We start from the raw sequence: 56701 nt of genomic DNA on the forward strand, positions 1-56701 counted from the left end.
TCGATACGCTGGAGCAACTCGCGGAGGCGATCGCGGAGAAGGGGGGCGGGGCGGACGCGTATCTGCTCGACAACATGACGCCCCTTCAACTGCGCGAGGCGGTGCGGATGATCGGCGGCCGTGCGATCGCCGAGGCCTCGGGCGGGATCACGCCCGGAACGGCGCGCGACATCGCCGAGACGGGGGTGGACGTGCTGTCGCTCGGATGGCTGACCCATAGCGTGACGGCGCTCGATATCGGTCTCGATATCGATCTGTGACGTAGACGCAACGGAATCCGTCATAAAGAAAGCTCTTCCCCGACTCCGGCTCAGGGGCGGGGATTTGAAAGATGAACCCGAAGCTTACGTCCACGTTACATCGGCATCACGTCCCGATTTCACTTCCAAGGATCAGATCCCATGCTGAAGCTGGCGCTGTTCTTCCTCATCATTTCCCTCGTGGCCGGCTTGTTCGGCTTTTCCGGCATTTCGGCCGCTTCCGCCGGAATTGCGAAAATCCTGTTCTTCATCGCGATCACGCTCTTCGTGGTGTTCCTCGTCATTGCCCTCTTCATCACCAAGGCCGTGACCTGAGCGTCCCTGACGGGGGCTGGGAGCGGTCACGAAAAAGGCCCCGAAAGGGGCCTTCTTGTTGCGGCAAGGAAAAAGCGGCAGGCGAAGCTTACTGCTTCGTGGGAGAGAGAAATTCCGGGAGCAGGGGATTGTTGGTCTGGAGCGAAGCCTTGGTCGGCAGGCTGCTGACATTCCAGCCGCCACCGAGATTCTCGATCAGCGTGACATGATCGACGGCGAGCTGCTCGCGGATCTGCAGCGCCGTGACCTCATATTGCAAGGCGCTTTGCTGGGCGGTGATGACCGTGGTGTAAACCTGCGTCCCGGCGAGGTATTCGTTGCTGGCCACACGCACGGCTTCCTGCGCCGAGGTCACGGCATCATTTTGCTGCGTGTATTGCTGGGCGAGGATGCGCAGGTTGGAGAACTGGTCCTCGACCCCCTGCACGGCGGCGAGGACCGTCTGGCGGTAGTTCGCCACCGCATTGTCGTAATCCGCCCTGGCCTGCCGCACCGCGGCCGTGCGCGCGCCGCCCGCGAAGAGCGTTTCGCTTGAGGATGCGCCGAGCGACCAGAAACGCGTGGCGGCCTGGATCAGCGTCTGGACGGGATCGCCCGAATAGCCGTACTGCGCGCTGAGCGTGATCGTCGGATAGAAGGCTGCGATCTCATAGCCGATCTCGGCATTGTAGCTCTCCATGTTCCGTTCCGCCTGGGCGATGTCCGGCCGCCGCTGGAGCAGGTCCGACGGCACGGCGTTGGGCGTCGGCGGCAGCGTGGCCGGGAGATCGCCCTCGGGAATGCTGAGTTCGGCCGGAGCATGGCCTGTCAGCATGGCGATGGCGTGCTCATATTGCGCGCGCAGCACGCCCGCCTGGGTCTCGGAGGCCTCGGCCGCTTCGAGGACGTATTTCTGCTGGAGCGTCGTGGCCGGGTCCGTCACGCCTGCTTTGTACTGATTCTCCACGATCTGATAGGCGCGGCGGTAATAGGCGACATTGCGGGCATAGAGCTTGCGCAGGCTATCCTGATAGCGGAGTTCGAAATAATCGATGGCGAGCTGCGCCTGATAGGAGAGCCGCGCATTGGCCACCGTCGCGGCGGCGGCCTGGGCGGAGGTGACGTTCTCCTGGATCTGGCGCCGCACCTTGCCCCAGATGTCGGGTTCCCAGCTCGCGCTCGGCGACGTCGTCCAGGTGTTCTCCGTGACCTGCGTATGATAGGTCACAAGGGTGCCGCCATTGGCGCTCGTCGATGACGCGCCGCGCGAGTTGCGCGCGAAGGAGGCCGAGCCGGTCAGAGTCGGGTAAAGCGCGGCGCGCGCCTCGTCCACCAGAGCCTCGGCGCGCCGGAACTGCGCCTCGTATTCCTTGAGGTTCTGGTTGTTCAGCGCCACCTGCTCCTCGAGCCTGTTCAGCTCGGGATCGTGGTAGATCTCCCACCATTTCCCCTTTGATATTTCCGCCAGTTGCGGTTGCGCGACCGTCCAGCCCGGCGGCGGCTTGGGCGCTTCCTTGAACTTGGCCGAAATGACGGCGGGGGGGCGATGATAGTCCGGCCCCACCATGAAGCAGCCGCTGAGGGCGAAGGGGCAGAGGCCGGCCAGCAGAAGGGTGCGTCGCGCGGAGCGGGGGGCAAGGGCGGCGGTCATGTCGAGGGAATATCCTGCTGGTGGGGACGGCGGAAGGAGCGGACGGCGCGGTGCGTGGCCTCGCGCGCCCGTTCGAGCATGAGGAAGATGGCGGGCGTGGTGTAGAGTGTCAGAGCCTGGCTGACGACCAGCCCACCGAGGATGGCGATCCCCAGGGGGCGGCGCAGTTCGGAGCCGTAGCCGTTCGCGACGATGAGCGGCACGGCGCCCAGGGCCGCCGCGAGCGACGTCATGATGATCGGCCGGAAGCGCAACAGGCTCGCCTCGTGGATGGCGTCATATGCGGAACTGCCCGCGCGCTGGGCCTGGAGTGCGAAGTCGATCAGCATGATGGCGTTTTTCTTGACGATGCCGATCAGAAGGATGACGCCGATCATGGCGATGAGCGAGAACTCCTCTCTGAAGACCTGCAATGCGAGGATGGCGCCGACACCCGCCGAGGGCAGGGTGGAGAGAATGGTCAGCGGATGGACGAGACTCTCGTAGAGAACGCCCAGCGTCACATAGACGGTGATCAGCGCGGCGAGGATGATGAGCGGCTCGGCGCTCACCGATTTCTGGAACTGCGCGGCGTTGCCGGCGAAGCCGCCGCGGATTTCGGTCGGCATGTGCATCTTCACCAGCGCGGCGTTGATCGCGGCGATGGCCGGGCCGAGGGACACGCCGGGACGGAGATTGAAGGACACAGTGGTGGCGACGGATTGACCCTGGTGGTTGACGCTGAGCGATGTCACGCCGGGCGTGATGCGCGAGACGATGGTGAGCGGCACCATGGTTTCGGCGCTCGTCGTGACGGCCGCGCCGCTGGAGGCGTTGCTGCCGCCCGCGAGACTGTTCGCCATCTGGTTCTGGTAGGATTGCGCCGCCTGGGAGGAGGCGCTGCTGGTGGTGTCGGAGCTGCCTGAACTGGTTGTCGTGGTGAGACGCGCGCGGATGTTGTTCGACGCCGTGCCGCCCGCCGCCGTGCCGCCCGACACGCTGATCCAGGTCTGGTAGAGCGAATGGGGATCATGCCAGAAGCGGGGCGCGGCCTCCATGATGACGCGATACTGGTTGTTGGACCGATAGATGACCGAGGCCGCGCGCTGTCCGTAGGCGTCGTAGAGAATGTTGGAGATGAGCTGCGGCGTGATCTGCACGCGCGCGCTCGTCGGGCGCTCGATCCTGACATCCAGCGCCGCGCCGCCTTCGTCGAGATCGGAGGAGACGTCCATCAGTTCGGGCAGGCGCTGGAAGGCCGCGACGACCTTCGGCGTCCAGGCATAAAGCTCGTCCGCGTCCGGGCCTTGCAGCGAGTACTGGTACGCGCCGTTGCCGCCGCGCGCGCCCGCGCGGACCGCGCCGGGCTGCATCAGGTAGAACTGCGTGCCCACCATGCCGCGGAAATGACGGGTGATGCGGACGATGGTCTGGAGCACCGTGTCGTTGCGCTCGGATTTCGGCTTGAGCGAGGAGAACAGATTGGCGGTGTTGGCCTGCCGGCCGCCGACGAACCCCACGACGTTCGCGATGTCGCGGTCATGCGCCATGATGCGCGTGCCGAGCTGCGCGCGCTGCGACATCTGACCGAAAGAACTCGTCTCGTCGCCGACGAGATGCCCCATCAGGAGGCCGGTATCCTCCGTGGGGAAAAATCCCTTGGGCATCTCCACGAAGAGCGCGCCCGCCAGCACCAGCGTCGCGGGCAGGGAAAGCACCATCAGCCATTGATGGTGCAGCGACCATTCGAGCGAGGCCGCATAGCCCCGCGTCACGGCGGAGAGGCCGCGCTCGATGGCATGGCTGACGCGGCCGCGCGTCTCTCCCGACGGCATGGGCTTGAGCAGCAGCGCGCAGATCATGGGGGTCAGGGAGAGGGAGAGCCCCATGGAGATCACCAGGGTCAGCGTGATGGTGATGGCGAATTCATGGAAGAGCCGTCCCGGCAGGCCGCCCAGCAACAGGATGGGGATGAACACGGCGATCAGGGAGACGGTGATGGAAATGACCGTGAACGCCACCTCTCCCGCGCCGCGCAGGGCGGCCGGAACCGGCGCCACGCCCTGTTCCAGATATCGGCTGACATTCTCCAGCACCACGATCGCGTCGTCGACCACGAAGCCGGTGGAGATGGTCAGCGCCATGAGCGACATGTTGTCGAGCTGATAGCCCAGCAGCCGCATGGCGCCGAACGTGCCGATGATGGAGGTGGGCACCACGATGGCCGGAATCATGATCGCCGGCAGCGAGCGCAGGAAGAGCAGCACCACCAGCACCACCAGCACCACGGCGATGATGAGGGTCAGCTTGGTGTCGTCGAGCGCCGCGCGGATGGTCTGGGAGCGGTCCACGGCGAGGTGGAGTTCGATATCCGGCGGCAGCGCCGCGCGGATGAGGTCGAAACGCTGCTTGATCTGGTCGATCGTCTGCACGACATTCGCCCCGGCCTGTGCGAAGACGAGCGCGATGACCGCCCGTTCCCCGTTGAAATAACCGGAGGTGCGGAGGTTCTCGACACTGTCGCGCACGATCGACACGTCGCTCAGGCGGACGGCCGCGTTGTCGCGATAGGCGATGACGAGGTTGCGATAGGCCTGCGCCTGGGTCGCCTGGTCGTTGGTGTCCAGCGTGAAGCGCTGCCCGTTCTGCTCGATGAAGCCTTTGGGCGTATGGGCGTTGGCCGAGACGAGCGCGGCGCGCACGTCCTCGAAGCCGATGCCGAATTTGTAGAGCTTCAGCGGATTGAGTTCGACCCGCACGGCGGGGAGCGCGCCGCCGCCGATCTCCATGCCGCCCACGCCGCGAATTTCGCTGAGCTGCTGCTGCACGACATTGGTGGTGAAGTCGTAGATCGCCTGCGGCGTGCGCGTCTTCGAGGTGAGGGCGAGGACGAGGATGGGCGCGCCGTTGGGATTCGCTTTCTGATAGGTCGGGTTGCTGCGGAGGCTCCCGGCGGGAAGATCCTGTCGCGCCGCCTGCAACGCGGCCTCGACGTCGCGCGCGGCGCCGTTCACGTCGCGCGCGAGATCGAATTGCAGGAGGATGCGGACCTGGTTGACCATGGATTGCGAGGTCATCTCGGTCAGGCCCGCGATCGCGCCGAGATGGCGCTCCAGCGGTTCGGCGATGGTGCTGGCGATTTCCGAGGGCGAGCCGCCCGGCTGCTGGGCCTGCACCATGATGACGGGCATGTCCACGTTCGGCAGATCCGCGACGGGAAGCTGCGAATAGCCGAGCAGCCCGCTGATCACCAGCCCGAGGGTCAGCAGGGTGGTGGCGACGGGGCGGAGGATGAAGGGGCGGGAGAGATTCACTCGCCCGCCTGTTCCGCCGCGCGCGGATGCTGGCCGCGGCCGAAGGCGCGGCGCGCCCGTGCCGCGAGATCATCCATCAGGAGATAGATGACCGGCGTGGTGAAGAGCGTGATGAGCTGCGAGAGCAGCAGGCCGCCGACGATGGCGACGCCCAGGGGGCGGCGCAGTTCCGACCCGACGCCATGGCCGAGCATCAGGGGCAGCGCGCTGAAGAAGGCCGCCAGCGTGGTCATGAGGATCGGGCGGAAACGCAGCAGCGCCGCCTGACGGATCGCGTCGATCGGCGTGTGGCCTTCCACACGCTCCGCTTCCAGCGCGAAGTCGATCATCATGATGGCGTTCTTCTTCACGATGCCGATCAGCAGCACGATGCCGATGATGCCCATCACGTCCAGATCCATGCCGAAGATCCAGAGCGCGATCAGCGCCCCGATGGCCGCGGACGGGAGGGTGGAGAGGATGGTGATCGGATGGGCGAAGCTCTCATAGAGAATGCCGAGGATGATATACACCGCCACCAGCGCCGCGATTACGAGATAAAGCTCGTTGCCCAGCGAGGTCTGGAAGGCGGCGGCGGTGCCTTCGAAGGCGGTCTCGAAGCTGGCGGGCAGTCCGATCGATTTCTCCACCCGCTTGATCGCGTTGGTCGCGGTTCCCAGCGAATATCCCGGCGCCACGTTGAAGGAGACGGTAGTCGCCGGGAACTGCCCGTAATGCGTGATGAGCAGCGGCGCCGTGCCGCGCGTCACCGACGTCACCTGCGTCAGCGGCACGAGGCCCGAACTCGGAAGGCGCGTCGGGCCGGAGCTGTCCTGCCCCATATTGCTCGAAATGCCGGGCAGGTAGAGTTGCCGGAGTTGCGTGAGGGACGTCTTGAACCGCGGATCGGCCTCGAGGATGACGCGATACTGGCTCGACTGGGTGTAGACGGTCGAAACCTGGCGCTGGCCGAAGCTGTCATAGAGCAGATTGTCGACCGTCTGCGGCGTGATCGAATAGCGCGCGCCGTTGGAGCGGTCGAGCGTGACATGCGCCACGAGCCCCTCCGCCATGAGGTCGGAGGTCACGTCGCCCAGCGAAGGCTCCTTCCGGAGCATGCTGATGAATTTCGGAATCCACGTCTTGAAGGCGTCATAGTCCGGATTTTCCAGCATGAACTGGTATTGCGTGGCGGTGACGGTCGAATCCAGCGAGAGATCCTGCACCGGCTGGAGATAGAGCCGCGCGCCCGAGACCTTGTTCCCCGCAGCCGTCAGCCGCGCGAGAATGGTCTGGAGATCCGCGCTCCGCTGTTCGAGCGGCTTGAGGTTGATCAGCAGACGCCCCTCGTTCAGCGTCATGTTCTGCCCGTCGATTCCCACGAAGGAGGACAGGCTGGCAACATCGGGGTCGCGCAGGATCGCGGCGGCGACGGCCTGCTGGTGCTGCTTCATGCTGTCGAAGGAGATGGTCTGCGCCATCTCCGTGACGCCCTGGATCACGCCCGTGTCCTGCACGGGGAAGAAGCCCTTGGGGATGTACCAGGCGAGCACGAAGGTCAGCACGAGCGTTCCCGTCGCGACGACCAGCGTGAGCACGCGATGACGCAGCACCACGTCCAGCCAGCGCCCGTATCCCGTGATGAGGGCCTCGATCCGCTCTTCCGTCCGCGCGGACCAGCGCTGGAAGCGCGAGCCGTGCAGCGGGTCGTGCGGGCGCTCGGCCAGCATCCGGGCGCACATCATCGGCACCAGCGTGATCGAGATCACTGCGGACAGGACGATGGTGATCGCCAGCGTCATCGCGAATTCGTGGAAGAGACGCCCCAGCACGTCGCTCATGAACAGCAGCGGGATGAGCACGGCGATGAGCGAGACGGTCAGCGAGATGATGGTGAAGCCGATCTCCTGCGAGCCCTTCAGCGCCGCCGTGTAGCGGTCCTCGCCCATCTCGACGTAGCGGGCGATGTTCTCGATCACCACGATGGCGTCGTCCACGACGAAGCCGGTGGCGATGGTCAGCGCCATCAGGGAGAGGTTGTCGAGGGAGAAGTTCAGCAGATACATGATCGCCAGCGTGCCGATCAGCGAGAGCGGCACGGAGAGGCTGGGGATGATCGTCGCCGGAACGTTGCGCAGGAAGACGAAGATCACCAGCACGACCAGCACCATCGCGATGGCGAGTTCGAACTCGACATCGGCGACGGAGGCGCGGATGGTCGTGGTGCGATCGGTCAGCGGGGTGATCTCGATGCCCGAGGGCAGCGTCTTGCGAAGCTGCGGCAGCACCTCCATGATGTTGTCCACCACGGAGATGACGTTCGCGCCCGGTTGGCGCTGCACGTTGAGGATCAGCCCCGGCCTGCCGTTCGCCCAGGCGGCGAGCTGGTCGTTCTCCGGCCCGATCACGACCTCGCCGACATCCCGCAGGCGGATCGGTCCGGTGTTCTGATAGGCGATCACCTGGTCCATCAGTTGATCGACCGACTTGATCTGCCCGTCGATCCGCAGGGTGGTGGAGCGGTGCTCGCCGTCGAACGTGCCGGTGGGCGAGTTGACGTTGACGGTGGTGATGATGGTGCGGACTGTGTCCAGCGCGATGCCGTAGGAGGTCAGTTTCGGCACGTTGATCCGCACGCGGATCGCCTTGCGGTTGCCGCCGGAGAGCGAGACGAGGCCGACGCCGGAGATCTGGCTGATCTTCTGTTGCAGCCGTGTGTTGACGTAATCCTCCACCTCGGTGAGCGGCAGCGTTGCGGAGGTGATGCCCAATGTCAGGACGGGCGTGTCCGCCGGATTGACCTTGGCGTAGATCGGCGGGGCGGGAAGGTCCGTCGGCAGGAGCGAGTTCGCCTCGTTGATCGCCGCCTGGACCTCCTGCTCGGCGATGTCCATCGACATGTCGAGACCGAATCGCAGGGTGATGACCGACGCGCCGCCCGAGGATTGGGAAGTCATCTGGTCCAGCCCCGGCATCTGGCCGAGCTGCGTCTCCAGCGGCGCGGTGACGGAGGTCGCCATCACGTCCGGCCCCGCTCCGGGATAGAAGGTCGAGACGGTGATGGTCGGGTATTCGACTTGCGGCAGGGCGGAGATGGACAGGAAATGATAGCCGAGCAGGCCGGAGAGGAAGATCGCGACCATCAGCAGGGAGGTCGCGACCGGGCGCTCGATGAAGATGCGCGAAGGATTCATGTTTCTGCCGCTCCGCCAGGACCCGTTATTGACCGCCGGAAGCGGGCGCCGGGGCGTCGGCTGCGATCGTGACCTTCGCGCCGGGGCGCAGATGGTTGGTGCCGTCCGTCACCACGCGGTCGCCGGGCTTCACGCCGGACACCACGACGGTCGTGTCGTTGCTGGCGATCCCGATCTTCACGAGATGCACGGCCACGGTGTTGTCCGGCTGGACGACGTAGACGAACTGGCCGTTGGGTCCGGTCTGGAGCGCGTTGCTCGGCACGAGCATGACGTTGTGCAGCGTATCGACCATCAGGCGCGCATTGACGAACTGGTTGGGGAAGAGATGCTCGTCCTCGTTGGGGAAGATGCCGCGCATCCGCACCGTGCCCGTCGCGGTGTCGATCTGGCTGTCGAGCGCCTTGACGGTGCCGTCGGCGATCCTGTTCTCGTTCGCCGCGTCCCATGCCTGGACGGGGAGCATGCCCACCGCGCTCATCCGGTCGATCACGCGGGGCAGTTCGTTCTGCGGAACGGTGAAGATCACGGAAATCGGCTGCATCTGGGTCAGCGTGCCGAGCGTGGTCGAGCCGCCGGTGACGTAGTTGCCCTTGTCCACGCCGCGGATGCCGATGCGGCCGGAGACCGGGGCGATGATGTGGCAGTACATCACGTTCAGCCGGGCGGCGTCGAGTTGCGCCTGATCGTATTTGACGGTGCCCTCGTACTGCTTGACCGTATATTCCTGGTTCACGGCGGTCATGGCGGCGGTCGAGTTCTGCTTGAGCAGCGTCTGGTAGCGGCGGTTGTTGATACGGGCCGCCGCCAGCAGGGCGCTGTCCTGCGCCAGCGTGCCTTCCCACTGGTCCACGACGACCTGATAGGGGCGCGGATCGATCAGCTCCAGCTCGTCGCCTTGGTTGACGTGCTGGCCTTCCTTGAAGTTCACCTGCATCAGATAGCCGGTGACGCGCGCTTCCACTGTGACGTTGGTGATCGGCACGACGGTGCCGAGCAGGGTCAGGACGACGGGCATGTCGCCGGTCTTCACCTGCGCCACGCCCACCGGGGTCGGCTGGTCTCCCGTCTGGGCGTGGCGGCCGGGGCCCGCCATGCCCGTCTTGTGATGCGGGCGCAAAAAGGCGACCGCGATCAGTGCGATGAAAACGGCCAAAAGACCGATGGCGACCCAGCGTTTTTTTCTGCTTGGCGGCGTGGTCGTCGCGTGGAGCTGGCGGTCCTGCGAAGGGCGTGCCGTCTGCTCGTCCATATCGTCTGGTCTTCCATCCTGTAGATTTGCCGCAAGGGGGCGCGATCGCGCGCCGTCTGGTTCATAAAGCAAATCCGCAAGCAAAGACATGGCACAAGCTAAATTCTGGTTCAGGTATCGCAACGTTTCATAACAAATGTAACTCTCCGTCTCTTTCGTTGCGCTTCCGTGTGGAACTGTCACGTCATGAGGCCGTTTGTCTTGAGGTGAAGTGAGTGATACCGGATGATCGAGTCCCGACTCACAGGAGGAAGCAGATGGACGATACGACCAAGGCCAAGGCCGAGGGGCTGTTGGATGAAGCCAAGGGGCGCGTGAAGGACGCGGTGGGCGGCCTGACCGGGGATGCCGGGTTGCAGGCCAGCGGCAAGGTGGACCAGCTTTCCGGAATGGCGCAGCAGGAATTCGCCGATCTCTACGAGGATGCGGAGAGCCGGCTGGAAATGGCGACGGCCTTCGTGCAGGACCGTCCGCTTCTCGCTTTGGGGATCGTGGCGGTGATCGGCACGCTGATCGGCGCGCTCCTCTTCGGCCGCCGCGGGAAATAAGGCGAGGGAAAGCCGGATTTCCGCATCCCGGCCGTCTTTTTGCGCGTCGCGGACGCCGAAGCATTTGCTTTCCGAATCGCTTTGATTCAAAAGCGATTCGGGGGGCGTTCCCCGCAGGATGTTCCGGGGGAGTGCGACAAGGGGAATGCCGGATTTTTCGCTGGAAGCCGCGCTGGGCGCTCCGGATGTCCTCGTCGCCGGGCTGGACGAGGTGGGGCGCGGCCCGCTCGCGGGGCCGGTGGTCGCGGCGGCGGTGGTCTTCCGCCTGGTTCCGCCCGCAGGGCTGGCCGTCCTGCTCGACGATTCCAAGAAATTGAGCGCCGCCCGGCGGGAGCGCGCCTTTGTGGCGTTATGCGCCGCGCCGGGGGTGGAACTGGCGCTCGGCGCGGCTTCCGTGCCGGAGATCGAGCGGCTGAATATCGGTCAGGCGACGCTGCTGGCGATGCGCCGGGCGCTGGCGCGGCTCCGGCTGGTTCCCGCCATGGCGCTGGTCGACGGCAATCGCGCGCCGGATCTCCCTTGTCCGGTGCGGACTGTCGTGGGAGGAGATGGGCTGAGCCTGTCCATCGCCGCCGCCTCGATCATCGCCAAGGTGGTGCGGGACCGTGCGATGACGCGGCTTTCCCGCCGCCATGACGCTTATGGCTGGGAGCGGAACGCGGGCTATGGCACGGCGGCGCATCTTTCCGCCTTGCGCAGCATTGGGCTGACGCGGCACCATCGGCGCGGCTTCGCCCCGGTGCGCGACCAGCTTGCGCTCTTTGCCATGGAGGCCGCGTCGTGAGCGAGGACATGCCGAGGGACGCGATTCTTCGCGGCGACTGCGTCGAGGTGATGCGGAGCCTGCCGGACGGGCAGGTGGACTGCATCTTCGCCGACCCGCCCTATAATCTCCAGCTTCGCGGGGAACTGCGCCGTCCGGACGAGAGCGTCGTGGACGGGGTGGACGATGCGTGGGACAAGTTCGACGACTACGCCACCTACGATCATTTCACCCGCGCCTGGCTGAGCGAGGCGCGTCGCCTCCTGCACAAGGACGGCACGATCTGGGTGATCGGCTCCTACCACAACGTGTTCCGCCTCGGCGCGATCCTTCAGGATCTCGGCTTCTGGATCCTGAACGACATCATCTGGCGCAAGGCCAATCCGATGCCGAATTTCCGGGGGCGGCGCTTCACCAACGCGCATGAGACGCTGATCTGGGCGGCCCGGGAGCCCCAGAGCAAATATCGCTTCAATTATCAGGCGATGAAGACGCTCAACGACGACGTGCAGATGCGCAGCGACTGGTATCTGCCCCTGTGCACGGGAAACGAGCGCCTGCGCAACCGGCACGGGCTGAAGCTGCATCCGACGCAGAAGCCGGAAAGCCTGCTCTATCGCGTGCTGCTGGCCTCGACCCGGACGGGCGACACGGTGCTCGACCCCTTCTGCGGCAGCGGCACCACCCCGGCCATGGCCAAGCGCATGGGGCGCCGCTACCTCGCCATCGAGCGCCACCCCGATTACATCGCCGCCGCACAGGAGCGGATCGACCGCGAGACGCCGCTCGCGGAGGAGCAACTGGCCGTCACGCCCGCGCGGCGCGAAACGCCTCGGATTCCGTTCGGCAGCTTTGTCGAGCGGGGGGTGTTGCCCGCGGGAACCGAGCTTTTCGACCGCGCGCGCCGCGTCTGCGCCACGGTGGCGCCCGACGGGTCGGTCGTGTCCGGCAGCCAGCGCGGGTCCATCCACAAGCTGGGTGCGCTGCTGACCAATGCGCCGTCCTGCAACGGGTGGACCTTCTGGCATTTCGAACGGGAGGGCGCGCTGGTGCCGATCGACGTGCTGCGGACGGAGCCGGACCCGTTGCGCGAAGCGGGGTGACGTCGTTGCGCTGAACGTCTCGCCGGTCGGCGCGCGCCTATTTTCCCGAGAAGCCGAGGAAGCCGATCTCCGGGATCGGCCTGCCGCCGCTCGCGTCGTATTTGGAGGCGAGGGCGAGGGCCGGCTGCTTGACGGTCGCCTTGATCGCCAGATGGCCGTTGCCCTTCTTGTCCGCATCGACATCCTTGTGTTCCGTGCTCGCCTCCATCGTCCCTTCGGGATTGTAGGTCCGCATGGAGAGCAGCAGGAAGGTGATGTCGTTACGGTTGAGGTCGATCGCCATGTCGAGCGGCGTCTGGTCCAGCACGTTGCGCGCCCGCATGTCCGCGCCGCGATTGAGCGCTTCCTTGGCGGCATTGAGGCTGCCGCGATTGATGGCGTCGAAGAGGGCGTCGTTCGGGTTCAGATCGACATTGGCGTGGCCTGATTCCTGCTCCTGCGCTTCCGCGCCGGGGAGGGCGGAAGGTGGGGCGGCGCGCTTGGCCGCGTTCCGGGCCTCCGCCTTGGCATGCGCCTCCTCCGCTTCCTGTTCGGCTTCCTGCTCGGCCTGCGTCTCCTGCGCATGGGCGCTGCGCAGGGGCGCGAACAGCAGCGGCGACGCGGCGAGAGAGGTAGTCAGCAGCAGAACAAGGGGGCGGCGCAGGATCATGGAGGCTCTTGTCGGACAAAGAGGGTAAAACCGATTTTACCTCAATGTGCGCGGCGACGCGACTCCTTCCTTGCCTCGGCGTGTCCCGGTTCGCGTTTCGGGCTCTGTCCGCCCCGCCGGGCGCCGCGGATTCCTGCGCGGGTGTGTGGAACTTCAGACGGCGACACGACCGCCATCCGGACAGTCCTGATTAGCGCCGCCCCTCGCGCCGCCAGCCGATGAAGAGCAGGGCGAGTGCTGCCGCCATCGCCGCCCAGGCGGGCAGAAGAGCGGTGGGGCGAAGCTCGGCGGCGGCGCGGGCCATGCGGCGCGGCAGGCCGATCCATCCCGACCCTCTGACCGCGTCCCCGGCGGCGACCTGACGCAGGGCGGGCGCGTCCGCCGCCGCGCCGATCCAGAGCGGGGCCGAGCCGCTTGCACGGGCGACGGGACCGAGGCGCTCCGCCGTGGCGCGGAGATCCTGTCGTTCGACCGGGTCGCTCGCCTGCGGCGCGGCGAAGGCGGTGAGATCGCCGTCGCGCACCGTCCAGATGCCATAGGGCCAGATGCCGGGCGAAAGACCGGAAGAACCGTCGGCACGCAGGACGCCGGTGTACAACCCGTCTCCCCGCCGCGTCAGGGCCAGCGGCTGATGCGTGCCGTCGGGAGAGGTGACGATGGCGGCCGGCGGCGTCTCCGCTCCGGCGCTCCGCCGCGTCACGGTCAGCGTTCCGTTCTCGATATCGGCCTGAAGCTGGTTTTCCTCCAGCTCGGGCTCCTTCATCAGCCAGTGCGCGAGGCGGCGGAGCAACTCGGCCTGCGGGCCGCCGCCGCCCTCGCCGCGCGACCAGAGCCACATCTGGTCCGACAGGATGAGCGCCACGCGCCCCTTCTGCACGCGGTTCAGCACCAGAAGCGGCATTTCCTGAGGACCGCTCATCAGCACCTCGCCCTGATGCGTGTCCGAGCGCAGCGCGCGATACCACGGCCCCCAGCCGGGTGGCGTGCTCCCCTGTGGCGCGCCAGGCAGCCCGGCCGTCACGGGATGACGCCGCCCGAGAGCGGTCAGGTCCGCCGTGAAGCGGGCGACCTCGACCCCGCCCTGCGGCACATGGGCCGGGAGAACCGCCTCCAGGGGCGTGTTTTCCAGCGAGCCTTCCTCGGCGAATTCCGGTCCCGCCGTCAGCAGGAGGCCGCCGCCGCCCTTCACGTAATCGGCGATGTTTTCGAGATATTCCAGCGGCACGATGCCGGTGTTGCGGAAACCGTCGAGAATGATCAGGTCGAACTGCCGGATACGGTCCTGGAACAACTCCTTGATCGGAAAGGGAATGAGCGCGAGGTCCGAGAGCGGGGTGCCGTCATCCTTGTCGGGCGGCCGCAGGATGGTGAAATGCACGAGATCGACGGAGGGGTCGGATTTCAGCAGGGAGCGCCAGACGCGCTCGCCCTGATTCGGCGTGCCGGAGACGAGCAGGACCTTCAGCCGGTCCCGCACGCCGTTGATCCGCACCACGTCGCGGTTGTTCAGCTCCGACACCTCGCCTGTCAGCGGAGAGACGGACAGCCCGACGAGCATCGGCCCGGGCCGCGTGATCGGCACCGCAATGTCCTGCGGCACGCCGGTGCGGACCGTCACCGTGCGGGGCGGCGCGTTGCCCTCGCGAATGGTCAGGCTGGCGGAATGGCTGCCGCTCGTTCCCAGATCGTCGATTCGCACGCGCACCGTCGCCGTCTGGCCGACGATGGCGAAGGGCGGGGCCTGAAGGATCGTCAGCCGCCGGTCCGTTTCCTCGCCCTTGCCCGTCAGCAGCACATGCAGCGGCAGCGTCGATCCGTCCGCCGCCCGGAAACGCGGGGGCAGGGCGGCGGGCACGTCATGGTCCATCCCGTCCGTGACGAGGATCGCGCCCGCGAAGCGCCCCTGCGGCAGATCGGCCTGATCCATCGCGTCGAACAGCCGCGTGCCCTGCCCCTTGCCGCCCTGCGCCGTGACGACATGCAGCGTCAGGCCGGGAATACGGGCGGCCTCCGCCTTCAGCCGCGCGGCGATCGCATCCGCCAGCGATGCCCGTCCGCGCAGATCCATGGAGGGGGAGTGATCCACCACCAGCAGCGCGTCCTGCGGCTCGGGCCGGAACACGGGATGCAGCAGGCGCGGTCCGCCGAGCCAGAGCAGCAGGACGAGGATCGCCCCGAGCCGCCAGAGCAGACCCGGCGCGCGCCGCAATGCGCCATAGACGCTCAGCGCCGTGGCGAGGAGCGCGATCCCGCCGAGCGCCCAGAGCGGCAGGAGCGGCGCGAAGCCGAGAGTTGGAAAGGAAAGGGCGAGACCGGACGTCATCGGCCCATTCTTTCCAGAAGGGCGGGCACTTTCATCTGGTCGGCCTTGTAATTGCCGGTCAGCGAGTAGATCACGACATTCACCCCGAACCGATAGGCGAGCGTCCGCTGCTCGTCGCCGCCCGGAATGACGGCATAGGGCGTTCCACCATCCGGGCCGATCGCCCAGGCATGCGCCCAGTCCGCCGAGCCGATGATGATCGGACTCACATCGTCCAGCGCCACGTCCCCGCGGCGCGCGACCCAGATCGGCTGACCGGCGACGCGGCCGGGAAAATCATGCAGCAGATAGAAGGTGTGGGCGAGAATCTGGCGATCGTCGAGCTTCGTCAGCGGCGGGACGTTCAGCCCTTCCGTCGCGCGGCGCAGGGTCGCCCGCATGCCGCTCTCGCTGTCCGGATCGAGTTCCGTCCCCGCGCCGAGCGTGTCGATCATCAGAATGCCACCATGCGCCATGAACGTGTTGAGGGCCGCCGTCCGGCGCGGATCGGGCTGCGTATCCGCCGTGACGGGCCAGTAGATCAGAGGGTAGAAGGCGAGGTCGTCCGTGCCGGGATGCACGCCGTCCGGCGGGCCGAGTTCGGCGGAGGTGCGATCCGTCGCATATTTCGACAACCCCTCCAGCCCTTCGCGGACCGCCTGATCCACATCGTCATGCCCCGTGACCACATAGGCCAGTCGGGTTTGCAGCGCGGCTTGCGGGACGGCGTTGGGCGTGTTCTGCGCATGAAGCGTCTGCGGGAGCGATCCCAGCAGGAGCAGCGCCGCGACGGTGCGGGCGAGGAGGCCCCGCCGGTTGAGGCTCAGCGCCAGATCGGCCAGAAGGAGCAGCAGCCCGAGCGCGATCAGCAGCGGCCCGAGCGGCTGGTCGGCGGCCGCCCCTTCCGGCGCGACGGGGGCGCCGAGCAACGGCTCCGGCGCGAGATCCGGCAGGGAATCGCCCAGATTGAGCGCCCGGCGCTCCGAGCGCGGACCGTAGAGCCCCGGCGGATGCTCGGCGCTCGGCACGACATGACCGATTCGCATCGCATCCAGCGGGCGCGCGCCGGGCGGCGGCGGCACGAGCGCGCCCTCCGCGTCGAGCATGGCGACCGGCGCGAGGGTCGTCGCCGTCCCTCCGTCGCGCAATCCCGTCGAACGGCGCACCAGGCGCTGGAGCATCTCCGGAAACAGGCCGGAGAGCGGCAGGTTGGACCAGTCCGCGCCCGGCGTCACATGGAAAAGCACCACCTCGCCATGTCCCAGCGGCGCCGCCGTGACGAGCGGGGTGCCGTCGGCCAGGCGCGCCCAGACATGCGTCTCCAGATCCGCGGCGGGACGGGCCAGCACCTGTCGCGAGACCGTCACCTCCGCCGGGATCGTCAGCCCCGCGAAGGGCGAGGTTTCGGGGAAAGGCGCGAGTTTCTGCGGCTTGCCCCAGGACATCGGCCCGCCAAGCTGCCGCATCGTCCCGAGCAGCGGAACCGGGAGCAGCGGGTCCGTCGCGGGTGCTTCCGGCGTTTGCGCATCCTCCTGGCCCGGAGCCAGATCGGGACCGGCGAAGCGGATCAGCTCGCCGCCCTGACGCACCCACTCCTCCACCCGCGCGCGCGTGGAAGACTGGGTCAAGGTGCCGTCGGGAGCGATCAGCACGGAAAGCGGGGAGGCGAGCAGCTTGTCCACCGCGCCGCGCCGGAGTTCCACGATCGGACCGAGGGCGCGGGCGAGAAAGAATCCCGCGCCGAGGAGCGGCGTCTCGTCGCCGGGCCGCGTGATCAGCCCGACCGGACGGCGGCGATCCCCTTCGTCCAGCAGGCGAATCCCGCCCGGACCTGTCGGCGCGGGCGATGAGGTGTCGGTCAGGGTCAGCCGCGCCGTCTGGTTGCGCAGCACGGCGGGCAGGGGAAATTCCGCCGTCGCCTGGTTCCGTTCCGCCGGAAGGGCGAGGGTCTGGAGCGCCAGCGTGCCGCCGTTCTCCGTGCGCGCATGGACGGAATAGACCCGCGCGGCGGGGCAGGGGAGCGCCTTCACGGTCACGCGGAGCGCCGCGGCGCTGTCCGTCCGCGCGCCGAGTGTCGCCACGTCGCAGCCCGTCCACCGCATGTCGGAGACCGGGCCGAGCGCCGCGAGGGCGCGGCGCAGGGCGTCGTCCTGCGGACTCGCGACGCCGTCGCTCAGCACGACGACCTCAGAGGCGCCCGCCGGAAGCCCGTGCAGGGCCGCGATCAGCGCCTGGCGATCCACCGGCCAGGATTCGGGACGCAGGCGGCCGGCGAAGGCGTCGAACCGGGCGGCGTCGCGGGTGATGAAGGAGTCGGGAAGCCCGCCATCCTGCCCGCGCGCGCTTCGCAGCACCATCACCTGACGTCCGTCCCGCAAGGCGCGGTCGCCCAGCGCACGGAGCGCGCGAAGCCGCTCGGACCAGTGCGGCACGGCGGCCCAGCCGTCATCCAGCACGAGGATCAGCCGCGACCCGCCGCTCGTCCCCGGCGTGGCGCGCGGGCGATGGACGGGCTGGGCGAGGCCGAGAATCAGCAGCAGCGCCGCGCCGACGCGCAGGAGCAGCAGCCAGAGCGGCGCGCGCTCCGTATCCGCCCGGCGCGCATGCAGCCCGCGCAGCACGAGCAGCGACGGAAAACGCTGGCTGCGCGGCTGGGGCGGCGTCGCGCGGATCAGCCACCAGATCAGCGGCAGCGCGGCGAGCCCGATCAGGGCGAGGGGGGTCAGGAAGATCATGTCGGACCCGTGCCCCTCAGGCGAGCGTCTTGCCGCCGGTCAGGCGGGCGTGAAGCGCGAGCAGGGCGGGCAGGGGCGGCTGGTCCGTGTGGTGCAGGGTGAGCGCCGCGCGATGACGGCCCGCGATGATGCGCAGCGCGTCGAGATGCGCGCGCATGGCCGCGTCATAGGCGGGGGCAAGATCTTCGACGGCGGATAATGTCAGCGCCGCCGTCTCCTCGAGCCCCTCGAAGCGCACGCGGCCGCTATAGGGAAGGGCGAGTTCGGCGGGGTCGAGGACGCAGAGCAGTTCCAGCCGCGCCGGACGCGCGGCGAAGCCTCGAAGGACCGACTCCATCTGCTCGGGAGGCCAGAGGAAATCGCTCACCAGAACGGCATGACCCCAGGGACGCATGAGGGTCGCCTGCGGCGCGGGGGCGTCGTCCTGTTGGGTCATCAGGCTCTCGGCAAGGCGCGGGAAGGCATGGACGCCGCCGAAATGCCGCCCGGCTTCCGGCCCCGTCAGCAGTCCCGCGCGCTCGCCGCCCTGCAACGCGGCGGCGGCCAGGGCGAGGGTGCAAAGCGTGGCGCGGTCGCGCTTGGTCGGCAACGCCGCGGAGGACCGCCAGTCCATCGAGGCGGAGGGATCGCGCCAGAACAGGATCTGCTGCGCCGCCTCGGCCTCGCGCTCGCGGACCCAGTACGTGTCGCCGCGCGCCGATTGCCGCCAGTCGATGCGTGCGGCGGGCTCATGCGGCTCGGCCGGGCGGTATTGCCAGAAATCCTCGCCCGTTCCGGCGCGGCGTTGTCCATGTACGCCCATGCGGATCTGCCGCGCGATGCGCTCGGCCTCGATCACCAGAGGCGGCAGGAGATCGCGCGCGGAAGCGTTCGCGGCCTCCTGCATGCGTGAGGACGCGCCCCGCGCCGTCTCGCTCCGCCGCCGCTCGAACAGCCGGAACACGGTCAGAGCAGCGTCCGCCCCAGCCCTGCGATCAACGCGTCCAGGCGGACGCCCGAGGCGCGGGCGGCGAAATTCAGCGCCATGCGATGGGCCAGGACGGGCTCGGCCAGGGCCGCCACGTCGTCCGGGCTGGGCGCGAGGCGGCCGTCGATCAGCGCGCGGGCGCGGCAGGCGAGCATGAGGGATTGTGCGGCGCGGGGGCCGGGGCCGTAGGCCAGCGCCTCGGCGATCTCCTTCGTTGCGGCGGTTTCCGGACGCAGGCCGCGCACGAGGCGCAGGATCGCCTCCAGCGTCTTCTCGCCCACGGGGAGGCGTCGCACCAGCGCCTGCGCTTCGATCAGCTCCGATGCGGAGAAGAGCACGGGCGGCGGCGTCGCGGGTACGCCGGTGGTGGCGATCAGCATCTGCCGTTCGGCGTCGAAATCGGGGAAATCCAGAAGGATGCGGAGCATGAAGCGGTCGAGCTGCGCCTCGGGCAGCGGGTAGGTGCCCTCCTGCTCGATCGGGTTCTGCGTCGCCAGAACATGGAAGGGGCGCGGCAGGCCGTGCTCCACGCCGCTCTGCGTCACGCGATATTCCTGCATGGCCTGAAGCAGGGCCGATTGCGTGCGCGGGGAGGCGCGGTTGATCTCGTCCGCCAGCAGCATCTGGGCGAAGATCGGCCCCTTGACGAAGCGGAAGACCCGCCGTCCTTCCTCGTCATGATCGAGGATTTCCGCGCCCGTGATGTCCGACGGCATCAGGTCCGGGGTGAACTGCACCCGCCGCGTGTCCAGCCCCAGCACCGTGGCGGCGGTCGTGACCAGCAGCGTCTTGCCGAGGCCCGGCGCGCCCACCAGAAGGGCGTGGCCGCCGGAGAGGACCGTCACCAGAAGCTGCTCGATGACGGTGGGCTGGCCGAAGACCGTCCGTTCCATCGCCGCGCGGATCGCGGCGAGCCGGATGGTGAGACGATCCGCGCGCTGGGCGTCCTCGGCGGCGGAATCTTCGGGCGTGGGGGAAAAGGGGTCGATCTGGCTCATCTTCCCAAGATGACAGTTTAAGGGGTTTCATCAAGACGCTTGCGAGCCCAAGTTGAACGATGACGAGTTTTTTTGAACGGGTTGTGGAGAACGGATGTGACGGAGGAGAACGAGCGGGCTGCCTTCGGCGTTGTGGAGACTGCGGCGGACGGCCCTTGCGGGTTCGTCGCGGCGGCACGGGCGGCGCCCGGAGCGGAGGCGCCGGCGCATGCGCCCTCGCGGGATCGTGTCCTGCCTTTTCTCATCAAACGGGACGGGACATGGCTCTATCGCGGCACGCCCGTGCGGCGCAAGCCGATGGTCTGCCTGTTCGGCTCCATGCTGACGCGCGACGCCGACGGCGGATACTGGCTTGAAACGCCGATGGAATGCGGCTCGATCCAGGTCGAGGACGCGCCTTTTCTCGCCGTGCAGCTCGAATTCAGCGGCCGGTGCGGGCGGCGTCAGACGTTGTGCCTGCGCACCAATATCGACGAGGTGGTCTGCGTCGGCCCGGAGCATCCCCTGATGGTGAACTGGAATCGGCCCTGTTGCGAGGAAAGCGCGCCGGTTCCCTATGTCGTCGTGCGCAAGGGGGAAGGCGAATGGCCCATTCTCGCCCGCCTCACCCGGGCGGTGTATTATGAACTGGCCGCGCTCGCCGTCACCGCGCAGGTGAACGGCACGTCCTGTTTCGGCGTGTGGAGCGGTGATCATTTCTATCCTTTGGGGCGGAGTTCCTGATCCTTTGAGCGAGTCGCCTCTCGCGTCGCTCCCGCCTGCGGCCCGTGCGGCGCTGGACCGGCTCTGGGCCATCCTGCCGCATGCCCGGCTGGTCGGCGGTTGCGTGCGCGATCTGCTGGCCGGGCGTGCGCTGAACGATGTCGATCTGGCGACCGTGGAAGCGCCGGAGGTCGTGCAGGCGACGCTGGAGGCCGCGGGGATCAAGGTCGTGCCGACGGGGCTCGCCCATGGGACGGTCACGGCGGTGATCGACCGCGCGCCTTACGAGATCACCACGTTGCGGCGCGACGCGGAGACGGACGGGCGTCATGCCGTCGTCGTCTGGACCGACGACTGGCGCGAGGACGCGGCGCGGAGGGATTTCACCATCAACGCCATGTCGCTCGACCGCGCGGGCGTGCTGCATGATTATTTCGATGGGCAAAGGGATCTGGCGGCGCGGCGCGTCCGTTTCGTCGGCGATCCCGCCGCGCGGATTCGCGAGGATGCGTTGCGGGTTCTGCGTTTCTTCCGCTTCGATGCGCGTTTCGGCGGCGAAACGCCGGACGCGGCGGCGCTGGCGGCCATCCGGGCCGGGGCCGCGCTGGTGGACGGGCTCTCGGCGGAGCGCGTGGCGGGCGAATTGCTGCGTATTCTCGCCGGACCCCGCGCCGTGCGGGCGATCGGTTCGATGGACGACGCGGGCGTGTTGCGGCGCTGGCTTCCGGAGGCGCATCTGCGCATCGGATTGCTGGACCGGCTCGTGGCCGCCGGAGGGCCGCCGGACGCGATCCTGCTTCTGGGCGCGCTCTGCGACGCGCCCGATCTGGCGCGGCGATTGCGGCTCTCGGGCGCTCAGGCCGCGCGGCTGGAGGCGATGCGCGGCGCGGCGCTCCCGATCGAGGCGAGCGACGACGATCTGCGCCGCGCGCGGGCCGACTGGCCGCTCGAAACGCTGCTGGACCGCCTCTGGCTGTGTCAGGCCGCGCGGTCAGGCGCGCCGGACGCCGCGTGGGACGGGCTGCGCGCCCGGCTGGAGGCCATGCCGCGCCCGGTTTTTCCTCTGTCCGGCAAGGATGCGGTCAAGGCCGGGATCGCGCCCGGTCCCGGCGTCGGGGTCGCGTTGCGCCGCGTCGAGGCGTGGTGGCGCGAGGAAGGGTGCCGGCCGGGCCGAGAATCCGCGTTACGGCGGCTGGATGAGGTCGTGGCACAAGGCTGAAACGAGGCGAGGTCCGCCCGGACCCGGCGAGGGTTGCCTTCTCGCACCCCGCATGCGTGGATGCACGGACTTGTGAGGAGACGTCCCTTGCGCCCGACAACCGGAGACCACCCTGATGAGCTTTACCGTTGGCATGTATCTCGCGGAGCGTCTGGCCCAGATCGGGCTGAAGCATCACTTCGCCGTCGCGGGAGATTATAATCTCGCATTGTTGGACCAGCTTCTGACCAACAGCGCCATGCGGCAGGTCTATTGCTGCAATGAGCTGAATTGCGGGTTCGCGGCGGAAGGCTATGCCCGCGCGAACGGCGCGGCGGCGGCGGTCGTGACCTTCAGCGTCGGCGCGATTTCGGCCCTGAATGCGATCGGCGGGGCCTATGCCGAAAATCTCCCGGTCATCCTGATTTCCGGCGCGCCGAATTCCAACGATCACGGCACGGGCCACATCCTGCATCATACCACGGGTGGGACGGAGTACAGCTACCAGATCGAGATGGCGCGGCGTCTGACCTGCGCGGCCGAGAGCATCACCGACGCCGCCTCCGCTCCGGCGAAGATCGATCATGTCATCCGTACCGCGCTGCGGGAGTCCAAGCCCGCCTATCTGGAGATCGCCTGCAATCTGGCGACCGCCGCCTGCGTGCGGCCCGGTCCCGTTTCCTCGCTTTTCTCCTCTCCGGAGCCGGATGAGACCAGCCTGCGCGCCGCGCTCGACGCCACGCTGGACTGGCTGAAGCCGCGGGAGCGGGTCGTCCTGCTCGTCGGCAGCAGGCTGCGCGCCGCCCGTTCGGCCGAGGCGGCGATCGCGCTCGCCGACCGTCTCGGATGCGCCGTCACGGTGATGGCCGCCGCGAAGGGGGATTTTCCGGAACAGCATCCCGGTTTCCGGGGCGTCTATTGGGGCGAGGCCGGCGATCCCGGCGCGCGGGAGCTGGTGGAAACGGCGGACGGGGTGATCTGCCTCGCCCCCGTGTTCAACGATTATGCCACGGTCGGCTGGACCGCGTGGCCGAAAGGCGAGACCGTTTTGCTGGCCGATCCGGACGGTGTGACGGTCGGGGGCATGGCGTTCGGAGGTTTTGGCCTGGGGTGCTTCCTCGCCGAACTGGCCGAACGCGCGCCGCCCCGCCCGGCGACCGCGCGGGAGACAGGGTTTTCTCCGTCCCGGATCGCTCCCGCCGCGCCGGATGCGCCGCTGACCAATGACGAGATGTGCCGTCAGATCGGGGCGCTGCTCACGCCGGACACGACCCTGACGGCGGAAACGGGCACCGCCTGGTTCGACGTGATGGGTATGGCGCTGCCAAACGGCGCACGCCTCGAACTGGAGATGCAGTGGGGGCATATCGGCTGGTCCGTGCCCGCCGCGTTCGGCAATGCCATGGGTGCGCCGGAGCGGCGGCAGATGCTGCTGGTCGGCGATGGCGCGTTCCAGCTCACCGCGCAGGAAGTGGCGCAGATGGTGCGATATGCGTGTCCCGTCATCGTCTTTCTCGTCAACAATCGCGGCTATGTCATTGAAAGCGCCATTCATGACGGGCCGTATAACGCGATCAAGAACTGGGATTACGCGGGACTGATCGATGTCTTCAACGCGGGCGAGGGACATGGGCTCGGCCTCCGGGCGGCGACCGGCGCGGAACTCGAAGCCGCGATCGCCGCAGCCCTGGCCAACCGGAAGGGCCCGACCCTGATCGAATGCGCCATCGCCCATACCGACTGCGCGCGCTCGCTCGTCACCTGGGGCAGGCATGTGGCGGCGGCCAATGCCCGCCCGCCCCAGCCCCGTTGAGCGGCGTAGTCGAGCGGCGCATGAGGAACGGCCCGCGTATCAGACGCCGAAGCCGGGAAAGGTGAAAGCGGAGGCGGTTTCGGCCTGCCCCGCTCCCGGCTGACGCAGGGCGTCGCGCCGGCGGCCCTTCCCCACGCGGCGGCGGGGCGTTACTAGGCGGAGCATGAGCGCCTCCTCCTCCGTTTCCCTGCGTATCGACCCCTCCGCCGCGGAAGGGCGTTTCCTGCTGCATCGAATCTGGCGCGAGGAGATTCTTCGCCTGCCCGGGCATCTGGCGGCCGTGGTGGCGCTCACCCTCATGATGGCGGGGATGACGGCGGTGTACCCGCTGGTCATCAAGCGGGCGGTGGACATGTTCACCGCCCATGATTCGCGCATTCTCTATCAGGTTCCGGCGCTCGTCATCCTTGTGGTGGGGCTGAAGGCGGCGGCCCAGTACGGGCAGGCGATTTCCGTGCAGGCGCTCGTCCTCGCGGTGATCCGCCATCTTCAGCAGAGGATGTTCCGTCACACGCTGGAAGCCGACATCGCCCGGATCGAGGAGGAGGCGCCCGCGCAATGGGCGGCGCGCTTCACGACGGACGCCGTCTCGATCCGCGAGGCCATGATCCGCGCGGTCAATGCGCTGGGGGATGTGGTGACGGTCATCGGGCTCGTCGCCTCGATGGTCTATACCGATTGGGAACTCAGCCTCATCGCCCTGGTGCTCTATCCCGTCGCCGCCGTGCCGATCCAGCGGCTGGGCAAGCGCATCCGCCGGGCGTCCGGCGGGATGCAGGAGCAGATCGGCACCACGGCGGCGCTGCTGCATGAGAGTTTCGCCCTTGCGCGTCAGGTGCGGATCTACCGGATGGAAGGCTTCGAGGCCGAGCGGGCCGGGGAATCGCTCGACCGGCTGCATCTGGCCTTTCTGCGCATCGCGCGCGGGCGGGCGCGGGTCGATCCCGTGCTGGAAGTGCTGGGAGGGGCTGCGATCGCGGCGGTGCTCGGCTTCGCGGGCTGGCGCGCGGCCATGGGCGGCGCGACGCTCGGCGATTTCACCGCCTTCATCGCCGCGTTGTTCGCCGCCGCGCGGCCGTTGCGCGCGCTCGGCTCGTTGAACGCGGCCTTGCAGGAAGGATTGGGAGGGCTCGAGCGGGTTTTCGGCGTGATCGACACGCCGCCGGCCGTGGCGGAACGGGCGAACGCCCTGCCGCTTCCGCCGGGCGGTGGACGGCTGGTCTTCGAGGATGTGGGGTTCGTCTATCCGGATGGGCGCGTCGGCTTGCAGGCGCTGGGGATCACGGTCGAGCCGGGGCAGACCGTGGCGCTGGTGGGGCCATCCGGCGCGGGAAAATCGACGGCGCTGTCGCTCGTGCCGCGTCTGCATGATGTATCGACGGGCGCGATCCGGCTGGACGGCGTCGATCTGCGCGACCTGAAGCTGGGCGAACTGCGCGATGCGATCGCCTATGTCAGTCAGGAAGCGATGCTGTTCGACATGTCGCTCTACGAAAATATCCGGATCGGGCGGCCTTCGGCGAGCCGGGCGGAGGTGGAGGCGGCGGCCGAAGCGGCAGCGGTGGATTTCGTCGCGACGCTGCCCGACGGGCTGGATACGCGTGTCGGTCCGGCCGGGCAGCGCCTGTCGGGCGGCCAGAGGCAGCGCGTGTCGCTGGCGCGCGCGTTGCTGCGTGATCCCCGGCTGCTCTTGCTGGACGAGGCGACCAGCGCGCTGGATGCGGAAAGCGAGGCCAAGATTCAGCGGGCTCTCGCGGCGCTTCGCCGGGGGCGTACCACGCTGATCGTGGCGCATCGTCTGGCGACGGTGCAATCCGCCGATCTGATCGTCGTGATGGAGCGCGGCCGGGCCGTGGAGCGGGGAACGCACGCGGCGCTGCTGGGCGCTGACGGGCTCTATGCACGGATGGTGCGCATGCAGTCGCTGGAGATGGTCCCGTAGCTGCGCTGCCTCTGTCAGAGCGGCGGGGTCAGAGCGGCGGGGCGAGAAGGCTGAGGGCCGGCACCAGCGTCTCATAGAGCGGACGTTTGAAGCCGAGATTGAAGTCGAAGATGTCGGCGGCGGCCACCCATTGCCACGCATCGAATTCGGGCGGGTGCTGGCTGTCCAGATCGATGTCGGCATCCGTGCCGAGGAAACGCAAGGCGAACCAACGCTGGGTCTGGCCGCGATATTTCCCGTGCAGCGCCTTGCCGATCAGGTGGGGCGGCAGGTCATAGGACAGCCAGTCGGGATAATGCCCGAGGATTTCCGCGCGCGTGGTGCCGATTTCCTCGCCCAGTTCGCGCATCACCGCGCCTTCGGGCGTTTCTCCGTCGTCGATGCCGCCCTGCGGGCATTGCCAGACCTCGCCCGGGAGGTCCGTCCTCCGGGCGAGGAAGATATGGCCGCGCCGGTCGAAAAGCATCGCACCGACATTCGGGCGATAGGGCAGCAATGGAGGGTCGATCACGAGGGCTGCTCCAGCGTCGGAGGAAGGGGAGGAGAGGGGATGAAAGTCGGCTCCGGCGAAGAGGGCGGCAGAGTGCGCGTGTCGGAGGTCAGCATCCGGCTGGGTGCGACGAGCGTCACCCCCGCGCTTTTCAGTCCGTCGCACCAGGCCGCGAGTCGCTCCAGCCCGGTCGGCGTCACGGTGCTGGTGACGGCCAGAACATATTCGCCGTTCAGGGCGCGGCGGCTCAATGCGGCGAGCGTTGCATCGAGCGACGCCGCATCCGTGTCGAGATTCAGGGAGTCGCTGGCGCGCAGGTCGCGCGGCAGGCCGCTGCGTTCCGGCCCGTTGACGAGGACCATCAATCCTTTCCGGTCAATGGCGCGCGCGACAGGCGGGAAATCCGCAGTCGCGGCGAAACCCGGCGCGGCGACTCCCTCATGCGGCAGCGGGTCGGCGACGGAAATGCCGATGACGCCCGGTGCGCGGCCGAGGCTCCAGTCCAGCGCCGTCATGTCCTGATCCGGGGTGTTGCCATAGCCGAGCGCGTGGGGTCCCTCCGACCGCTCGTCGGGCGCGGGGCCCTGCACGGGGAGATTCAGATAAAGCTCATGCCCGTCCCGGCGGGCCTGGGCGATAAGAGGCGGCAGACCGGGGAGATAGGGTGAGACGAGAAAGGCGACCTGAGGAGGAAGCCTGGCCAGCGCGACCGCAGTCAACCGCTCCGAGTAGCCGAATCCGCCGAGGAGGAGGGCGAGATGCGGCCCGGTGATCGGCGGGAGGGGCGCGGCCGGATGGAGAGGCGTGGACGCAGGATGAGCTGCGGAGTGGGCGACGGCAGACTTGACGGGAGCCGGGACCGCGACCTGCCGGGCAGGCGGGGCCTTCGGAAGCGGGCCGAGCCACGCCAGGACGCCGGCGGTTCCCGCGATGGAAAGTCCGATGACGACCCAGAAGACGAGCAGTGCCTTTCCCGCGACGGGAAGGCGCGCCCGGAAAGAGGCTTCGGTACGGAAGGCGTCAGTGATGGACATGGGCGGCGGGCGGGGAACTCGAGGCTGTCTTGTCGCCGTCGCCGCTGTTCGGCAGGTCTCCGGGCGGCAGACCCGCCATGGCCCGCACGACGCGCAGGGCTTCCTGGAGCTGGAAATCGGTGGACGGGTTCTTGATGTCGAATTTCGGCCAGTTGGCGGGGGGCGCCTCGGGGATGGTCGAGGCGATCGCCGGCAGGTCCGTCCGCTTCTCGCGCTTCGTGCGGTTGCCGCCGATATTGGTCAGGATGTGTTTCAGATCGGATTCGCGATAGCCGATTCCCTCGTCGTCCTTGCTCTCCCTGACCGTGATGTCCGGCATGATGCCGAGCCCCTGGATCGAGCGTCCGGACGGGGTGTAGTATCGCGCCGTGGTGAGACGGACCGCTCCGTTGCCCGGCACGGGGATGAGGGATTGCACGGACCCCTTGCCGAAGGATTGCTCGCCGAGGATGACGGCGCGGCGGTGATCCTGAAGCGCGCCGGCGACGATCTCGCTGGCGGAGGCGGAGCCGCCGTTGATGATCACGACGATCGGCAGGTGGTTGGTGATGTCGGTCCCCTTGGCGTCCCAGCGATGGTTGTTGTCGGCGTGGCGCCCCCGGATGGAGACGATCTCGCCCTCTGGAATGAAATCGTCGCTCACCGCGATGGCCTGATCCAGCTTGCCGCCAGGATTGAAGCGCAGATCGAGCACCAGCCCGTCCAGCTTGCCGCCGGCCTGCTTCTTCAACTTGTCGTAGGCGGCGTGCAGCGCGCTCTCGGCGTCGTCGTCGAACTCGTTGAGGCGGATATAGCCGATCTTGCCGTACAGCGCGGAGGTCACGACCTTGATATGGATGATCTCGCGCGTCAGCGTGAATTTCAGGGGCTTGGCCTCCTTGGCGCGCACGATGGTCAGCGTGACCTTCGTGTCCGGAGCGCCGCGCATCTTGGCGACGGCCTCGTCCAGCGTCATGCCTTCGAGGCTCTTGCCGTCCACCTCTGTGATGAAGTCGCCGGGCTTGATGCCCGCGCGCGAGGCCGGCGTGTCGTCCATCGGGGAGACGACACGGATGTGGTTGTCCTGCTCCTGGACCTGGATGCCCAGCCCCCCGAACTTGCCCGAGATCTGGACCTGCATGTCCTTGTACTGCTTCTCGGTCATGTAGGAGCTGTGGGGGTCGAGATTGCCGACCAGCCCGTCCAGCGCGTTGGTGATCAGATCCTTGTCGCTCTTGGGTTCGACATATTCCGAGCGGACGATGTCGAGAACGGTGCCGAACAGCGTCAGCAGGCGCAGTGTCTCGCTGTGATTGCCGCTGTCCTGCGCGACCTCCCGCGCGAAGGCGGAGGAGGCGCCGAGAGCCTGGAGGAAGGCGGGGGCCGCGAAGCGGTCGAGCGCAGGGCCTGCGGCAATGCCGCCGAAAAATGCCGTCCCGAGGAGCAGGCCAGTGCGGAGCTTCATCAATCTCATTCCTTGTAACCGACCTCTCCCGTTCCTGTCGCGATCTCCGTCGGAGCGCAGGTTAGGGGCATGATCCTTACCAAAGCTATAACGCGGTGAGCTTAACCTGTCGAAGCATCCTGCAAAACTCCCCTTCTGTCTCCTACAGGAACGGGCGCGGGTCGACGGCCTCGCTTCCATGCCGTAATTGCACGAAGAGCCGCCCGCCGCCCGACGGCATCGTGCCCAGCGCGGCGCCCTTGTGGACGGAGTCCCCGCTATGTGCGGAAAGCGCGCCGAGGCCGGCAAGGACGAAGCGGTAATGTCGCCCGCAATCGAGGATCAGCATGGGGCCGAAGGAGCGGAATTCTCCAGCGAAATCAATGCGTCCCGCGCAGGGCGCATGCACGGGGGCCGAACTCGCGGCGGCGTAGGTGATGCCTGTGGCGGGACCGGCCTCCATGGGCGCGCCCCACGCGACGGCGATGCTGCCGGCGACCGGAGCGCCGCTGCTTCCCCGGGTCGGGCCGGGGCCGTTCGACGTGTCCAGGGACGCGGCCTGACGTCGCAGACGATCGGCGCGTTGCCGATGGTGCTGCGCCTCGGCTGCCCGGGCCTCGGCGTCGATCTCCGCGCGGGCGGCGTCTTCCTCATGCTCGATGCGGGCGATCGCGTCCTGAAGATCCGTCGCCGCGGCGGCGGCGCGGGCGACGGCCGCGCGAGCCTGCGTGGCCTCCGTGATCGCCCGATGTTCGACTCGCCGGGCGAGGCGCGTGCGGCGCGCGTCCTCGTCGCGCTGGGCGGCCTGACTCTGGCGCAGACTGTCGAGTATCTGACGTTTCGCGTCCAGCGTGGCGGCGGTGGTGGCGAGTTCCTGCTGTTGCGCGCGGATCTCCGCCGCTTCCCGCGCGGTCAGCCGGGCCAGCCCGCTCAGAATGGCCAGGCCCTGCACGGCGCGATCAGGAGATACGGGGCTGGCGATCAGCGTCGTCGCCGGGGCCAGGGAGAGGCGCTCGGCCAGGGGCAGAAGCGGCCGCAGTGCCGCGTCGCGCCGCGCGATTTCCGCTTTCAATGCGTCCTGACGCCGGGTCAGCGTGTCGATCTCCGCTTGCAGGGCGGCGATCCGGTTTTCCGTCTCCGTCAGCGCCGTGCCCACGGCGGCGGTGGCGGCGGCGAGAGTCCTGGTGCGGGCGGCATCCGCCTGCGCCTTTGCCTGCGCGGCGGCAGCCTGCTTCCTGCGCTGGGCCACGAGTCGCGCCTGCGCGGCCTGCTGCCGGATCAGCGCGGCATGGGAGGATTGCGCCGCCGTGAGCGTCGCCTGCGCGTCCTTTTTGCCGCCCGGATGATGGGGCGCGCTCCGAGAATGGGCGCTCCGGTGCGGCGCGGCGGCGCAGGGCGTCAGGCAGAGCGCCAGCGCCCCGAGACAGGCGAGGCCGCGACGGCAGGAGAGCCGGGCGTTCAGGCGTCGATCAGCGTCTGGCCGGTCATGGCGGCGGGTTGTTCGAGCCCAAGCAGCGCCACGAGAGTCGGCGCAAGATCGGCCAGCCGTCCGTCATGCAGGCTCTTCGCGGCGGTTCCGGCGAGCAGGACCGGCACGCGGTTGAGCGTATGGGCGGTGTGCGGACCGCCGGTCTCGGGGTCGCGCATGGTCTCGCAATTGCCGTGATCGGCGGTGACGAGCAGGGCGCCGCCCGCCTTGCCGATCGCATCCGCGAGGCGGCCCAGCCCGGTATCGACCGTCTCCACGGCCTTGATCGCCGCCGCCAGCACGCCGGTGTGGCCGACCATGTCCGGATTGGCGTAGTTCAGCACGATCAGATCGTATTTCCCGCTTTCGATGGCGGCGACGGCCTTGTCCGTCAGTTCGGGAGCCGACATCTCGGGCTGGAGGTCATAGGTCGCCACCTTCGGCGACGGCACGAGGATGCGCTCCTCGCCGTCCAGCAGAATCTCGCGGCCGCCGTTCAGAAAATAGGTGACGTGCGGATATTTTTCCGTCTCCGCCATGCGGAGCTGCGTCATGCCCGCGCGGGAGACGACCTCGCCCAGCAGGTCGTCCATCGAATCCTTCGGAAAGAGCACGTCCATCAGCGGCGCGAGTTCGTTGCCGTAGCGCGTCATCCCGGCGGCTCCGGCGAATTTGAAGAAATGCGGGCGGGCGAATCCGGCGAATGACGGCTGCAGCAGCGCGGAGAGGATCTCGCGAATCCGGTCGGCGCGGAAATTGGCGGAAAGCAGCCCGTCCCCGTCCTTCATGCCCGCATAATCGCCGATCACGGTCGGTTTGAGGAATTCGTCGGTCACGCCCTGTTCATAGGCGGCGGGCAGGACCGTGAGCGGATCGGCGGCGGCTTCGCCCTTGCCGTCCGTCAGCGCGTCATAGGCCAGGCGCACGCGCTCCCAGCGATTGTCGCGATCCATGGCGTAGTAACGGCCGCTGATCGTGGCGATGGTCGCGCCCTCCGGCAGGGCGGCGGCGAAGTCGCGGAGGGACGCGGCGCCCGATTGCGGCGCCGTGTCGCGCCCGTCCGTGAACACATGGACCGCCACGGGCACGCCCGCCGCGGCCACGACCCGCGCCAGGGCGACGAGATGGTCCTGATGGGCGTGAACGCCGCCCGGCGAGACGAGGCCCATGAGGTGGCACGTGCCGCCCGATCCTTTCAGCGCGTCGACGAGCTTGAGCAGGGCGCCATTTTCCGCCAGCTCGCCCTCGCGCGCCGCCCTGGTGATGCGCGGCAGATCCTGCATCACCACACGTCCCGCGCCGATATTCAGATGCCCGACCTCGGAATTGCCCATCTGGCCCTCCGGCAGCCCGACATCTTCCCCGCAGGTGCGGAGATAGGCGTGGGGGCAGGCGGTCCAGAGTCGGTCGAAATTCGGCGTTTTCGCCAGGGCGACAGCATTGTCCTCGGCCACCGAACTATCCCCGAAACCGTCGAGGATGACCAGCATCACGGGGCGGGGTGTGGGAGAAACCGTCATCATGGACCCTTCACTCATGAAATCTGTGCCTCACAATGCCACCATTCGCCCGGTTTGCGAACCAGTCCGAAAGGGCGCGCGATATGTGGGGGCTCTGCCTTCCCTGGAAACTCTTGGCTTGCAGTCACTGAGGTCCGGAGTCCGACAGACAAAACGGGATTTTTCATTTTCGTGGCGATGACAACGGCGTGTGGGCGGCCCAGATTGGCGGTAGTGGCAGGGAGAGAAATGATGGCCGAAGGATGTGGAACGGGCGGGTGCGGCGTGCTGACGCCCGCACAACAGCGTGTATTGCGGGAACACGGGACGGAACGGCCAGGGTCCAGCCCCCTGAACGACGAGAAACGCCCGGGACTCTATCATTGTGCCGGGTGTGGCGCGGTGTTGTTCGAGTCGTCCGCCAAATATGAGAGCGGCAGCGGCTGGCCGTCCTTCTTCGCCGCGCGGGAGGGCGCGGTGGGTCTGACGCGCGATACGTCGCACGGGATGGTGCGGACGGAAGTGCATTGCGCCGCCTGTCAGGGGCATCTCGGGCATCTCTTTCCCGATGGTCCGCCGCCGACGGGCCTGCGCTATTGCATGAACGGCGTCGTGCTGGATTTTCGTCCGGAAACCGCGCCCGGCTGACCCGCGCGCCGCTGACAGAAAAGGGGAGGATGCGCTAAAGGAGCGACATGACTGATTTGCCTGCCTCCGTGCCGCGATCCGTGGCGCCCGTCGTTCTCGATCACCCTCTCGTGCAGCACAAGCTGACGCGGCTGCGTCAGGCGGCGACCTCCACGGCGGGGTTCCGTCGGCTCACGCGCGAACTCAGCCTGCTGATGTGCTACGAGGCGACGCGCGACCTGCCGACCGAGCCGGTCGAGATCGAGACACCGCTGGAGCGGATGGAGGGGCGGATGCTCTCGGGCAAGAAGCTTTGCTTCATCTCCATCCTCCGCGCGGGGAACGGTATTCTGGACGGCATGCTCGATCTGGTTCCCGCCGCGCGTGTCGGGCATGTCGGGCTCTATCGCGATCACGACACGCTGGAAGCGGTCGAATACTACATGAAGCTGCCCGAGGACGTGGCGGAGCGCGACTGCATCGTAGTCGATCCGATGCTGGCCACCGGCCATAGCGCCGTCGCCGCCATCGACCGGGTGAAGGCCGCCGGGGGGAAGAGGATCGTCTTCGTCTGCTTGCTCGCCGCGCCCGAGGGCGTCGCCTGCATGAATGCCCATCATCCGGATGTGAAGATCGTCACCTGTTCGATCGATCGCGGGCTGAACGAGAAGGGGTATATCGTGCCCGGTCTCGGCGATGCCGGGGACCGGCTGTTCGGAACGAGGTGAGACATGTCGACCGAGGATATCGAAGAATGGCTCGATACGTGGGTGGAGGATCATCTGGCGCACGGCGCGCATGACCTCGACGCGGCGGTTGCCCTGTGTCTGAAGGAGGCGGAGGCGATCGGACTCTCGGCTGAGGCGCTGATCCGCGCGGCGCGTGGCGATCTGGCCGCCTTCCTCGCGGAGGAGGGCGAGGCGATCCGTCAGGCGGGGGTCTAGCGCGGCGAGGGGGTCGAGGCCGGCGGCCTCTCCCGCGTCACGGCGCGAGCACGGCGGGAGGGCTAGACGGAGCGATGCGAGAAAATGTCCGGCGTCTCGTAGCCGAGCAGATCGAGTTGTCCGCGGGCGGGGAGGAAATCGAAGCACGCCTGGGCCAGTTCACGACGGCCCTCGCGTTCCAGCAGTGGTTCCAGCCTGTTCCATAGCGCATGGAGATGCAGCACGTCCGAGGCGGCGTAAGCGATCTGCTCGGGCGTCAGCGTGTCGGCGCCCCAGTCGGAGGTTTGCTGCTGCTTGCTGATCTCGACGCCGAGCAGGTCGCGGCACAGGGCGGCGAGGCCGTGGCGGTCCGTGAAGGTGCGGACCAGCCGCGCGGCGATCTTCGTGCAGATGACGGGCGCGACGGTGATGCCCAGCGCATGTTGCAGCACCGCGACGTCGAAGCGCGCGAAATGCATCAGCTTGGTGACGCGCGTATCCGCCATCAGCCGGGCGAGGTTCGGCGCGGGGGCGTAGCGCACGCTTCCGGCCGCGGCCATCGGCGCGGTCTGGCGGATCTGCACGAGATGCGCCCGGCCGTCTCCGGCGGAAAGCTGGACGAGGCAGAGCCGGTCGCGATGCGGGTTGAGGCCCATCGTCTCGGTATCGACGGCAACGACAGGGCCGAGATCGAGCCCGTCCGGCAAGTCGCCGTCATGCAGGGTGAAGGCGGTGCTGGTCGAGGACATGGGACGTTCCTGTCATCGGAAGGGAGCGGGCCTGAAATACGGAAGCCGGCGATCGCTCGCCGGCTTTTCCGAATAACGCCATGGTGCCCAGAAGAAGACTCGAACTTCCACGCCATTGCTGGCACAGGTACCTGAAACCTGCGCGTCTACCAATTCCGCCATCTGGGCTCAGAGGCTACCCGTTTCACCCTGTCGCCTGATGGTCAGGCAAAGGTGTCCGGGAGGGTGTGGAGGCGTTTAGCTCCCCGGCATAGGGGCGTCAACACTCCGCATGAAAAATAGTGTATGCTTTGCGCCGAGACCCGTCGCGCGGCGGATAATCGCGGTGTCCCGGGGGCTTCCATGATCGCGACTCGATAAGAGCCTGGCGGCGGCGCTGACGGCGCTTGGAGCGTGCGGCTGGATAGGTCCGAATCGGTCTTATTATCTTTCGCGGAAGATTGGCATTTTTTGAGAAACTTGCCGAATCCGGCTGAATGGTCAGCATTGATGACTTATATCATCGGATGCGGTGTTCTAGCTGACCCGCACGGACTCAGGTCTTACAGACTCAGGGGAGGGCACGGCCGTGGCCGAGCGTATGCTGCAATTCGTTTCCCTGCCGCAGGCACAGCCGGAGAAGCGCGCCGTCGAGGAGCGCCGGCAGGATTTCGGCGAAATCTATCGCGCCTTTTCCGTCGAGCGCGCGGAGATGCAGGCCTCGCGCTGCTCGCAATGCGGCGTGCCCTTCTGCTCCGTGCATTGTCCTCTGGGGAACAACATTCCCGACTGGTTGAAGCTGACCGCCGAAAACCGGCTGGAGGAAGCCTATGAGGTTTCCTCAGCGACCAACACCTTCCCCGAGATCTGTGGCCGCATCTGCCCGCAGGACCGTCTGTGCGAGGGGAACTGCGTCATCCAGAAGGGCTTTTCCAGCGTCACGATCGGCGCGGTGGAGAAATTCATCACCGAGACCGCCTTCGAGAACGGCTGGGTGAAGCCGAACCTGCCGTCCAGCGAGCGGGAGGAGAGCATCGGCGTCGTCGGGGCGGGGCCGGCGGGCCTCGCGGCCGCGGAACGGCTGCGGGCGCTCGGCTATCAGGTTCATGTCTATGATCGGCATGACCGCGTCGGCGGGCTGATGGTCTATGGCATTCCGAGCTTCAAGCTGGAGAAGCACGTGCTGGACCGGCGGCACAGGCTCATGGAAGAGCAGGGTGTCGTCTTCCATCTCTCCACGCCGATCGGCGCGGGCGCGGGCGAGACGGCGCTGGATACGCTGCGCGCGCGGCACGACGCGGTGTTCGTCGCCACCGGCGTCTACAAGACGCGCGAGGTGAAGCTGCCGGGCTCGGGGCTGAGCGGGATCGTGCAGGCGCTCGATTTTCTCACCGCCTCCAACCGGCGCGGCTATCGCGAGGCGCCGGGGGACGATGCCGTCCTGCATGCGGGGGGCAAGAACGTCGTCGTCATCGGTGGCGGCGACACGGCGATGGATTGCGTCCGCACCTCCATCCGGCAGGGCGCGAAATCCGTCACCTGCCTGTATCGTCGCGATCGCGCGAATATGCCGGGCTCGATGCAGGAGGTGAAGAACGCCGAGGAGGAGGGCGTGCGGTTCACCTGGCTCGCCGCGCCCGAGGCGTTCCTGGGCGACGGCGCGGTCGCCGGCGTGCGGGCGCACCGGATGCGGCTGAGTCTGCCGGATGCGACGGGGCGGCAATCCGTCGAGCCGATGCCGGAGAGCGCTTTCACCGTGGAGGCGGAGCTGGTCGTCGAGGCGCTGGGTTTCGAGCCGGAGGATCTTCCGGCGCTCTGGGACGCGCCGGATCTCGATGTGACGAAATGGGGCACGCTGAAGGTCGCGCCGGGCCGTTTCCAGACCAGCCTGCCGGGCGTGTTCGCGGGGGGCGACATCGTGCGCGGCGCGTCGCTGGTGGTCTGGGCGATCCGGGACGGGCGCGATGCCGCGGCGGAGATTCATGATCATCTGACGGCGAAGGCCGGAGTCGAACGCGAGATGGCGGAGTAAGGGACATGGCGCGGAACGAGGACGTCAACGAGGATTTCCTTGCGGCCCATGCCGCCAATATCGGGCGGCTCGACGGGTTGTACGATCCGGCGGACGAGAAGGACGCATGCGGCGTCGGCCTGGTCGCGGCGCTGGACGGCAAGCGGCGGCGTGACGTGGTGGTGGCGGGCATCGACGCGCTGAAGGCGCTGTGGCATCGCGGCGCGGTGGATGCGGACGGCAAGACCGGCGACGGCGCGGGCATCCATGTCGAGATCCCGCAGGATTTCTTCGCCGACGCGATTCACAGCGCGGGGGACGACCATATCGAGGGGCGCATCGCCATCGGCATGGTGTTCCTGCCCAAGACCGATCTCTCCGCCCAGGAGGCGGGCCGCTCGATCATCGAGACGGAGATCCTCGCCTTCGGCTATGGCATCTATGGCTGGCGGCAAGTGCCGATCGACACGGCCTGCATCGGCGAGAAGGCCAATGCGACGCGGCCCGAGATCGAGCAGATCATGATCCGCAACAGCCTCAAACGGTCCGAGGACGAGTTCGAGCGCGATCTCTACGTCATCCGCCGCCGGATCGAGAAGGCGGCGGACGCGCAGCATGTCGATCTCTATGTCTGCTCGATGTCCTGCCGCTCGGTCATCTACAAGGGCATGTTCCTCGCCGAGAATCTGACGGATTTCTACCCGGACCTGCTGGACGAGCGGTTCAGGTCGCGCTTCGCCATCTATCACCAGCGCTACTCGACCAACACCTTTCCCACCTGGAAGCTGGCCCAGCCGTTCCGCCGGATCGCGCATAACGGCGAGATCAACACCCTCTCGGGCAATGTCAACTGGATGCGCAGCCACGAGACGCGGCTCGCCGATCCTGAGCTGGACCCGTATATGAGCGACCTCAAGCCGGTCGTGCAGGCGGCGGGGTCGGACACGGCGATGCTCGACAACGTGTTCGAGTTGCTGACCTTCGCCGGGCGGGACGCGCCGATGGTCAAGACGCTGCTGGTTCCCGCCAGCATCGGCTCGAATTCCGCGATGCCGCCGCATCATCGCGCGCTCTTCTCCTACTGCAACGCGGTGATGGAGCCGTGGGACGGCCCGGCGGCGATCTGCGGCACGGACGGGCGCTGGGTCGTGGCGGGACTGGACCGCGCCGGTCTGCGGCCGCTGCGCTACATGATCACGGAGAGCGACCTGCTGGTCGTGGGCTCCGAGACGGGGATGGTGCGGTTCAAGGACTCGGAGATCCGTCATCTGGGGCGCCTGGGTCCGGGGGAAACGCTGGGGCTCGATCTCAGGACCGCGAAGCTCTACGCGCCGGAGGAACTGCTCGACCTGCTGGCGGGCCGGCAGGATTTCGCCGCCTGGACGAAGCGCACGCGCAATATCGGCTCCGTGGTGCGGGCGGATGTGGCCGAGCCGGTGATGTTCTCGGCCGACGAGCTGCGGCGGCGTCAGCTCGCGGCCTGTCTGACCCACGAGGAGCTGGAGACGATCCTGCATCCGATGGTGGAGACGGGCGCGGAGGCGATCGGGTCCATGGGCGACGACACGCCCTTGCAGGTGCTCTCCGCCTGGTATCGCGGGCTGGCGCATTATTTCCGTCAGCGGTTCAGCCAGGTGACGAATCCGCCCATCGATTCCCTGCGTGAGACGCGGGTGATGAGCCTCGCCACGCGGCTGGGCAATCTGGGCAATATCCTCGACCAGTCGTCCGAACAGTGCGACATGCTCCAGCTTCCCAGCCCGGTGCTGACCAGCGGCGAGTTCGAGGCGCTGCGGAGCTTCTGCGGCAAGGACGGCCGGACGATCGACTGCACCTTCCCCGCCGCCGAGGGCGAGGCGGGGCTACGCGACGGCATCGCGCGCATCCGCCGCGAGGCGGAGGAGATGGTGCGCGGCGGCTGCATGCATCTCTTCCTCACCGATGAGGGGCAGAGCGCGGAACGGGCGGCGATCCCGATGATCCTCGCCACGGCGGCGGTGCATATCCATCTCGTGCGCCAGAGCCTGCGCACCTTCACCTCGCTGAACGTGCGCTCGGCGGATGCGATGGACGTGCATGCGATCGCCGTGACCATCGGCGTGGGCGCGACCTCGGTGAACCCCTATCTGGCGCAGGAATGCATCCAGGACCGTCTGCGGCGCGGCCTCTTCGGCGATCTGACGTTGCGCGAGGCGGTGGAGCGCTATCGGAAGGCGGTGGACAAGGGTCTGCTCAAGATCATGTCCAAATCCGGCATCTCCATCGTCTCGGCCTATCGCGGCGGGTATAATTTCGAGGCGATCGGCCTCTCCCGCGCGCTGGTGGCGGAATTCTTCCCCGGCATGCCGACGCGCATCTCCGGCATCGGGTTGCCGGGCATCGCGCGCAACGTGCTCTCCGCGCACGAGTCCGCCTGGGGCGGGCCGGTGGAGGCGCTGCCGATCGGCGGGCTCTACAAGCTGCGCCGATCGGGCGAGGCGCATGCGTTCAACGGGCAGCTCATCCACATGCTCCAGACGGCGGTGTCCACGGAGAGCTTCTCGCTCTATCGCCGCTATGCCGAGGCCGTGCGCAGGCAGCCGCCGGTCGCGCTGCGCGATCTGCTGGACTTCCGCTCCACCCGCGAGCCGATTCCGGTGGACGACGTGGAGAGCATCACGCAGATCCGCCGTCGCCTCATCTCGCCGGGCATTTCCCTGGGCGCGCTGAGCCCGGAGGCGCATGAGACGCTGGCGATCGCGATGAACCGCATCGGCGCGAAATCCGATTCCGGCGAGGGCGGCGAGGATTCCGAGCGCGCGCGGCCGCGCGCGAATGGCGACAACGCCAACTCCGCCATCAAGCAGGTGGCGTCCGGGCGCTTCGGCGTCACGGCGGAATATCTCAACAATTGCCGCGAGCTGGAGATCAAGGTCGCGCAGGGCGCCAAGCCCGGCGAGGGCGGCCAGTTGCCGGGCTTCAAGGTCACGGAGCTGATCGGACGCCTGCGCCATGCGACGCCGGGGGTGACGCTGATCTCCCCGCCGCCGCATCACGACATCTATTCGATCGAGGATCTGGCGCAGCTCATCTACGATCTCAAGCAGATCAATCCGGATGCGACGGTCACGGTCAAGCTGGTGGCGCGCAGCGGCATCGGCACGATCGCGGCGGGCGTCGCCAAGGCGAAGGCGGATGCGATCCTGATCTCCGGCCATTCCGGCGGCACCGGGGCGAGCCCGCAATCCTCCATCAAATATGCGGGGTTGCCGTGGGAGATGGGGCTGTCGGAGGCGCATCAGGTGCTGATGCTCAACCGGCTGCGCCATCGCGTGCTGCTGCGCACGGATGGCGGGATCAAGACCGGGCGGGACGTGGTGATCGCGGCCATGCTCGGGGCGGAGGAATTCGGCATCGGCACGGCGGCGCTGGTGGCGATGGGCTGCATCATGGTGCGGCAATGCCATTCCAACACCTGCCCCGTCGGCGTCTGCGTTCAGGACGAGGCGCTGCGGGCGAAGTTCGAGGGCACGCCGGAGAAGGTCATCAACCTCTTCACCTTCATCGCCGAGGACGTGCGCAACATCCTCGCCGAACTCGGCTTCCGTTCGGTGGAGGAGGTGATCGGCCGCACGGACCTGCTGCATCAGGTCTCGCGCGGGGCGGATTATCTCGACGATCTCGATCTCAACTCCCTGCTGGTGCAGGCCGATCCCGGCCCGCATGAGCGGTATTGCACGCGGGAGGGGCGCAACGAGGTGCCCGAGACGCTGGACGCGCAGATCATCGCCGATGCCCGCCCGCTTTTCGAGCGGCGGGAGAAGCTGGCGCTGCATTACACGGTGCAGAACACGCATCGCGCCATCGGCACGCGCGTCTCCGGCCTGATCACGCGGCAATTCGGGATGCATGCGCTGCCGCCCGGTCATCTCACGCTCCGCCTGCGCGGCTCGGCGGGGCAATCCCTTGGCGCCTTCGCGGTGCAGGGCGTGAAGATCGACATGATCGGCGACGCGAACGACTATGTCGGCAAGGGACTGTCGGGCGCGACGATCGTGGTGCGCCAGTGTCAGACCTCGACGCGGCGGTCGCAGGACAATGCGATCATCGGCAATACCGTGCTGTACGGTGCAACCTCGGGCGAGCTGTTCGCGGCCGGGCAGGCGGGCGAGCGTTTCGCGGTGCGCAATTCCGGCGCGGTGGCGGTGGTGGAGGGAACGGGCTCCAATGCCTGCGAATACATGACCGGCGGAACGGTGGTGCTGCTTGGCCCGACGGGCGATAATTTCGGCGCGGGATTCACCGGCGGCATGGCCTATGTGCTGGATGCCGACGGGCGTTTCGAGAGCCGGATCAACCCCGACACGCTGCACTGGAACCGTCTCGCCGCGGGAGACCGTTATGCGGCGGAGCTGCGGGAACTGGTCGAGCGCCATGCGCAGGAGACCGGCAGCGCCTATGCCGCCGAGCTGCTCCATCGCTGGGACGATGTGCTGCCGAAGTTCTGGCACGTCGTGCCCACGGATTACGCGCTGGTGATCGGCTACGAGGCGCCGGCGGCGGCGCGGGCCGCGTAAGCCGGGACGTATTGGGACGGTCGCGCGCGCAGGCAGGGCCGTTCCACCAGCCGCCAGGAGAGAACCGGCCAGGCGATGGTGGTGGCGGCGGCGAAGGCGAGCGTGGCCGGACGCCCGAGCCCGTACCGCGTATGCAGATCGCCCGCCAGCAGCATGATCGACAGATGCGAAAGATAGAGTCCGTAGCTGTAGGTGCTGAGGTTGCGCACGACGGCGCCGGGGAGCGGCGGCAGCCGGCGCAGCCGCATCATCGCGGGCACGCAGAGCGCGTAGCCGCACCCGGCGATGTCGAACAGCGCCATTTTCTGGAAGCGGACGGACCCCAGGGCGACGCCGGACGCGCCCAGCGCCCAGGTGATCCCCAGAATGCCGAGACCGACGGCCAGCAGCGGGCGCCACGCGCGGCGGAACCGGGCGCTGTCGCGTTGAAGCCATGCGGCCGCGACGCCCCAGGCGAGGGAATCGAGACGGCAGGGAACGATCTTGCTCGTCGCCTCGTCCCAGTTCACGTCAGGCGGCAGGCTCAGGCGGCACAGCACCGGGACGACGAAGAACAGCGCGAGCGTCAGGGCGAAGGCGCGCCCGCGCGTCAGGCCCGCGAGGCGCGCGAGCACGAGGCAGAGCGGGAAGGCGAGGTAGAACCATTCCTCGATGCAGAGCGACCAGGAGACGCCGAACCAGCCCGAGACCGGCGGCCAGAAGAGGTTTTGCGTCAGCGTCGCGTAATAGGGCCAGACGCGCGCCGCCTCCGCGCGCGGGACGCCGAACGGCCCCAGCAGTTCGAGCGGCACGGCGGCCAGAAGGAAGAACACGTAATAGGCGGGCAACGTGCGCAGCCAGCGCCGCAGGAGGAAACTGCCCCAGAGGGGCGGCCAGTCCCGCGGCGCGCCGTCATGGCGGAGGAGATCGAGTATGAGCGTGCCGATGAGGAAGCCGCTCAGCACGAAGAAGAGCATCACGCCCCAGAACCCCAGCGCGGCCAGTCCCGGCGGCTGGACCGTCCCCCACCACTGGCAGACGATGCCGCCGTCATGGGAGATGAGCACGAACACGATCGCCAGCGCCCTTGCCAGATCGGGACCGGCGAGGCGCGCGCGCGCATGCTCGAACGAGGGCAGGGCCATCGGGGGTCAGGGGGTCGAGGACATCATGACCGTGATCGTGGGGTCCGGCGCGCCGCTGATTTGCAGCACGTGCCAGCCCGCATGAAGGGGGAAGCTGACGATCTTGGCGATGCCGGTGCAGTCCGGCCCGTGCTGATGGGCGCTGGACGGCAGATCGGCGCGGTCCTGCACCATGTCGATCCAGGCGCGGCCGCTCAGCATGACGCGATAGGTCGCGCCGCTGGGCACGTCGATGCCGATCATTCCGCCATACGGGCCGTGACTCCCCTTGCCGCCCGGGGGGACGATGAAATGCACGGTTCCGATGTCGGGCAGATGGAGCGTCACGGCGCGGCCCAGCGGCAGCGTCGCCTGATAGGTGCCCGATTCCTGCCACGCGGCGACGCCGAGGCCGGGATGCGCCCATCTTTCGAAACCGGAAGGAAGAGGCGCATCCCGGGGGCAGGGCGCTGCGTGAGCCGCCCCGAATGCGAGCAAGGCCGCGACGGCGGGGAAAAAACGATGCTTCATGATGCGCGAGCGTAGCTTGCGAGCGATGCCGCGTCCATTCCCGCGCCTCGCCGACTTGGCGTGCAGGGTTTCCAAAGGGCGGGGTCCGCGTGCCGCCGGAGTCCTTGCGCCGCTCGGGGCGTGCGCTACCATCGGCGCAAAAGACGGAGGCGTGAATGAAATGGCGGGCGATGGCCGTGCTGGCCCTGATGGCCGGGGCGACGGGGGCGGGGGCTGCGCGGGCGGAAACGGCGCGGGTGGCGATCGCCGCCAATTTCATCGCTCCGGCGAAAGTGCTGATCGTCGCCTATGACCAGGCGAGCGGCAACGACGTGCAGGCGAGTTTCGGGTCGAGCGGACAGTTCCTGACGCAGATCCGCAACGGCGCGCCGTTCGACGCCTTTCTCTCCGCCGATGCGGCCCGGCCGGACTCCCTGCTGAAGGCGCATCTGGCGGTGAGCGGCAGCGGTTTCACCTATGCCGTCGGGACGCTCGTGCTGTGGAGCGGCGACGCGGCTCTGCCGGCGGGGGAAGCCGTCCTGCGGAGCGGGCGGTTCGCCCATCTGGCGATCTGCAATCCCGCGCTCGCCCCCTATGGCGCGGCGGCGGTCGAGGCGATGCGGAAGCTCGGCGTTTACGACGCGCTCGAACCGCGTCTCGTCGTCGGGGCGGATGTGGCGCAGGCCTGGCAGTTCGCCCGCTCGGGGAGCGCCGAGCTGGGTTTCGTCGCCTATTCGCAGGTCAAGGCGGCGGGGAACCCCGGCAGTGTCTGGGTCGTGCCGGAGACGCTCTATGCTCCGATTCATCAGGACGCGGTGCTGCTGGCGCATGGTGAAGGGAATGCGGCGGCGAAGGGATTTCTCGCCTATCTGAAGACGCCGGCCGCGCGGGCGGTCATTGCCCGCTATGGATACGGGAAATGAGGTCGCGTCCCGCATGGTAAGGGAGCCCGCACGGTGATGGACCCGGATCTCGGCGTGGCGATCTGGCTGACGGTCAAGCTCGCGACGGTGACGACCGTGCTGTCGATGGCGGTCGGCGCGCCGATCGCCTGGCGGCTGGCGCGCGGGCGCGGATTCTGGCGGGATGTGGCGGCGAGCGTGCTGTCCCTGCCGATGGTTCTGCCGCCGACGGTACTGGGCTTCTACATGCTCCTGCTGCTGGGGCCGCGCGGCCCCGGCGGCGCGGTGGCCGGGCTCTGGGGGGCGAGAACGCTGGCGTTCAGCTTCGGGGGGCTGGTTTTTGCCTCGGTCGCGGCGTCGCTGCCTTTCGTGATCCAGTCGGCGCGGGCGGGGTTCGAGAGCGTCGATCCCCGGCTGATCGAGGCCGCCTGGACGCTGCGCGCCACGCCTCTGCGGGCCTTCGTCACCGTGGGGGTTCCGCTGGCCGCGCCGGGGCTGGCGGCGGCGGCGGTGCTGGCCTTCGCGCACACGGTGGGCGAGTTCGGGCTGATCCTGATGATCGGCGGCGATCTGCCGGGGCGGACTCGGGTGCTGTCCATCGCGCTCTATGACGCGGTGGAGTCGGATCGCTGGGGCGAGGCGCACTGGATCGCCGGGGGGATGGTGGCGTTTTCCTTTCTCGCCGTGCTGGGGCTGACCGTCACCCAGCGCCTGATGTCGCGGTCCCGCGCGCCGTGAGCGGAGTGGAGGCGGCGTTCAGCGGGCGGATCAGCGGGAAGATGCTGGATGTCGCCATCGCCGTTCCCGCAGCGGGGGTGACGGCGATGGTGGGGCCGTCCGGCGCGGGCAAGACGACGGTCCTGCGCGCCATGGCCGGGCTGCATCGTTTCGCTCAGGGGCGGTGCGTCGTGAACGGCGTGGTCTGGCAGGACGACTCGGTGTTCCTTCCGCCCTGGCGGCGCGGCACCGGCTATGTGTTCCAGGAATCGGCGCTCTTTCCGCATCTCGATGTGCGGCGGAACCTGCTGTACGGCGCGCGCTCGGGCGGGCTGGACGAGATCGCGGCGCTGCTCGATCTCGCGCCCCTGCTGGGGCGGGGGGTGAAGGCGCTTTCGGGCGGCGAGCGCCAGCGTGTGGCGCTGGGGCGGGCGCTGCTCTCGCGGCCGGTGCTGATGCTGATGGACGAGCCGCTTTCGGCGCTGGATCATGCGGCGCGCGACAAGGTTCTCGCCCGCCTGCGCCCGTTTCTCGCCGCGCGGGGGCTGCCCGCGCTCTATGTGACGCATGATCCGGCGGAGCGGGCGGCCATCGCCGACCGGGAGGTAGTCCTCTGAGGGGGGCTCAGTCCAGCCGCACGGCCGGGCGGATGAAACGGTCGAGCCCATCGGTGATCATGGAGAGCAGCCCCCGCCACGGGCCGTAGATTTCGAACTGATGCTGGCGGTAGAGCGCCAGATGGCCCACCCGCGCGGAGAGCCCGCGGAACCATCCGCCGCCGAAAACGGTGCCGCCGGAGAAGGTGCCCCAGCCATTGTAATCGCTCAACGCCACGATCGCGCCCTTGTTGCGGAACGTCCAGTCGGGGACCGGCGTGCCGGCGAGCAGCCGAGCGGGGAGGTGGCGCGCGAGATGGTGAGCCTGCTGACGCGCGGCCTGCGCCGTGGGCGCGACCGGGTTGCCGACGATGAAGGAGCAGTCGCCCATGGCGAAGAAGCGGTCGTCGTCGATGGATTGCAGGGAGGGATGCACCTCGACCTGGCCCGAGCGGGTCAGCTTGAGGGCCCCGAAGCGTTCCGTCACGGCAGGCGCGCGAACGCCCGCCGCCCAGACGCGCAGCTCGGCGTCGACGCGGCCGCCGTCGCGGAGCGTGTAGCCGGTCGCGTCGGCGCCAGTCACCATGGCGTTCATGCGGACGGTGACGCCCAGGGCTTCGAGCTCCTTCGTGGCCGCGGCCGAGACCTCCTCGGGGAAGGCGGGCAGGATGCGCGTCCCGGCTTCGAGCAGGGTGACGTTGAGCGTCGGCGGGGTCTGGCCGAAAGAATAGAGGGCGGCCAGTTCGAGCGCCTTGTGCAGTTCGGCCGCAAGCTGCGTGCCGGTGGCGCCGCCGCCGACGATGGCGATGTTGAGCGGTTCGTGGTCGGCGAAGGCGCGGAGCAGGGCCATGCGGAATTTCTCGTTGAAGCTGTTGGCTTCGACGAAATTGTCAATGAAGAGGCAATGCTCCAGAATGCCGGGCGTGCCGAAATCATTGGCGCGGCTGCCGATGGCGAGCACGACGATATCGTAGTGCACCATGCGCTCGCCCAGCACCTCCGACCCGTCCGCGGCGCGGACGGGGGCCAGCGTCAGGGCGCGGTTCTCGCGATCGATCGCGGTGATCTCGCCCGGCCAGAATTCGAAATGGTGACGACTCGCCTGGGGCAGGAAGGGGATGCGGTCATTCTCGTTCTGCGCCGTGCCCGCCGCGAAGCAGTGGAGCATGGGTTTCCACACATGGGCGAAACTCTTGTCCACCAGGGTGATGGCCGCCTGTCCCGTGCGGCCGAGCTGATCGCCCAGCCGCGTGGCGAGCGCGAGTCCCGCGACGCCGCCGCCCACGATGACGAGACGCGGCTTGTGGAGCTGTGGCGGGGAGGAAGGATCTCGAGGTGAGGCGGTCTGGTTCACGGAAGATATCTCCGGCTGTTCCATGCGTCGGATGACGGCCTCTTATAAAAAGCGGAATTATCCGGACGGCAAGCGTCTCTTTTCCTGGCGCGCCCAACACCGGAAGCCAACACCTCAAGAAGGCAGGAAACATGAATGTGAGAAGGGGCCCGAAGGCCCCTTCCCCAGTTCCGCTCAGAAGAAGCCGAGCTTCTTTTCGCTGTAGCTGACCAGCATGTTCTTGGTCTGCTGGTAGTGCTCCAGCACCATCTTGTGCGTCTCGCGCCCGATGCCGGATTTCTTGTAGCCGCCGAAAGCGGCATGAGCGGGATAGGCGTGATAGCAGTTGATCCACACACGCCCGGCTTCGAGCCCGCGACCCATGTGGAAGCAGGTATTGGCGTTGCGGCTCCACACGCCGGCGCCGAGACCGTATTCGGTGTCGTTGGCGATGGCGAGGGCTTCGGCCTCGGTCTTGAAGGTCGTGACCGCGAGGACCGGGCCGAAGATCTCCTCCTGGAAGATCCGCATCTTGTTGTTGCCCTTGAAGACGGTCGGCTCGACATAGAATCCGTCATTGAAGGAGGCGCCGAGATCGGGGCGCGCGCCGCCGGTCAGGAGCTGCGCGCCTTCCTGCTTGCCGATCTCGATATAGCTGAGGATCTTGTCCTCCTGCATCTTCGAGTTCTGCGCGCCCATCATGGTGGTGGGGTCGAGCGGGTTGCCCTGCTTGATCGCCTTCACGCGGGGAAGGACGCGCTCCATGAAGCGGTCATAGATCGATTCATGCACCAGCGCGCGGCTCGGGCAGGAGCAGATCTGGCCCTGGTTGAGCGCGAACATGGTGAAGCCCTCGACGGCCTTGTCAAGATAGTCGTCATCATGATCCATGATGTCGGCGAAGAAGACGTTGGGCGACTTGCCGCCGAGTTCCAGCGTCGCGGGGATGAGGTTCTCCGCCGCCGCATGGGCGATGAACTTGCCGGTCGCCGTCGAACCGGTGAAGGCGATCTTGGCGATGCGCGTGTTGTTCGCCAGCGCCGCGCCGACATTCTTGCCCAGCCCGTTGACGATGTTGAGCACGCCGGGCGGGAAGAGGTCGCCGATGATCTCCATGACGACCAGCAGCGAGGCCGGGGTGGTCTCGGCGGGCTTCATGACGACGCAATTGCCGGCGGCCAGCGCCGGCGCCAGCTTCCAGGCGGCCATCAGGATCGGGAAGTTCCACGGAATGATCTGGCCGACGACGCCCAGCGGCTCGTGGAAATGGTAGGCGTAGGTCGTCGCGTCGATCTCGGAGATTCCGCCTTCCTGCGCGCGCAGGCACCCGGCGAAGTAGCGGAAATGATCGATGGCGAGCGGGATGTCCGCGTTCATCGTCTCGCGGATGGGCTTGCCGTTGTCCCACGTCTCGGCGCGGGCGATGAGATCGAGATTCTGCTCCATGCGGTCCGCGGCGCGGAGCAGGGCGAGGGAGCGGGCGGCGGGCGAGGTGGCGGCCCAGCCGGCCTTCGCCTTGTGCGCGGCGTCCAGCGCCAGCTCGATATCGGCGGCCGTGGAGGACGGAACCTCGCACAGGATCTGGCCGTTCACCGGCGACGGATTCTTGAGATACTGGCCCTCGACGGGCGCGCGCCACTCGCCGCCGATATAGTTCTCGTAACGGGACTTGAAGGGGGGAACCTGGTTGGATGCAGACATGATCGTCACAGCCTTTCGTGCTGGTCTGAACGGGACACGGCGCGTCGGTCATGTCCGGACCGGAGGATCATAACACAAAAACGGTTATCATCTGCCGTCCGGACGTTACAGCCGTCGTGTCGCTTCCGATGCGTCCGAGGGAACGTCGTTCAAGGACTTGCAGTTAGGCCAGCCCTGATAACGGGACCAAGAGCGCGGAATATCACAAATAAGTGATAATAGCACCCGGTGCCATAAATCGCGACCTAACTGCCTGTTGAAGAATAATAACATCCCGGTGAGCCCATCACATCGAATTTTCGTTACTTTCGCCGGATTCGTGGTCGGGACGGCGTCCGAGCGAAATCCGGGACAGGCGCGCGCGGACAGGGTAGAACGAATCGGCTCGTTTTCCCGATCCGTCCCCGTTCCGGACTCCCCGTTCCAGAACCTTCGTCCTAAAATCTTCAGGAGATCCTCGTGCCGTCGTCACTCCGTCTCGTGTCGCTCCTCTTCGCGGCCGTCGCCGTCGCCCCTGCCGCACGCGCCTGGGGGCCGTACGGCCATGCGATCGTCGCCGATATCGCCCAGTCCCGTCTGACGCCGCAGGCCGCGCAGGGCGTGGCCGCCCTTCTGGCGCAGGAGGGGCATCAGTCTCTGGACGAGGTGGCGTCCTGGCCGGACACGATCGGCCATCTGCCCCGGAGCGCGGGCGGCGCGCCGGAGACTCTGTCCTGGCATTATGTGGATATCGACGTGGCGGAGCAGGCGTACGACCGGGCGCGCGACTGCCCGGGGGATGCCTGCGTGGTGGAGAAGCTGCCGCAGATGGAAGCTGTGCTGGCCGATGCGCATGCCCCGGCGGAGAAGCGGCTGGAGGCGCTGAAATGGGTGGTGCATCTGGTGGGCGACATCCACCAGCCGCTTCACGCCGCCCAGCGCGCCGAAGACAAGGGCGGCAATACGGTGCGGCTCACCTATTATGGGGATGATGCCAACGGTCATATGAACCTGCACTCACTTTGGGACAGCGGCGTGATCGACAGGGAGGCGGGGCTGGTCGTGGGGCGGCATTACAGCATCGACTTCGCCGCCGCCCGGAAGGAAGCGAAGGTGCTGGACGCGGCGATCACGCCGGACGAGGCGGCTTACTGGGCGTCCGACGTGACGCCGGGCGGAGAGCGCCGCGCGGCGATCGACTGGGCGGATGAGAGCCATGGCCTCGCGCGGAGTCTTGTCTATGGGGCGTTGCCCGCGAACAAGGGGGCCGATCTGGGCGACGCCTATTCCGCCATGGCCTGGCCGGTGGTCCAGATCCGGCTGGAGCAGGCCGGCGTGCGGCTCGCCGCCGTGCTGAATCAGAGCTTCGGACCCTCGCCGTAACGCTGGATCGAGACCTTCGCCGCGACATGCGGCAGGGGCGCGCGACAGGTGATGAAGGCGTCCTGCTCCAGCCGTTCGCAATAATCGAGATAGCGGAGCAGAGCGCGCTCGGCGCGCGGTCCGGGGCCATGGACGCGCTTGTAATGGCGCCAGAGATGCAGGGCGTTGACAGGCCATGGATCATAGGCGTGCTCCATCAGGCGATGCCGGATCGCGGGAGGCAGGCTGTCGAAGGCGGCCCAGGGGTCGCCCTCATGGCGTCTCCAGAGGGCGTCGCGCCCGTTTTCGTCGTTATGGTCCGGCATGGCTTTCGGTCTCGCAGGATATAGAATGATATAACATATCATTCCCTGCGGGCTTGTCACGGGAGGCCCGACGAGGAGAACTCTTGCCTTCGCGCGCGGAAGAACTTCATCTGTCGGTGGAGGGATCAGGGAGGGATGGACGCGCCATGACGGGTGATGAAGCATTGGCGGGTTTTTTTTCGTCGGTCGGGTCCGATTTTCTGCCGTTCGACACGGCCGACGGCGCTCTGGCGCGGATTTCGGTGCTGTATGACGAGGGCGTGACGCGGCTGCGCCGTGCCTTCGCCGCGCGCGAGGCGGCGACGTCCTGTTATCCCTATCTCGCCTTCCCCTTGTCCCGCGCCGCCATTCCCGCGGGCGTTCGCCCGCCCTTCGACAATATTCTCGAACCGGGTTTCTACGGCACGACGCTGACGCGGCCGGTGCTGTTCGCCGAATATTGGCGCGAGCAGATCGGCGCGCTGCTGCGGGATTACCGCTGCCCGGTCTATGTCGGGCTGTCCCGCCGTCCGATGCCGCTCTCCTATGTGATGGAGGACGCGGTGGCGGGGCTGACGGAGCGCGACATGCATCTGTTGCAGGATCGTTTCGCCCTGCCGGACCTGCATGCGACGGACGATACGATCGCGAATTGCGAGATCATTCCCGGCGCCGACCGGCCGCGCCCGCTGGCGCTCTTCACGGCCGAGCGGACGGATTATTCGCTGGCGCGGCTGCATCATTACACCGGCACGGCACCGCGCCATTTCCAGCGTTTCATCCTGCTGACGAACTATCAGCGCTATGTCGACGGCTTTCGCGACCATGCGCGCGCGCAGGTGGACGCGGCGACGGAGTACGACAGTTTCGTCGAGCCGGGCGATGTCATCTATCGCGCGGGGAGCACGCCGGAAGAGCCGATGGCGGGCCTGCCGCAGATGCCCGCCTATCATCTCTGCCGCCCGGACGGGGATGGCATCACGCTGGTGAATATCGGCGTCGGCCCCTCCAACGCCAAGACGATTACCGATCATCTGGCCGTGCTGCGCCCGCATTGCTGGCTGATGGTGGGGCATTGCGCCGGGCTCCGCCGATCCCAGCTCCTGGGCGACTATGTGCTGGCGCATGGCTATGTGCGCGACGATCACGTGCTGGACGACGATCTGCCGCCCTGGGTGCCCGTGCCGCCGATCGCCGAGGTCCAGGTGGCGTTGCAGGAGGCGATGCTGCGCGTGACGGGGCTGGAGGCGGGGGACATCAAGACCCGGCTGCGGACCGGCACGGTGATGACCACGGACAACCGGAACTGGGAGTTGCGGCTCCAGGCGCTGTTCACCCAGATCAACATGAGCCGCTCCATCGCGGTGGACATGGAATCCGCCACCATCGCGGCGAACGGCTTCCGCTTCCGCGTGCCGTACGGGACGCTGCTCTGCGTCTCCGACAAGCCGCTGCATGGCGAACTCAAGCTGCGGGGTATGGCGAACGCCTTCTATCGCGAGCGGGTGAGCCAGCATCTGATGGTCGGCATCGAGACCATGCGGCTTCTGCGCGAGCGGGGGATGCGGAATCTGCACTCCCGCAAGCTGCGCGGATTCGACGAGCCGCCCTTCCGCTGAGGGGTCAGCGGAAAATGAACGTTCCTCTGACGGGCGGATGGTGGGCGACGTGGCAGGCGGTGCAGTCCTTCACCGGGCCCGATTTCCGTCCGTTGCGCGCCATCCGCAGGTGACAGCCCTCGCAGAACTCATGGAACAGCCGCTGCGTGTCGGCGGAGGTGGCGGGGGTGAGCAGGTGGCAGGCCACGCATTCCTTCGACGGGCCGGATTGCAGCAGCGGATCGTTCACGTCGTGATGGCAGGTCATGCAGGGGAATTGCCCGTGCACGGCGTGCGGAAAACTCAGCGGCTCGCCGCGGTGGCGCGTATCGTGCCGGAAATGGGCCACGCCCGCGCCGAGCGCGAGCAGCGCGCATGATCCGGCCAGAAGGGGCGGCAGGAGATGGCGCCGATGCGGGGTCATCGAAGGGTCCGCAAGATGAGGGGCAGGCCAGCGGCCAGGCAGAGGAGCGCGAAGCCCAGCACCAGTCGCGCGGGCAGGGCGGCGGCGACCCGGCGGCGCTTTTGCCCCCTTTTGCGGCCCGTCGCCGCGAAGATCCTCATCCGGCGGAGGCTGGGCGCGAGCAGGGCCAGACCCGCGCCGCTCCAGATCAGGGCCTGCGCGACGGCGCTGGTCGCGTGGTCGCGGGACAGCACGATATGGACGGCTGCGAGCAGCACCGCCGCCGCTGCGATTCCGCGATGCAGCAGGTCGAAATGCCGCGCATCCGCGTAGAGGCGTTTGATGACGCTCAGCGAGGCGCTTGTGCCGAAACAGAGCAGCAGCGCGAGCCCCGCGCCCAGACCGGCGAGCATCGGCCAGGGCGCGGCCGGTGTGAGATAGACGAAGGTGACCCTGCCGAGGCTCAGAAACAGCGCGGCATGGAGCAGCAGCAGTCCGAGCAGCAGAATCGCGAGCAGGCGGTGCAGGTTGAGGAAGAACTTGCCGTCCCATAACGGCCGCGCGGCGGGGCGCGCGGAGAGCAGGCTCATCGCGCAGAGCAGGAAGAAGGCGTCATATCCCGCTACGAAGCTCCCGGCGAGGCGAATATCGCCCGGCGGGTCGTAAACGCCATACCAGAGGGCCGTGACGAGCCCGAGCAACACGACGCCATAGGAGACGAAAAGCGTCACGCGATGCCCTTCATGTCGTTGCCGAAGGAGACGTCTTCCTGCGCCGGGGAAAAAGAAGCGCAAGGACCGCCGCTTTTTCCGCGGTCCGTTATGATCCGCTGCCTTGCTTCAGATTCATCGTGCCCTCCCGAGGCTTCCAGATCGAATACATTTCGATATCGTATCACTCTGTCCGCTCCCGCTCAATCGGAGGCCGTTGACGCGCCGCGCCCGCGCGCCCACTCTCCGGCGGAATTTTTCGCGGAGAGTCCCGTCATGCCCCGGCCCGTTTCCGCATGGCGTGTCGCTCCGTTCTTGCAGGAGGAAGCGATGGGGCTGATGGGTCCGGCGGAAGGGCAGGTCGAACAGCTTATGGCGGCAATGGCATGACGCTCGATCCGCCGCCGAGTTTTTCAGCCTGGCATGTTGCACGCCATCGTGCGCGGCACCAGCACCACGAGGGCGGCCGGATTTTCGCCGATCCGCTGGCCTCGATCCTGCCCGGCCTGTCGCAGGACGCACTCCTTGCCGATCCGGACAGGCCATGGGAGGCGCGCTCGCGCCGCTTCATCGCCGCGCGCAGCCGCATTGCCGAGGACCGTCTGGCGCGCGCCGTGCAGGGGGGTACGCGGCAATTGGTGGTGCTGGGGGCGGGGCTGGAAACGATCGGGTTGCGCCATCCCCATGCCGGGGAGGGGCTGCGCATTTTCGAGGTCGATCGCCCCGAGATGCTGGCATGGAAGCGCGCGCGCGTCGCGCAGGCCGGGCTGGCTATTCCGGAGGGCGTGCGCCTCGTGCCGTGCGACCTGGAGCGGGACGGCCTCCTGCCGCGTCTTCAGGAGGCGGGGTTCGATCCGTTCCGCCCGGTGTTCTTCTTCTGCCTCGGGCTGCTGCCGTATCTGACATGGGAGATGAACGACGCGTTGCTGCGGTTCATCTCATCCCTGCCGCGCGGCGAGGTCGTCTACGATTATTACGAGCCTGCCGAGATGCTCTCGGGGGAGGAGCGCGCCTATGCCGAGAACCGGACGAAAGCTCTGGCGGAGCACGGCGAGACCTGGCGGACGGATTTCTCGCCGCGCGCGATGGAAGATCTGCTGGAACTCACCAATTTCCGCTGGTTCGAGGATCTCGGCGCGGCGGAGATCGCCGCATTGTTCGGCCCGGCCGAGGGCGCGCCGGGTGCCGATTCGGGCGGGCATGTCGTGCATGCCCGGGCCTGAGGCGCGGGGCGCAGGAGAGAGTCAGAGACCGTTCAGCGGCGGCGGCACGCGGGCTTCGGCCAGCGCCGCCGCCTGACGCGCCGCGAGCGCCGTTTCGTCGAAACCGGCGATGATGTCCTGGAACATGCGGTGCCAGTTCAGCCGCGCGCCCAGCCGGAGGAACACGCTGCCCAGCCCGATGGCGGAGCGGTCCACCAGCACGAACTCGCGCGACGGCGTCACCCCGCCGGTGCGCTTGATGCCCTCATAGACCTTGCTCAGCAGGTCTCGCCCTTCATTGGGGTTGTCGCTGTTCTGGATCGGCCTTTCACGGTCGTCCATCAGCGGCCCGTAGAGGAAGGCCGCCCACTCGTTGAGAATGGCGGCGGTCTCGCGGTTGATGCCCTTGAAGCCCCAGAGCGCGTAGGCGTGGAAGGCGCGATCCTCGTCGCGTTCGGTGAGGGCGGTGAAGAGTTCGATGATCCCCTTGACGAAGGATGCGGGGAAAACCCGGATCGCGCCGAAATCGAGCAGGTTGAGGCCGAAATCGTCGCGGATGGTGAAATTGCCCATATGCGGGTCGCCATGGATCACCCCGTAGCGATAGACCGGCACATACCACGCCCGGAACAGCGCGCGGGCGATGGCGTTGCGCTCCTCCTGCGTGGGGTCGGCGTCCAGCACCGCCTGCAACCCGCGCCCGCTGACCCAGTCCATGGTGAGCAGGCGCCGGGTGGTCAGCGTCTCGACTGGCTCGGGAACGGAAATCTCCTCGTCGTCCTTCAGCATGAGGGTGTAAAGGCGCAGATGGGAGGCTTCGCGCTCGTAATCCAGCTCCTCGCGCAGGCGGGAGGTAAGCTCGGCGACCACGTCCTCCTGTCTGACGGCGGGCGCGAATTGCTGGAACAGCCCGATGGCGACGCGGAACTGCCGTAAATCGGCCTCCACGGCTGAATTCATGTCGGGATATTGCAGCTTGCAGGCCACGTCCCGCCCGTCGGCCGTGATCGCGCGATGCACCTGCCCGAGCGAGGCGGCGGCGACGGCCTCACGGCTGAAGGCGCGGAAATTCTTCTCCCAGCCTGCGCCGAGTTCCGCCATCATGCGCCGCCGCACGAAGCTCCAGCCCATGGGCGGGGCATTGGCCTGAAGCTGGGCCAGTTCGCGGGCGTAATCGTCCGGCAGCGCGCCGGGGATGGTGGACAGGAGCTGGGCGGCCTTCATCAGCGGCCCCTTGAGGCCGCCGAGCGCCGCCGTCAGATCGCCCGCATGGCCGGCGGCGCTGGGCTTGAGGCCCAGCCGGCTGCCCGCGAAGCGCGCCGCCATGCCGCCGACCGCGCCCGACGTCCGGGCCATGCGGCGCAACTCGCCGAGGAAGCCCGTCCTGTCCATGTCCCGCGCGCGCCGGACGTCGCGATCGTCCCTGCTCTCCCCGGTCTCTTCAGGATCGGTCGTCATGCCCGTTCCGCCTCGCTGTCCGCCGCGGCCAGTTCGTCGATCAGCCCGGCGATCACATCCAGCCCCCGGCGCCAGAAGGCGGGATCTCCCGCGTCGAGCCCGAAGGGGGCGAGCAACTCCCGATGACGGAGCGTGCCGCCCGCCTCCAGCATCGCGAGATAGGTGTCCGCGAAGCCCGGCAATCCGTCCTGATAGACGCCGTACAGCGCGTTCACCAGGCAATCGCCGAACGCATAGGCGTAGACGTAGAACGGCGAATGCACGAAATGCGGGACATAGGACCAGTAGAGATCGTAATCCGGCGTGAAATGGAAGGCGGGGCCGAGGCTGTGCGCCTGCACCTCGCGCCACAGCGCGCCGATGCGTTCGGCGGGCAGTTCGCCGCCGCGCCGCTCGTCATGCAGCTTCGTCTCGAACTGGTAGAAGGCGATCTGGCGCGCCACGGTGTTCAGCATGTCCTCGACCTTCGCCGCCAGCATGAAGCGCCGGGCGGCGGGATCGGTCTCCGCTTTCAGCAGGGACTGGAAGGTCAGCATCTCGCCGAAGACGGAGGCGGTTTCCGCCAGAGTCAGGGGTGTGGCGGACTGGAGATAGCCCTGCTTCGCCGCCAGAAGCTGATGGGCGCCATGGCCGAGTTCGTGGGCCAGCGTCATCACGTCGCGCGTGCGGCCATGATAGTTCATCAGCACGTAAGGATGGGCGGAGGGCACCACCGGGTGCGCGAAGGCGCCGGAGGACTTGCCCGGCACGGGGGCGGCGTCGATCCACGGATTGTCCATGAACCGCCCGACCAGCTCGCCGAGGCGCGGATCGAAGTCCCGATACGCCTTGCGCACGATGATGGTGGCGTCCGCCCATGAAATCCGCCGGTCGCTCGCGCCGGGGAGCGGGGCGTTGCGGTCCCAGTGTTCGAGCCTGTCCAGCCCCAGCCAGCGCGCCTTCATGCTGTAGTAACGATGGGAAAGGCGCGGATAGTCCGCGTCCACGGCGGCGACCAGCGCGTCCACCACCTCGTCCTCGACCATGTTGGCGCGATTGCGCGACGAGCAGGGGCGCGCATAGCCGCGCAGCGTGTCGCCGATCGCCTTGTCCTTGGCGAGGACGTTGGTGATCATCGTCAGCAGGCGGTTGTTCTCGCCCAGGACGCGGCTGATCTCCCCCGCCGCTGCGGCGCGTTTCGTGCGATCCGCGTCCGCGAGCTGGTTGAACGCCTCGCCCAGCGGCTTTTCCGCCCCGTCGAGCGTCACGGTCAGCGCCGCCATCGTCTCGTCGAAGAGCCGGTTCCACGCGGCGCGCCCGGTGACGGATTTCTCCATCAGCACCTGCTCCACCTCGTCGGAAAGCTGATAGGGGCGGAACACCCGGAGGTCGCGCAGATAGGGCCGCCATTTCGCCAGGGCCGGATCGGCGGTGAGCGCCGCCATCGGGGCGTCTTCGATGCGGTTCAGCTCCAGCGTGAAGAACAGCAGATGCGCGGCGAGTCCGGTCAGCGTCTCGCGCGTGTTCTGGGCGAAACGCTGGCTGGCCGGATCGGTCGTCTGCGCAGCGAAGGCAAGCTGGGCGTAGGAGCCGAGGCGGCCCATCGTCTCCTCGATGGACTCATACATGTCCAGCGCCTGCGCGAGGTCGCCGGCCGAGGCCGTGGCCAGCCGTCCTTTCCAGCGCGTGGCGAAGGCCTTGGCGGCGTCTTCCGTCCGCGCGATGTCGGCGGCGATCGCCGGATCGTCCGGCCCCGCATAGAGATCGCCGAGATCCCAGCGGGGCGGAGCGCCCGGGCCGGGGGGAGAAGATGTCTCGGTAGGGGAAAGCATGCGCATCGTCATGGAAGCGAGACTAGACCGCTCCCGGCTGAGTTCAAACCCCGCCCTGAGCCCGGTCGAAGCCCGGGTGTGATTCGCTCAGGTATTTTTCGGGTCGATGGAGTGGAACCCGTAGGTTTCATATTGCGTGGCGATTTTTCCGTCCGCGACGTTCACGACCATGAAGCCTTCCGGTGCGCCGAGCCGCGTGCCGTGCCACCAGTTGCCGCAGACCGCGCCGCCGGTAATGTAGGGGACGCCGTGCCAGTCCACCCGTTCCAGCACATGGGTATGGCCTTGCAGCACGGCGATGACGTTGACGGTGTCGAAGAGCGGCAGCACCTCCCAGGCATTGACGACGGAGAGGGCGCCGGGATGGGGCGGCGGCTCCTTCGGCGGGGGAAGATAGGCCGAGACCGCCGTCACCAGCGGGATATGCGTGACGACGATGACCGGCATGCCGGATGGCAGCGCCGCCAGATCGCGCCGGAGCCAGTCGAGCTGGGCGGCGTCGATGCGGCCCTCATAGAGCCGCTGGGCCGTGATGCCGATGGAATCCAGCACCACGACATGCACGCCCTTGTGGTCGAAGCTGTAATAGAGGCGGCCGAACTGGTCCTC

At 67.7% G+C, this 56701-nt stretch carries 46 protein-coding genes and 1 tRNA gene (2 of these 47 running past the window's edge); 20 read left to right on the forward strand and 27 right to left on the reverse strand.

Annotation, left to right across the window (positions count from 1 at the left end; genetic code table 11):
* Together nadC and EDC31_RS05010 are read left to right on the forward strand one after the other, a co-directional pair.
* Positions 1-260 carry the end of a carboxylating nicotinate-nucleotide diphosphorylase gene (nadC, locus tag EDC31_RS05005; protein ID WP_042057563.1) on the forward strand. 601 nt of this gene lie to the left of the window's left edge, so 260 of the gene's 861 nt are visible here — the last part of the coding sequence; its start codon lies off the left edge, out of view; it ends in the stop codon at positions 258-260.
* A gap of 141 nt (positions 261-401) precedes the next feature.
* Positions 402-575 carry a DUF1328 domain-containing protein gene (locus tag EDC31_RS05010; protein WP_042057561.1) on the forward strand — a complete coding sequence of 58 codons (174 nt, stop codon included), beginning with the start codon at positions 402-404 and terminating at the stop codon, positions 573-575.
* An 88-nt stretch (positions 576-663) separates the two neighbouring features.
* Here the strand turns inward: EDC31_RS05010 and EDC31_RS05015 are convergent, their stop codons facing one another.
* Genes EDC31_RS05015 through EDC31_RS05030 form a run of 4 tightly spaced genes read right to left on the reverse strand, consistent with a single transcriptional unit; the run spans position 664 to position 9923 of the window.
* Complete coding sequence (locus tag EDC31_RS05015; RefSeq protein WP_042057559.1) at positions 664-2205, reverse strand: efflux transporter outer membrane subunit; 1542 nt, start codon at positions 2203-2205, stop codon at positions 664-666.
* Positions 2202-5498, reverse strand: coding sequence for an efflux RND transporter permease subunit (locus tag EDC31_RS05020; protein WP_081797507.1), 3297 nt, complete (start codon positions 5496-5498; stop codon positions 2202-2204). Before EDC31_RS05020 ends, EDC31_RS05015 begins: the two co-directional genes overlap by 4 nt.
* Positions 5495-8671, reverse strand: a complete 3177-nt coding sequence (locus EDC31_RS05025; RefSeq protein ID WP_042057557.1) for an efflux RND transporter permease subunit — start codon at positions 8669-8671, stop codon at positions 5495-5497. The genes EDC31_RS05020 and EDC31_RS05025 overlap by 4 nt, the downstream gene beginning before the upstream one ends.
* A 25-nt stretch (positions 8672-8696) precedes the next feature.
* Positions 8697-9923 (reverse strand): efflux RND transporter periplasmic adaptor subunit, encoded by a 1227-nt coding sequence (locus EDC31_RS05030; protein WP_042057556.1) that lies wholly within the window; start codon positions 9921-9923, stop codon positions 8697-8699.
* A gap of 257 nt (positions 9924-10180) precedes the next feature.
* Here EDC31_RS05030 and EDC31_RS05035 point away from each other — a divergent pair, with 257 nt between their 5' ends.
* From EDC31_RS05035 to EDC31_RS05045, 3 genes are all read left to right on the forward strand, one after another.
* Positions 10181-10471, forward strand: coding sequence for a CsbD family protein (locus tag EDC31_RS05035; RefSeq protein WP_042057554.1), 291 nt, complete (start codon positions 10181-10183; stop codon positions 10469-10471).
* 145 nt (positions 10472-10616) lie between these two features.
* The gene (locus EDC31_RS05040; RefSeq protein ID WP_042057552.1) at positions 10617-11255 is read left to right on the forward strand and encodes a ribonuclease HII; all 639 of its coding nucleotides are present in this window, start codon (positions 10617-10619) and stop codon (positions 11253-11255) included.
* Positions 11256-11263: 8 nt separating this feature from the next.
* Positions 11264-12337 (forward strand): site-specific DNA-methyltransferase, encoded by a 1074-nt coding sequence (locus EDC31_RS05045; protein ID WP_042057608.1) that lies wholly within the window; start codon positions 11264-11266, stop codon positions 12335-12337.
* Positions 12338-12374: 37 nt separating this feature from the next.
* Here EDC31_RS05045 and EDC31_RS05050 read toward each other — a convergent pair whose 3' ends face one another.
* The 5 genes from EDC31_RS05050 to EDC31_RS05070 form a co-directional block, all read right to left on the reverse strand.
* On the reverse strand, positions 12375-12986 hold the full coding sequence (locus EDC31_RS05050) for an ankyrin repeat domain-containing protein (protein ID WP_042057549.1): 612 nt from the start codon (positions 12984-12986) through the stop codon (positions 12375-12377).
* 190 nt (positions 12987-13176) lie between these two features.
* A complete protein-coding gene (locus EDC31_RS05055; protein ID WP_132126933.1) occupies positions 13177-15309 on the reverse strand; it encodes a VWA domain-containing protein in 2133 nt (710 codons plus the stop codon).
* Positions 15306-18023 carry a DUF4159 domain-containing protein gene (locus EDC31_RS05060; protein ID WP_042060343.1) on the reverse strand — a complete coding sequence of 906 codons (2718 nt, stop codon included), beginning with the start codon at positions 18021-18023 and terminating at the stop codon, positions 15306-15308. Before EDC31_RS05060 ends, EDC31_RS05055 begins: the two co-directional genes overlap by 4 nt.
* A gap of 16 nt (positions 18024-18039) precedes the next feature.
* Positions 18040-18966: a DUF58 domain-containing protein gene (locus EDC31_RS05065; protein WP_239641712.1), complete on the reverse strand. Its 927-nt coding sequence runs from the start codon at positions 18964-18966 to the stop codon at positions 18040-18042.
* A 2-nt stretch (positions 18967-18968) separates the two neighbouring features.
* Positions 18969-19988, reverse strand: a complete 1020-nt coding sequence (locus tag EDC31_RS05070) for an AAA family ATPase (RefSeq protein WP_042060341.1) — start codon at positions 19986-19988, stop codon at positions 18969-18971.
* A 96-nt stretch (positions 19989-20084) separates the two neighbouring features.
* Here EDC31_RS05070 and EDC31_RS05075 point away from each other — a divergent pair, with 96 nt between their 5' ends.
* The 3 genes from EDC31_RS05075 (at position 20085) to EDC31_RS05085 (ending at position 23701) form a co-directional block, all read left to right on the forward strand.
* The gene (locus tag EDC31_RS05075) at positions 20085-20711 is read left to right on the forward strand and encodes a DUF1285 domain-containing protein (protein WP_341767853.1); all 627 of its coding nucleotides are present in this window, start codon (positions 20085-20087) and stop codon (positions 20709-20711) included.
* A 4-nt stretch (positions 20712-20715) separates the two neighbouring features.
* Positions 20716-21909, forward strand: a complete 1194-nt coding sequence (locus EDC31_RS05080; protein WP_042060338.1) for a CCA tRNA nucleotidyltransferase — start codon at positions 20716-20718, stop codon at positions 21907-21909.
* A gap of 115 nt (positions 21910-22024) precedes the next feature.
* Positions 22025-23701, forward strand: a complete 1677-nt coding sequence (locus EDC31_RS05085) for an alpha-keto acid decarboxylase family protein (RefSeq protein WP_042060334.1) — start codon at positions 22025-22027, stop codon at positions 23699-23701.
* Between the two features lie 39 nt (positions 23702-23740).
* Here EDC31_RS05085 and EDC31_RS18360 read toward each other — a convergent pair whose 3' ends face one another.
* Entirely contained in the window at positions 23741-23866 is a 126-nt protein-coding gene (locus EDC31_RS18360) for a hypothetical protein (RefSeq protein WP_261753743.1), read from the reverse strand.
* Between EDC31_RS18360 and EDC31_RS05090 the strand changes: the two genes are divergently transcribed.
* Entirely contained in the window at positions 23865-25643 is a 1779-nt protein-coding gene (locus EDC31_RS05090) for an ABC transporter ATP-binding protein (RefSeq protein ID WP_042060331.1), read from the forward strand. The genes EDC31_RS18360 and EDC31_RS05090 overlap by 2 nt on opposite strands.
* A 28-nt stretch (positions 25644-25671) precedes the next feature.
* Here EDC31_RS05090 and EDC31_RS05095 read toward each other — a convergent pair whose 3' ends face one another.
* From EDC31_RS05095 to gpmI, 5 genes are all read right to left on the reverse strand, one after another.
* Entirely contained in the window at positions 25672-26154 is a 483-nt protein-coding gene (locus EDC31_RS05095; protein ID WP_081797735.1) for an RNA pyrophosphohydrolase, read from the reverse strand.
* The gene (locus EDC31_RS05100) at positions 26151-27167 is read right to left on the reverse strand and encodes a divergent polysaccharide deacetylase family protein (RefSeq protein WP_042060329.1); all 1017 of its coding nucleotides are present in this window, start codon (positions 27165-27167) and stop codon (positions 26151-26153) included. The genes EDC31_RS05095 and EDC31_RS05100 overlap by 4 nt, the downstream gene beginning before the upstream one ends.
* Positions 27154-28611 (reverse strand): S41 family peptidase, encoded by a 1458-nt coding sequence (locus EDC31_RS05105; RefSeq protein ID WP_042060327.1) that lies wholly within the window; start codon positions 28609-28611, stop codon positions 27154-27156. Before EDC31_RS05105 ends, EDC31_RS05100 begins: the two co-directional genes overlap by 14 nt.
* Positions 28612-28753: 142 nt before the next feature.
* Positions 28754-29839: a murein hydrolase activator EnvC family protein gene (locus EDC31_RS05110; RefSeq protein ID WP_081797733.1), complete on the reverse strand. Its 1086-nt coding sequence runs from the start codon at positions 29837-29839 to the stop codon at positions 28754-28756.
* Positions 29840-30048: 209 nt separating this feature from the next.
* Positions 30049-31578: a 2,3-bisphosphoglycerate-independent phosphoglycerate mutase gene (gene gpmI / locus EDC31_RS05115; protein WP_042060380.1), complete on the reverse strand. Its 1530-nt coding sequence runs from the start codon at positions 31576-31578 to the stop codon at positions 30049-30051.
* A gap of 231 nt (positions 31579-31809) precedes the next feature.
* On the opposite strand from gpmI, the gene msrB reads away from it, so the two are divergent.
* From msrB to EDC31_RS05130, 3 genes are read left to right on the forward strand one after another with little or no spacing between them, the layout of a single operon-like run.
* Positions 31810-32205, forward strand: a complete 396-nt coding sequence (gene msrB / locus EDC31_RS05120; protein WP_042060323.1) for a peptide-methionine (R)-S-oxide reductase MsrB — start codon at positions 31810-31812, stop codon at positions 32203-32205.
* Between the two features lie 47 nt (positions 32206-32252).
* On the forward strand, positions 32253-32912 hold the full coding sequence (upp, locus tag EDC31_RS05125; protein ID WP_042060321.1) for a uracil phosphoribosyltransferase: 660 nt from the start codon (positions 32253-32255) through the stop codon (positions 32910-32912).
* A gap of 3 nt (positions 32913-32915) precedes the next feature.
* Positions 32916-33128, forward strand: coding sequence for a hypothetical protein (locus EDC31_RS05130; protein WP_042060320.1), 213 nt, complete (start codon positions 32916-32918; stop codon positions 33126-33128).
* 62 nt (positions 33129-33190) lie between these two features.
* On the opposite strand, the gene EDC31_RS05135 is transcribed toward EDC31_RS05130, so the two are convergent.
* Positions 33191-33856, reverse strand: a complete 666-nt coding sequence (locus EDC31_RS05135) for a ribonuclease D (RefSeq protein WP_042060319.1) — start codon at positions 33854-33856, stop codon at positions 33191-33193.
* An 81-nt stretch (positions 33857-33937) separates the two neighbouring features.
* A tRNA-Leu gene (locus EDC31_RS05140) sits at positions 33938-34024 on the reverse strand.
* 400 nt (positions 34025-34424) lie between these two features.
* Here EDC31_RS05140 and EDC31_RS05145 point away from each other — a divergent pair.
* Both EDC31_RS05145 and gltB read left to right on the forward strand, forming a co-directional pair.
* Positions 34425-35867 carry an NAD(P)-dependent oxidoreductase gene (locus EDC31_RS05145; RefSeq protein WP_132126934.1) on the forward strand — a complete coding sequence of 481 codons (1443 nt, stop codon included), beginning with the start codon at positions 34425-34427 and terminating at the stop codon, positions 35865-35867.
* A 5-nt stretch (positions 35868-35872) separates the two neighbouring features.
* The gene (gltB, locus tag EDC31_RS05150) at positions 35873-40402 is read left to right on the forward strand and encodes a glutamate synthase large subunit (protein WP_042060315.1); all 4530 of its coding nucleotides are present in this window, start codon (positions 35873-35875) and stop codon (positions 40400-40402) included.
* Here the strand turns inward: gltB and EDC31_RS05155 are convergent.
* Positions 40369-41526 (reverse strand): acyltransferase family protein, encoded by a 1158-nt coding sequence (locus tag EDC31_RS05155; protein WP_042060313.1) that lies wholly within the window; start codon positions 41524-41526, stop codon positions 40369-40371. The genes gltB and EDC31_RS05155 overlap by 34 nt on opposite strands.
* A gap of 6 nt (positions 41527-41532) precedes the next feature.
* Positions 41533-42036 (reverse strand): hypothetical protein, encoded by a 504-nt coding sequence (locus EDC31_RS05160; protein WP_132126935.1) that lies wholly within the window; start codon positions 42034-42036, stop codon positions 41533-41535.
* A gap of 155 nt (positions 42037-42191) precedes the next feature.
* Between EDC31_RS05160 and modA the strand changes: the two genes are divergently transcribed.
* From modA to EDC31_RS05175, 3 genes are read left to right on the forward strand one after another with little or no spacing between them, the layout of a single operon-like run.
* Entirely contained in the window at positions 42192-42938 is a 747-nt protein-coding gene (gene modA / locus EDC31_RS05165) for a molybdate ABC transporter substrate-binding protein (protein ID WP_042060311.1), read from the forward strand.
* Between the two features lie 36 nt (positions 42939-42974).
* On the forward strand, positions 42975-43655 hold the full coding sequence (gene modB, locus EDC31_RS05170) for a molybdate ABC transporter permease subunit (protein ID WP_042060309.1): 681 nt from the start codon (positions 42975-42977) through the stop codon (positions 43653-43655).
* The gene (locus EDC31_RS05175; protein WP_204366681.1) at positions 43652-44251 is read left to right on the forward strand and encodes an ATP-binding cassette domain-containing protein; all 600 of its coding nucleotides are present in this window, start codon (positions 43652-43654) and stop codon (positions 44249-44251) included. Before modB ends, EDC31_RS05175 begins: the two co-directional genes overlap by 4 nt.
* Before the next feature lie 7 nt (positions 44252-44258).
* Here the strand turns inward: EDC31_RS05175 and EDC31_RS05180 are convergent, their stop codons facing one another.
* Both EDC31_RS05180 and exaC read right to left on the reverse strand, forming a co-directional pair.
* Positions 44259-45584 carry an NAD(P)/FAD-dependent oxidoreductase gene (locus EDC31_RS05180; protein ID WP_042060374.1) on the reverse strand — a complete coding sequence of 442 codons (1326 nt, stop codon included), beginning with the start codon at positions 45582-45584 and terminating at the stop codon, positions 44259-44261.
* A 174-nt stretch (positions 45585-45758) separates the two neighbouring features.
* Complete coding sequence (gene exaC, locus EDC31_RS05185) at positions 45759-47264, reverse strand: acetaldehyde dehydrogenase ExaC (RefSeq protein WP_042060372.1); 1506 nt, start codon at positions 47262-47264, stop codon at positions 45759-45761.
* A gap of 459 nt (positions 47265-47723) precedes the next feature.
* On the opposite strand from exaC, the gene EDC31_RS05190 reads away from it, so the two are divergent.
* Positions 47724-48626, forward strand: a complete 903-nt coding sequence (locus tag EDC31_RS05190) for a S1/P1 nuclease (protein ID WP_081797729.1) — start codon at positions 47724-47726, stop codon at positions 48624-48626.
* Here the strand turns inward: EDC31_RS05190 and EDC31_RS05195 are convergent.
* Positions 48602-48931, reverse strand: coding sequence for a DUF6525 family protein (locus tag EDC31_RS05195; protein ID WP_042060304.1), 330 nt, complete (start codon positions 48929-48931; stop codon positions 48602-48604). The two genes, EDC31_RS05190 and EDC31_RS05195, sit on opposite strands and share 25 nt — an antisense overlap.
* Before the next feature lie 146 nt (positions 48932-49077).
* On the opposite strand from EDC31_RS05195, the gene EDC31_RS05200 reads away from it, so the two are divergent.
* On the forward strand, positions 49078-50529 hold the full coding sequence (locus tag EDC31_RS05200; RefSeq protein ID WP_042060371.1) for an AMP nucleosidase: 1452 nt from the start codon (positions 49078-49080) through the stop codon (positions 50527-50529).
* Positions 50530-50533: 4 nt separating this feature from the next.
* Here EDC31_RS05200 and EDC31_RS17640 read toward each other — a convergent pair whose 3' ends face one another.
* Both EDC31_RS17640 and EDC31_RS17645 read right to left on the reverse strand, forming a co-directional pair.
* Positions 50534-50932: a cytochrome c3 family protein gene (locus EDC31_RS17640; protein WP_052512045.1), complete on the reverse strand. Its 399-nt coding sequence runs from the start codon at positions 50930-50932 to the stop codon at positions 50534-50536.
* Positions 50929-51642, reverse strand: a complete 714-nt coding sequence (locus tag EDC31_RS17645; protein ID WP_042060302.1) for a hypothetical protein — start codon at positions 51640-51642, stop codon at positions 50929-50931. The genes EDC31_RS17640 and EDC31_RS17645 overlap by 4 nt, the downstream gene beginning before the upstream one ends.
* A 365-nt stretch (positions 51643-52007) precedes the next feature.
* On the opposite strand from EDC31_RS17645, the gene EDC31_RS05210 reads away from it, so the two are divergent.
* Positions 52008-52844 (forward strand): class I SAM-dependent methyltransferase, encoded by an 837-nt coding sequence (locus EDC31_RS05210; protein WP_042060300.1) that lies wholly within the window; start codon positions 52008-52010, stop codon positions 52842-52844.
* 21 nt (positions 52845-52865) lie between these two features.
* Here EDC31_RS05210 and EDC31_RS05215 read toward each other — a convergent pair whose 3' ends face one another.
* The 3 genes from EDC31_RS05215 to EDC31_RS05225 form a co-directional block, all read right to left on the reverse strand.
* Positions 52866-54281, reverse strand: coding sequence for an ABC1 kinase family protein (locus EDC31_RS05215; protein ID WP_042060298.1), 1416 nt, complete (start codon positions 54279-54281; stop codon positions 52866-52868).
* Entirely contained in the window at positions 54278-56104 is a 1827-nt protein-coding gene (locus tag EDC31_RS05220; protein WP_042060297.1) for a M3 family oligoendopeptidase, read from the reverse strand. Before EDC31_RS05220 ends, EDC31_RS05215 begins: the two co-directional genes overlap by 4 nt.
* 75 nt (positions 56105-56179) lie before the next feature.
* A protein-coding gene (locus EDC31_RS05225) for a metallophosphoesterase family protein (protein WP_042060296.1) crosses the window boundary here: on the reverse strand, positions 56180-56701 show its 3' portion. 423 nt of this gene lie beyond the right edge of the window; 522 of the gene's 945 nt are visible here — the last part of the coding sequence; its start codon lies off the right edge, out of view; it ends in the stop codon at positions 56180-56182.

Source organism: Acidomonas methanolica (assembly GCF_004346035.1).
Taxonomy (GTDB): domain Bacteria; phylum Pseudomonadota; class Alphaproteobacteria; order Acetobacterales; family Acetobacteraceae; genus Acidomonas; species Acidomonas methanolica.

Excerpts from the sequence above, each read along its gene's own strand:
- EDC31_RS05100 (WP_042060329.1), bottom strand. The coding sequence starts at position 27,167 with ATGTCCATCACTGACGCCTTCCGTACCGAAGCCTCTTTCCGGGCGCGC.
- EDC31_RS05195 (WP_042060304.1), bottom strand. The coding sequence starts at position 48,931 with ATGCCGGACCATAACGACGAAAACGGGCGCGACGCCCTCTGGAGACGC.
- modB (WP_042060309.1), top strand. The coding sequence starts at position 42,975 with ATGGACCCGGATCTCGGCGTGGCGATCTGGCTGACGGTCAAGCTCGCG.
- EDC31_RS05040 (WP_042057552.1), top strand. The coding sequence starts at position 10,617 with ATGCCGGATTTTTCGCTGGAAGCCGCGCTGGGCGCTCCGGATGTCCTC.
- EDC31_RS05090 (WP_042060331.1), top strand. The coding sequence starts at position 23,865 with ATGAGCGCCTCCTCCTCCGTTTCCCTGCGTATCGACCCCTCCGCCGCG.
- EDC31_RS05030 (WP_042057556.1), bottom strand. The coding sequence starts at position 9,923 with ATGGACGAGCAGACGGCACGCCCTTCGCAGGACCGCCAGCTCCACGCG.
- EDC31_RS05160 (WP_132126935.1), bottom strand. The coding sequence starts at position 42,036 with ATGAAGCATCGTTTTTTCCCCGCCGTCGCGGCCTTGCTCGCATTCGGG.
- EDC31_RS05045 (WP_042057608.1), top strand. The coding sequence starts at position 11,264 with ATGCCGAGGGACGCGATTCTTCGCGGCGACTGCGTCGAGGTGATGCGG.
- EDC31_RS05010 (WP_042057561.1), top strand. The coding sequence starts at position 402 with ATGCTGAAGCTGGCGCTGTTCTTCCTCATCATTTCCCTCGTGGCCGGC.
- EDC31_RS05220 (WP_042060297.1), bottom strand. The coding sequence starts at position 56,104 with ATGACGATGCGCATGCTTTCCCCTACCGAGACATCTTCTCCCCCCGGC.
- EDC31_RS05085 (WP_042060334.1), top strand. The coding sequence starts at position 22,025 with ATGAGCTTTACCGTTGGCATGTATCTCGCGGAGCGTCTGGCCCAGATC.
- EDC31_RS18360 (WP_261753743.1), bottom strand. The coding sequence starts at position 23,866 with ATGCTCCGCCTAGTAACGCCCCGCCGCCGCGTGGGGAAGGGCCGCCGG.
- EDC31_RS05050 (WP_042057549.1), bottom strand. The coding sequence starts at position 12,986 with ATGATCCTGCGCCGCCCCCTTGTTCTGCTGCTGACTACCTCTCTCGCC.
- EDC31_RS05025 (WP_042057557.1), bottom strand. The coding sequence starts at position 8,671 with ATGAATCCTTCGCGCATCTTCATCGAGCGCCCGGTCGCGACCTCCCTG.
- modA (WP_042060311.1), top strand. The coding sequence starts at position 42,192 with ATGAAATGGCGGGCGATGGCCGTGCTGGCCCTGATGGCCGGGGCGACG.
- EDC31_RS05035 (WP_042057554.1), top strand. The coding sequence starts at position 10,181 with ATGGACGATACGACCAAGGCCAAGGCCGAGGGGCTGTTGGATGAAGCC.
- EDC31_RS05135 (WP_042060319.1), bottom strand. The coding sequence starts at position 33,856 with ATGTCCTCGACCAGCACCGCCTTCACCCTGCATGACGGCGACTTGCCG.
- EDC31_RS05215 (WP_042060298.1), bottom strand. The coding sequence starts at position 54,281 with ATGACGACCGATCCTGAAGAGACCGGGGAGAGCAGGGACGATCGCGAC.
- EDC31_RS05155 (WP_042060313.1), bottom strand. The coding sequence starts at position 41,526 with ATGGCCCTGCCCTCGTTCGAGCATGCGCGCGCGCGCCTCGCCGGTCCC.
- EDC31_RS05130 (WP_042060320.1), top strand. The coding sequence starts at position 32,916 with ATGTCGACCGAGGATATCGAAGAATGGCTCGATACGTGGGTGGAGGAT.
- EDC31_RS17640 (WP_052512045.1), bottom strand. The coding sequence starts at position 50,932 with ATGACCCCGCATCGGCGCCATCTCCTGCCGCCCCTTCTGGCCGGATCA.
- EDC31_RS05060 (WP_042060343.1), bottom strand. The coding sequence starts at position 18,023 with ATGATCTTCCTGACCCCCCTCGCCCTGATCGGGCTCGCCGCGCTGCCG.
- exaC (WP_042060372.1), bottom strand. The coding sequence starts at position 47,264 with ATGTCTGCATCCAACCAGGTTCCCCCCTTCAAGTCCCGTTACGAGAAC.
- gpmI (WP_042060380.1), bottom strand. The coding sequence starts at position 31,578 with ATGACGGTTTCTCCCACACCCCGCCCCGTGATGCTGGTCATCCTCGAC.
- EDC31_RS05105 (WP_042060327.1), bottom strand. The coding sequence starts at position 28,611 with ATGAAGCTCCGCACTGGCCTGCTCCTCGGGACGGCATTTTTCGGCGGC.
- EDC31_RS05055 (WP_132126933.1), bottom strand. The coding sequence starts at position 15,309 with ATGACGTCCGGTCTCGCCCTTTCCTTTCCAACTCTCGGCTTCGCGCCG.
- upp (WP_042060321.1), top strand. The coding sequence starts at position 32,253 with ATGACTGATTTGCCTGCCTCCGTGCCGCGATCCGTGGCGCCCGTCGTT.
- EDC31_RS05210 (WP_042060300.1), top strand. The coding sequence starts at position 52,008 with ATGACGCTCGATCCGCCGCCGAGTTTTTCAGCCTGGCATGTTGCACGC.
- EDC31_RS05200 (WP_042060371.1), top strand. The coding sequence starts at position 49,078 with ATGACGGGTGATGAAGCATTGGCGGGTTTTTTTTCGTCGGTCGGGTCC.
- EDC31_RS05070 (WP_042060341.1), bottom strand. The coding sequence starts at position 19,988 with ATGAGCCAGATCGACCCCTTTTCCCCCACGCCCGAAGATTCCGCCGCC.
- gltB (WP_042060315.1), top strand. The coding sequence starts at position 35,873 with ATGGCGCGGAACGAGGACGTCAACGAGGATTTCCTTGCGGCCCATGCC.
- msrB (WP_042060323.1), top strand. The coding sequence starts at position 31,810 with ATGGCCGAAGGATGTGGAACGGGCGGGTGCGGCGTGCTGACGCCCGCA.
- EDC31_RS05015 (WP_042057559.1), bottom strand. The coding sequence starts at position 2,205 with ATGACCGCCGCCCTTGCCCCCCGCTCCGCGCGACGCACCCTTCTGCTG.